General features: G+C 33.6%; 56 protein-coding genes and 3 tRNA genes (1 of these 59 running past the window's edge). 56 read left to right on the top strand and 3 right to left on the bottom strand.

From position 1 onward, the window contains the following. From U9R23_03650 to U9R23_03550, 21 genes are all read left to right on the top strand, one after another. Nucleotides 1-743: the 3' portion of a hypothetical protein gene (locus tag U9R23_03650; GenBank protein ID MEA3475523.1), read on the top strand. It extends 655 nt beyond the left edge of the window; only the last 743 of its 1398 coding nucleotides appear in the window; the start codon falls outside the window, past its left edge; its stop codon occupies nucleotides 741-743. A 368-nt stretch (nucleotides 744-1111) separates the two neighbouring features. Then, a complete protein-coding gene (locus U9R23_03645; protein ID MEA3475522.1) occupies nucleotides 1112-2836 on the top strand; it encodes a HEAT repeat domain-containing protein in 1725 nt (574 codons plus the stop codon). Between the two features lie 85 nt (nucleotides 2837-2921). Further along, nucleotides 2922-4952 carry a C25 family cysteine peptidase gene (locus tag U9R23_03640; GenBank protein MEA3475521.1) on the top strand — a complete coding sequence of 677 codons (2031 nt, stop codon included), beginning with the start codon at nucleotides 2922-2924 and terminating at the stop codon, nucleotides 4950-4952. A gap of 240 nt (nucleotides 4953-5192) precedes the next feature. Beyond that, on the top strand, nucleotides 5193-5948 hold the full coding sequence (locus U9R23_03635; protein ID MEA3475520.1) for a methyltransferase: 756 nt from the start codon (nucleotides 5193-5195) through the stop codon (nucleotides 5946-5948). Further along, nucleotides 5948-6793, top strand: a complete 846-nt coding sequence (locus U9R23_03630) for a hypothetical protein (GenBank protein ID MEA3475519.1) — start codon at nucleotides 5948-5950, stop codon at nucleotides 6791-6793. The genes U9R23_03635 and U9R23_03630 overlap by 1 nt, the downstream gene beginning before the upstream one ends. A 32-nt stretch (nucleotides 6794-6825) precedes the next feature. Further along, nucleotides 6826-7386: a CDP-diacylglycerol--glycerol-3-phosphate 3-phosphatidyltransferase gene (pgsA, locus tag U9R23_03625; GenBank protein ID MEA3475518.1), complete on the top strand. Its 561-nt coding sequence runs from the start codon at nucleotides 6826-6828 to the stop codon at nucleotides 7384-7386. Continuing rightward, a complete protein-coding gene (locus tag U9R23_03620; GenBank protein MEA3475517.1) occupies nucleotides 7376-8446 on the top strand; it encodes a DUF4837 family protein in 1071 nt (356 codons plus the stop codon). Before pgsA ends, U9R23_03620 begins: the two co-directional genes overlap by 11 nt. Further along, a complete protein-coding gene (locus U9R23_03615) occupies nucleotides 8436-10943 on the top strand; it encodes a lamin tail domain-containing protein (protein ID MEA3475516.1) in 2508 nt (835 codons plus the stop codon). The genes U9R23_03620 and U9R23_03615 overlap by 11 nt, the downstream gene beginning before the upstream one ends. Before the next feature lie 72 nt (nucleotides 10944-11015). Beyond that, nucleotides 11016-11092, top strand: a tRNA-Met gene (locus U9R23_03610). A gap of 6 nt (nucleotides 11093-11098) precedes the next feature. Then, a tRNA-Met gene (locus tag U9R23_03605) sits at nucleotides 11099-11174 on the top strand. 31 nt (nucleotides 11175-11205) lie between these two features. Beyond that, nucleotides 11206-11282: transfer RNA gene (locus U9R23_03600), tRNA-Arg, on the top strand. A gap of 253 nt (nucleotides 11283-11535) precedes the next feature. Further along, entirely contained in the window at nucleotides 11536-13080 is a 1545-nt protein-coding gene (locus U9R23_03595) for a YifB family Mg chelatase-like AAA ATPase (GenBank protein ID MEA3475515.1), read from the top strand. Between the two features lie 12 nt (nucleotides 13081-13092). Then, complete coding sequence (gene rodA / locus U9R23_03590; protein ID MEA3475514.1) at nucleotides 13093-14319, top strand: rod shape-determining protein RodA; 1227 nt, start codon at nucleotides 13093-13095, stop codon at nucleotides 14317-14319. Between the two features lie 287 nt (nucleotides 14320-14606). After that, complete coding sequence (locus U9R23_03585) at nucleotides 14607-15182, top strand: D-sedoheptulose 7-phosphate isomerase (protein ID MEA3475513.1); 576 nt, start codon at nucleotides 14607-14609, stop codon at nucleotides 15180-15182. A 20-nt stretch (nucleotides 15183-15202) separates the two neighbouring features. After that, the gene (locus tag U9R23_03580) at nucleotides 15203-15493 is read left to right on the top strand and encodes a hypothetical protein (protein MEA3475512.1); all 291 of its coding nucleotides are present in this window, start codon (nucleotides 15203-15205) and stop codon (nucleotides 15491-15493) included. A 14-nt stretch (nucleotides 15494-15507) separates the two neighbouring features. After that, a complete protein-coding gene (eno, locus tag U9R23_03575; protein ID MEA3475511.1) occupies nucleotides 15508-16785 on the top strand; it encodes a phosphopyruvate hydratase in 1278 nt (425 codons plus the stop codon). A gap of 39 nt (nucleotides 16786-16824) precedes the next feature. Beyond that, on the top strand, nucleotides 16825-17136 hold the full coding sequence (locus U9R23_03570) for a septum formation initiator family protein (protein MEA3475510.1): 312 nt from the start codon (nucleotides 16825-16827) through the stop codon (nucleotides 17134-17136). 122 nt (nucleotides 17137-17258) lie between these two features. Beyond that, a complete protein-coding gene (gene guaD / locus U9R23_03565) occupies nucleotides 17259-18548 on the top strand; it encodes a guanine deaminase (protein MEA3475509.1) in 1290 nt (429 codons plus the stop codon). A 68-nt stretch (nucleotides 18549-18616) separates the two neighbouring features. Further along, nucleotides 18617-19246, top strand: coding sequence for a hypothetical protein (locus tag U9R23_03560; protein ID MEA3475508.1), 630 nt, complete (start codon nucleotides 18617-18619; stop codon nucleotides 19244-19246). Next, nucleotides 19227-20003 (top strand): hypothetical protein, encoded by a 777-nt coding sequence (locus tag U9R23_03555; protein MEA3475507.1) that lies wholly within the window; start codon nucleotides 19227-19229, stop codon nucleotides 20001-20003. The genes U9R23_03560 and U9R23_03555 overlap by 20 nt, the downstream gene beginning before the upstream one ends. Nucleotides 20004-20173: 170 nt before the next feature. Beyond that, nucleotides 20174-20485, top strand: coding sequence for an SHOCT domain-containing protein (locus tag U9R23_03550; protein ID MEA3475506.1), 312 nt, complete (start codon nucleotides 20174-20176; stop codon nucleotides 20483-20485). A gap of 154 nt (nucleotides 20486-20639) precedes the next feature. On the opposite strand, the gene U9R23_03545 is transcribed toward U9R23_03550, so the two are convergent. From U9R23_03545 to U9R23_03535, 3 genes are all read right to left on the bottom strand, one after another. Continuing rightward, nucleotides 20640-21428, bottom strand: coding sequence for a nitrilase-related carbon-nitrogen hydrolase (locus U9R23_03545; protein MEA3475505.1), 789 nt, complete (start codon nucleotides 21426-21428; stop codon nucleotides 20640-20642). A 216-nt stretch (nucleotides 21429-21644) separates the two neighbouring features. Next, nucleotides 21645-22979 (bottom strand): TldD/PmbA family protein, encoded by a 1335-nt coding sequence (locus U9R23_03540; protein MEA3475504.1) that lies wholly within the window; start codon nucleotides 22977-22979, stop codon nucleotides 21645-21647. Nucleotides 22980-23051: 72 nt separating this feature from the next. Continuing rightward, nucleotides 23052-24434, bottom strand: coding sequence for a TldD/PmbA family protein (locus tag U9R23_03535; protein ID MEA3475503.1), 1383 nt, complete (start codon nucleotides 24432-24434; stop codon nucleotides 23052-23054). Nucleotides 24435-24549: 115 nt separating this feature from the next. Here U9R23_03535 and queD point away from each other — a divergent pair, with 115 nt between their 5' ends. The 35 genes from queD to U9R23_03360 all read left to right on the top strand — a co-directional run. Continuing rightward, nucleotides 24550-24930, top strand: coding sequence for a 6-carboxytetrahydropterin synthase QueD (queD, locus tag U9R23_03530; GenBank protein MEA3475502.1), 381 nt, complete (start codon nucleotides 24550-24552; stop codon nucleotides 24928-24930). Then, a complete protein-coding gene (gene yihA, locus U9R23_03525) occupies nucleotides 24917-25567 on the top strand; it encodes a ribosome biogenesis GTP-binding protein YihA/YsxC (GenBank protein MEA3475501.1) in 651 nt (216 codons plus the stop codon). The genes queD and yihA overlap by 14 nt, the downstream gene beginning before the upstream one ends. A 62-nt stretch (nucleotides 25568-25629) precedes the next feature. Beyond that, the gene (gene dxs, locus U9R23_03520; protein MEA3475500.1) at nucleotides 25630-27510 is read left to right on the top strand and encodes a 1-deoxy-D-xylulose-5-phosphate synthase; all 1881 of its coding nucleotides are present in this window, start codon (nucleotides 25630-25632) and stop codon (nucleotides 27508-27510) included. An 86-nt stretch (nucleotides 27511-27596) separates the two neighbouring features. Beyond that, a complete protein-coding gene (gene mnmE / locus U9R23_03515; protein ID MEA3475499.1) occupies nucleotides 27597-28943 on the top strand; it encodes a tRNA uridine-5-carboxymethylaminomethyl(34) synthesis GTPase MnmE in 1347 nt (448 codons plus the stop codon). Nucleotides 28944-29055: 112 nt separating this feature from the next. Continuing rightward, the gene (mnmG, locus tag U9R23_03510) at nucleotides 29056-30876 is read left to right on the top strand and encodes a tRNA uridine-5-carboxymethylaminomethyl(34) synthesis enzyme MnmG (GenBank protein MEA3475498.1); all 1821 of its coding nucleotides are present in this window, start codon (nucleotides 29056-29058) and stop codon (nucleotides 30874-30876) included. Then, the gene (rsmG, locus tag U9R23_03505; GenBank protein MEA3475497.1) at nucleotides 30869-31516 is read left to right on the top strand and encodes a 16S rRNA (guanine(527)-N(7))-methyltransferase RsmG; all 648 of its coding nucleotides are present in this window, start codon (nucleotides 30869-30871) and stop codon (nucleotides 31514-31516) included. Before mnmG ends, rsmG begins: the two co-directional genes overlap by 8 nt. Before the next feature lie 22 nt (nucleotides 31517-31538). Further along, a complete protein-coding gene (locus U9R23_03500) occupies nucleotides 31539-31838 on the top strand; it encodes a type II toxin-antitoxin system RelE/ParE family toxin (GenBank protein ID MEA3475496.1) in 300 nt (99 codons plus the stop codon). Beyond that, nucleotides 31835-32104, top strand: a complete 270-nt coding sequence (locus U9R23_03495; GenBank protein MEA3475495.1) for a hypothetical protein — start codon at nucleotides 31835-31837, stop codon at nucleotides 32102-32104. The genes U9R23_03500 and U9R23_03495 overlap by 4 nt, the downstream gene beginning before the upstream one ends. Nucleotides 32105-32171: 67 nt before the next feature. Then, on the top strand, nucleotides 32172-32942 hold the full coding sequence (locus tag U9R23_03490) for an AAA family ATPase (protein ID MEA3475494.1): 771 nt from the start codon (nucleotides 32172-32174) through the stop codon (nucleotides 32940-32942). Between the two features lie 2 nt (nucleotides 32943-32944). Next, entirely contained in the window at nucleotides 32945-33775 is an 831-nt protein-coding gene (locus U9R23_03485; GenBank protein MEA3475493.1) for a ParB/RepB/Spo0J family partition protein, read from the top strand. Further along, nucleotides 33772-34449: a M23 family metallopeptidase gene (locus tag U9R23_03480; protein ID MEA3475492.1), complete on the top strand. Its 678-nt coding sequence runs from the start codon at nucleotides 33772-33774 to the stop codon at nucleotides 34447-34449. The genes U9R23_03485 and U9R23_03480 overlap by 4 nt, the downstream gene beginning before the upstream one ends. A gap of 14 nt (nucleotides 34450-34463) precedes the next feature. Beyond that, a complete protein-coding gene (locus U9R23_03475; GenBank protein ID MEA3475491.1) occupies nucleotides 34464-34826 on the top strand; it encodes a polymer-forming cytoskeletal protein in 363 nt (120 codons plus the stop codon). Continuing rightward, the gene (locus U9R23_03470; protein ID MEA3475490.1) at nucleotides 34823-35059 is read left to right on the top strand and encodes an AtpZ/AtpI family protein; all 237 of its coding nucleotides are present in this window, start codon (nucleotides 34823-34825) and stop codon (nucleotides 35057-35059) included. The genes U9R23_03475 and U9R23_03470 overlap by 4 nt, the downstream gene beginning before the upstream one ends. Beyond that, nucleotides 35043-35429: an ATP synthase subunit I gene (locus tag U9R23_03465; protein ID MEA3475489.1), complete on the top strand. Its 387-nt coding sequence runs from the start codon at nucleotides 35043-35045 to the stop codon at nucleotides 35427-35429. Before U9R23_03470 ends, U9R23_03465 begins: the two co-directional genes overlap by 17 nt. A 144-nt stretch (nucleotides 35430-35573) precedes the next feature. Beyond that, entirely contained in the window at nucleotides 35574-35942 is a 369-nt protein-coding gene (locus U9R23_03460; GenBank protein MEA3475488.1) for a four helix bundle protein, read from the top strand. Between the two features lie 10 nt (nucleotides 35943-35952). Then, a complete protein-coding gene (gene atpB / locus U9R23_03455) occupies nucleotides 35953-36792 on the top strand; it encodes a F0F1 ATP synthase subunit A (GenBank protein MEA3475487.1) in 840 nt (279 codons plus the stop codon). Between the two features lie 14 nt (nucleotides 36793-36806). Beyond that, entirely contained in the window at nucleotides 36807-37535 is a 729-nt protein-coding gene (gene atpE / locus U9R23_03450; protein MEA3475486.1) for an ATP synthase F0 subunit C, read from the top strand. A 124-nt stretch (nucleotides 37536-37659) separates the two neighbouring features. After that, complete coding sequence (atpE, locus tag U9R23_03445; GenBank protein ID MEA3475485.1) at nucleotides 37660-37896, top strand: ATP synthase F0 subunit C; 237 nt, start codon at nucleotides 37660-37662, stop codon at nucleotides 37894-37896. Nucleotides 37897-37923: 27 nt separating this feature from the next. After that, nucleotides 37924-38466 carry a F0F1 ATP synthase subunit B gene (gene atpF, locus U9R23_03440; protein ID MEA3475484.1) on the top strand — a complete coding sequence of 181 codons (543 nt, stop codon included), beginning with the start codon at nucleotides 37924-37926 and terminating at the stop codon, nucleotides 38464-38466. Next, the gene (atpH, locus tag U9R23_03435) at nucleotides 38463-38993 is read left to right on the top strand and encodes an ATP synthase F1 subunit delta (GenBank protein ID MEA3475483.1); all 531 of its coding nucleotides are present in this window, start codon (nucleotides 38463-38465) and stop codon (nucleotides 38991-38993) included. Before atpF ends, atpH begins: the two co-directional genes overlap by 4 nt. An 87-nt stretch (nucleotides 38994-39080) precedes the next feature. Beyond that, a complete protein-coding gene (gene atpA / locus U9R23_03430) occupies nucleotides 39081-40637 on the top strand; it encodes a F0F1 ATP synthase subunit alpha (GenBank protein MEA3475482.1) in 1557 nt (518 codons plus the stop codon). After that, entirely contained in the window at nucleotides 40637-41503 is an 867-nt protein-coding gene (gene atpG, locus U9R23_03425) for an ATP synthase F1 subunit gamma (protein ID MEA3475481.1), read from the top strand. Before atpA ends, atpG begins: the two co-directional genes overlap by 1 nt. Before the next feature lie 47 nt (nucleotides 41504-41550). Continuing rightward, nucleotides 41551-42429 (top strand): site-specific DNA-methyltransferase, encoded by an 879-nt coding sequence (locus U9R23_03420; protein ID MEA3475480.1) that lies wholly within the window; start codon nucleotides 41551-41553, stop codon nucleotides 42427-42429. A 41-nt stretch (nucleotides 42430-42470) separates the two neighbouring features. Continuing rightward, the gene (atpD, locus tag U9R23_03415; protein ID MEA3475479.1) at nucleotides 42471-43904 is read left to right on the top strand and encodes a F0F1 ATP synthase subunit beta; all 1434 of its coding nucleotides are present in this window, start codon (nucleotides 42471-42473) and stop codon (nucleotides 43902-43904) included. A 46-nt stretch (nucleotides 43905-43950) separates the two neighbouring features. After that, on the top strand, nucleotides 43951-44361 hold the full coding sequence (gene atpC / locus U9R23_03410) for an ATP synthase F1 subunit epsilon (protein ID MEA3475478.1): 411 nt from the start codon (nucleotides 43951-43953) through the stop codon (nucleotides 44359-44361). A gap of 234 nt (nucleotides 44362-44595) precedes the next feature. Then, nucleotides 44596-45930, top strand: a complete 1335-nt coding sequence (locus tag U9R23_03405) for a putative glycoside hydrolase (protein MEA3475477.1) — start codon at nucleotides 44596-44598, stop codon at nucleotides 45928-45930. Between the two features lie 302 nt (nucleotides 45931-46232). Then, nucleotides 46233-48401: a S9 family peptidase gene (locus U9R23_03400; GenBank protein MEA3475476.1), complete on the top strand. Its 2169-nt coding sequence runs from the start codon at nucleotides 46233-46235 to the stop codon at nucleotides 48399-48401. A 335-nt stretch (nucleotides 48402-48736) separates the two neighbouring features. Further along, nucleotides 48737-49252 (top strand): isochorismatase family cysteine hydrolase, encoded by a 516-nt coding sequence (locus tag U9R23_03395; protein MEA3475475.1) that lies wholly within the window; start codon nucleotides 48737-48739, stop codon nucleotides 49250-49252. Then, complete coding sequence (locus U9R23_03390; GenBank protein MEA3475474.1) at nucleotides 49253-50302, top strand: nicotinate phosphoribosyltransferase; 1050 nt, start codon at nucleotides 49253-49255, stop codon at nucleotides 50300-50302. 187 nt (nucleotides 50303-50489) lie between these two features. Continuing rightward, nucleotides 50490-52148, top strand: coding sequence for an AMP-binding protein (locus U9R23_03385; protein ID MEA3475473.1), 1659 nt, complete (start codon nucleotides 50490-50492; stop codon nucleotides 52146-52148). A 489-nt stretch (nucleotides 52149-52637) separates the two neighbouring features. Continuing rightward, the gene (locus U9R23_03380; protein MEA3475472.1) at nucleotides 52638-54404 is read left to right on the top strand and encodes a T9SS type A sorting domain-containing protein; all 1767 of its coding nucleotides are present in this window, start codon (nucleotides 52638-52640) and stop codon (nucleotides 54402-54404) included. 96 nt (nucleotides 54405-54500) lie between these two features. Next, entirely contained in the window at nucleotides 54501-54935 is a 435-nt protein-coding gene (locus tag U9R23_03375; GenBank protein ID MEA3475471.1) for a nucleotidyltransferase substrate binding protein, read from the top strand. Nucleotide 54936: 1 nt separating this feature from the next. Continuing rightward, the gene (locus U9R23_03370) at nucleotides 54937-55248 is read left to right on the top strand and encodes a nucleotidyltransferase domain-containing protein (GenBank protein MEA3475470.1); all 312 of its coding nucleotides are present in this window, start codon (nucleotides 54937-54939) and stop codon (nucleotides 55246-55248) included. 764 nt (nucleotides 55249-56012) lie between these two features. After that, nucleotides 56013-56477: a hypothetical protein gene (locus tag U9R23_03365; GenBank protein MEA3475469.1), complete on the top strand. Its 465-nt coding sequence runs from the start codon at nucleotides 56013-56015 to the stop codon at nucleotides 56475-56477. A gap of 184 nt (nucleotides 56478-56661) precedes the next feature. Next, nucleotides 56662-57671, top strand: a 1010-nt coding sequence (locus U9R23_03360; protein ID MEA3475468.1) for a hypothetical protein, incomplete at its 3' end; no start/stop codon positions are given.

The following is a 57671-nucleotide window of genomic DNA, read 5'->3' as shown; positions in this document are numbered from 1 at the left end:
TTAAAATTCGAGAAGGGGAATTCCCTAAACTCGAATTCATTCCAATAATTTATTTAGATGAAGAAGCATTTATTGAGTATACAGCAAAACAAAAGGAAATCTTAGTTTTTATAGACATTGATAATAGCCCTAGTGCTTTGCTACTTACAGAAAGAAATGGATATTCATATCCAATAGAGATAACAGAAGATTATGTTACCTTATTTAATACTCCAATGTATGCTTCTTATTTTGGTTCAATAACATATAAAACTATTTCAGAGATAAAACCTTATAAAGAAGAAGGATTCTATCCATACTTGTATAGCTTTTCACAAACCATTCCTTATGCTGATTATGTAAAGACTTTTGTTAAACCTGATGAAAAATTTGAGATTTCTGGAGAAGTAAAAATTATGAATCATGAAATTGAATCATTTGAATTATCTTTTCTTTCTGCAAAACATCAGCTAACTTATATTCAGACAGATTCTCTGGGACATTTCTCAGCAGAAGTATATTCTGATATTTATGCGGTTACTATTGTCTCTCTTCCAAGAATTAAAACCGATGTAAAAGATGTCCTGGTAAATTCATATAAAAAAAACGATTTTAAACTTGAATTTACTATTGTTGATTCTATTCCTGCTCGTAGATGCTTTCCCGGTGATAAAGTTATTTTACCCTATAGATATAATTATTTTACGAAAGGTTTTAAAGATTTGAATTATAATACTATTAAACCTCTCGATAGGTTGTATTAAATTAAAACAATGCTTATGAAAGGCAAATTTGGTCGTTAATTTAATTGAAAAGAAAGTGGAAAATTCAATTATGTCGGATGGAAAAGATGAGAATGGTGATTAAATTTCCTGTTGGATTTATCCATATCAGCTATAATAACTAACTTCTTTATAATTTTCCCTGAGTTCCTGATAAAAAAAATTTGGCAAGAAAATTTTAAAACATCTAAATGGAATTGCATGAATTTAGGGAAAATCCCGTTAAAGGTTTAGTCTTTTACGGGACAAATGGGTTATGTTAACTTATAGGATAGGAATTTTGGTGTTATACCAAAAAAATATTGTTAAGAATAAAAAGATAAAAAAATGACTAAAAAGAGGAGATAACCATGAAAAAGATAGTATTGATGTCAGTAAGCTTACTTATATGTTTGACTATTGCGATTCCCTGTATTGCTGGCGGGAATGAAAGAAAAGTACCTACCGATGAGCCGGATAGCACCTATTTGGATAGTTTAAAAAGAGCTCGACTAAAAAGATTTCATGAAAGATCGGAGCATTTGAAGGAGCAAGCAAGAAAGGATATAGCTCCTAATGTGCCCGGCTTGATAGAGACATTATCTGATACAAGTAGATATAGGCGCCAGATAGCTGCTATGCAGTTAGGGTGCAGCCAGGATGAGCAGGTAGTACCTTATTTGGAAAAGTTATTATTGGAAGACCCGGCAAGCAATGTAAGAGCACAATGTGCTACATCATTGGCAACATTAGAATCAATTGAATCTCAACCTGTCCTAATAGAAGCTATGAACGATTTTGTGGAAGAAGTTCAGCTAAGATCAGCTTTAGCCCTCGTCTTTTTAGGTGATACTACCTATTGTATACCTGTGCTTGAGGATCTATGGAAGTTTGGAGATAGAAGAACTCGTCTTGCTATTAATCAAGGGTTAAAAGACATTGGAACGAAAAGAGCAATCCAAAATCTACGAAAAGCCATGAATGATGAGGATCCTCAGGTCGCTGTTGGTGCTGCAATTAGATTGGCTGAATTGGGATACTGTGAAGATGCGTTTCCTAGGCTAAAAAAAATGTTGACGCATAGTGATAAGCATATTCGGAGTGCAGCAGTAAGGGGTTTAGCTGAGATTGGTGATGCAACCTCACTCCAGTTAATAAAAGGTATGCTTAATGACAAGAGTCCGTACGTACGACAATATATCAGAACAATACTAAAAAGTTACTTCAATATAGAAGTTCCTCCTGATGACAAATTGGAAAACTCTATGCGAAATTATGATTCCGATGCTGCAGTCGCCTATGCAGACGAATGGTGGGATGGAAGAAACCTGCAAGATTATGATAATTATTCACCACCATTTGGAAACGGTGACTGTGCAAATTTTGTCTCCCAATGTTTGAAAGAAGGTGGATTGGATTTATCTGCAGGTTGGGATGGATATGGTGGGGGTGTAGATGATTACGGTTGTATTCCATACTGTGATCATTTACACATTCATTTAATGAATTATCAAGATGTAACTCTTTATGAACGTTTATCAGAAGATGATTGGCCTCAAGAACCAGATTGGTTTGTAAAAGGAGATCCTGCTATATATAATGAAGCGGATAATCTTTGGAAACATGCTGTATTTGCCAGAGTTGGTGATGAATATAATTGGGCTAGATTAAGTTCCCATGACCCTGATGTAGGAGGGCCTTATAATGATGTAAGAGTTTATTGGTTTTATGACGAAAATCCAAACTTAGTCAGTTGTGATTTCTACCATATACCACCTGTAGGGGCTTCAGTCGAAGATAATAGTATATCTTTTATAAATGAACTCAAACCTAATTTTCCCAATCCATTTCACAGTTCTACAACAATTTCTTTTTTTCTTCAGCCCCGTGAACTCGGGGCTAAGAGCACAGAGATAAAGATATATAATATCAAAGGGCAATTGATAAAGCAGGTATCAATAGATAATCATCAATCATCGATTGTCTGGAATGGAAAAGACGAAAGTGGCAACCAACTGTCCAGTGGTATTTATCTGTATCAATTAGTAAATGGCAACAAAGTTATTGATACAAAAAGAATGTTATTAATAAGATAAAAAAAGTCCCGTTTTAACGGGATCCCGATTTGGTCAGGCTCGGTGCTTAAACGAGACTAATTAATCGGGAAAAGGAAGGTCTATTATGAAAAGAAAAAATAGAATACTAATAATCTCAACTATAATCTTAACCTTCACCTTTACTTTTATCTGTTTATTTGCTGGTCCAAAGGAAGATTATGAGAAGGGATTAAGAGAAGAATTAAGCAAAATATTTGATAATCCTGAAGAGATAGAGCAGTTTATTGAGCATGCAGAGAACTTTAAGCCTACAATAAAAAAGCAAGAATATCCTGAAACTACTACAAAAGGAGAAAATAAGATACCTTATGATATGATAATCATTACAAATGCGGAATTAGAACAGGATTTTCTTGAATTTGCTACAATAAAAAATAGAGAAGGGATAAAGACCCAAGTGGTATCTATTTTACAGACAGGGAATACCCCGCAGGAGATAAGGCAGTATTTAAAAACAAGAAAGGAGAGAAATCCAAATCTTAAATATGTTTTGATTGGTGGAGATGCATCAGTAATTATGCCTAAAATGATATGGAATCCATATTATCATCAATGGGCTGAAAGTTGTATAGAGGGCTATGGTTCAGAATTCCCTACTGATTATTATTTTTGTAATGTTCTTTCTGACTGGGTATCTGATGATGAGGTAAATTTTGAAGCTGATTTATATGTTGGCAGAATCCCTGCAGATACGCCAGAAGAGGTACAGAATTTTATCAATAAATATATTGCCTATCGTTACAATGGTAATTATTCTGAGAAATATCATTTAATTGCACAGAATCTTGCGAAGATTCCTTATGATACGGGTGGAAATTATATAATAAACAGGATTGCTGAACATATCAATACGGACATTGCCTATACTTATGAAGAGGACTTATATCATGCAGAGCCAGGAGATACAATCCGACCTGGAGTTTTATGGGGAGAGGCAATAGCAAGCAATAATTTTAGTTTTCTATTTAATGTGGCTCATGGTCATAGGAAGTGTATTGGTGCCTACAATATAATGTGTAATGCAAATTCATATCCAGGACCTCCGCCTCCTATGGGTCTTCCACCTTTTGAAAATACAAATATAGTCACAATTAATGATACAATTTGTCTAGTTGGTAACCTACCCTATCATGCACCTGAATATTATGAATATTTGCCACCCTATCTATCAAATACAAATCCCTATCTGTTCTGGAGTAGTTCTTGTAGAGGTAATCTTTTCGCTATGATAGACACCAATTATGTGTATTTTCCTGCAGAGTGTGTAGGAGCAGAGTTTATAAATAGTCCTGATGGTGCTGTTGCTTTATATGCCTCATCATTCCTTGAATTTCCTTATACAACTCGCCATTCAGTAGAAGATTTCATGGATTTTATATTTGATAATGAGATGTATCGTATTGGAGAAAACTGTGTGGAATGTCATCAATATATTTATCAATATGGGGGCTCAAATTGTGCAAGAGATCTTATTCTTTCTCATGTCTTATTTGGTGACCCGAGTATGCAAATTTGGAGTGAAAAAGCCCGGGTATTTAATGTATATAGATTAAAATCTGAAAATGAAGAACTGGCTGTTTTTTGGGTGTTAGATAAAGAAGAAAATCCTGTAAGCAATGTAAGATGTAATTTGATATCAGAAGGTAATGAGATATTCCTAAGAGGATTTACAGATGAGGAAGGAGTTGTAGAGTTTGAAATTGGGAAGGAAGATATTTCTGAAATGGAACTTACAACTATCAAGGCTAATTTTATTCCTTATTCAAGTATAGTAGAAGAGATACCCTATTATGGCAAGGGAGATGAAGACCTGGGTTCAGAATCAGATATTTCGTTGTGCTGCTATCCAAATCCGATGCATAGTTCAACTACAATCTCTTTTTCAGCCACAGATTTACACGGATTATCACAGATAAAGATTTATAATGTAAAAGGTCAATTGGTAAAGCGGTTTGGAGATTTAACTGGAAAAGATAAGGTTATTTGGAGTGGTAAAGATAACAGAGGTATACAGTTATCCAATGGGATTTATTTCTATCGTATGGAAACAGATAAATATAAATCTGAAATAAGTAAGATTCTGATGCTGCGATAATATAACTATTACTAAAGTATAAAAGTGGTCTGACTATCAGTCAAAATTGGCAGAGTTTTAGTCAGACCCTTTTTTAATCTATTTTTTTCTATATCACAACAAAGGTATATAGCAAATACTTACATAGCGAAAATTCTCATTTTTTGCAATAATCAAAATTAAAAACCCCAAAACTTGACTATATTTAATCAAATTGAAAAACTTCTTAATTAAAAAAAAGTTGAATTATATTTAATTGAAATGATAAAAATCAGAGACAAAAAACAAAACCGGGAAATTCTTAGTGCGAAAAACTACACTTTGGACGCTCTCCAATATAAAAATCTAAAACTTTTACAAAATAAAAAGGGGTATCGTAGTTCAGAGGATTCTTTAATTCTACTGAATATTATTCTTGAAAATATTGGAATTAGTTTTTCTGGCACAGCATTTGAATTTGGCACAGGATCCTGCATTATAGCTATTCTTCTTGCAGCAAAACTCCCTCAAATTTCTATAACTGCCATAGAAGTCCAACCCTCACTTTTTGAACTCGCTCAAAAGAATATTGTAAGTAATCATTTGAGTAATAGAATCAGTCTTATTGAGATGAATGGGAAAGAAGTCAAAAGCAGAATACCTTTCAAGAAATTTGATATTGCTTTCTCAAATCCACCATTTTACCCCGTTGGCAGAGGAAGACTCAGTCCTGATGAAGAGAAGAGAAACGCTCGGCATGAAATTTTATGTACTATGGATGATGTTATTGAATCTTTTGATTTTCTTCTTAAAAAGAATGGATTAGGTTTTATTATATATCCAACATTTAGATGGCGAGAATTTGATGATAAAATTAGAGGTAATACGAAAAAATTTGTACTGCAAAAATACTATTTCTTTAGGGATATAAATAATAGATTATTTGATGATATGTTTAACAATTGTTCATCATCAGCCGATTATGAAAAAATTCTTGAAAAAAGCAACCTATTCGTTGCAAAAATTAAGAGATTATAATGAGTAAGATGTTCTATTTATTTGGGAAACAATATAAGGGATTAATTGGGCATCTTATCTTTGTCTGGCTGACTATTATTATTGCATCTGTTGCTGTTTTGGGCGTTTACTATGCAGAAAAAAAAATTGAGAAGAAAATTAATAACTATTTGTCTTCTTCTCTAATATTGTATCTTGCTCCAAACACAGATACCGAAAAGCTCATTCAGGATTTATTGATGAAATATAAAATAATAAATAAGTTTAGTTTAATTACAGGATTAGAAAGTATTGTAAAATTAGAGAAGGAATTTGACCTATCAAACTTACAAAAATGGGTTATGCCTGAAAATCTTTCAGATTATATCGTTTTGACTATTAATGGGGAAGAGTTCTCTTTGAAAGAATTTCTGCAAATGACAGACCGACTTTCAAGTGACCCACGAATAGCAAGTGTTGATTATAATAAAAGTGAAATAAATAGATTTGGGAAGATTAAATCATTATTGTATCAGTATAAGTATTATCCATTTTTCATTATCATATTTGTAGCAAGTTTTCAGCTTTTTTTGTTCAGAAGACTTATAAGAAACCGCCAGAAAGAGAAGTGGAGACTATGGAAACAAAAAGGCTACAAACATTTGTATAAAATTCCGCATTTACTTACTGAGACAGTTATTTTATTTTTAGTAATTTTCTTAAGCCTTTTAATTCCAATCTATTTTTTGCAGGATAAAATCTATCAATTATTTGATATTCAGGTATTAGAATTAAATTTAGGATGGTATGGAGTTTTTTGTCTCCTTGGAGTATATATTTTTATTTCTTTAATAAACCTGATTTCTAAAGATGAACCCAAAGGTTGATTCTTAGTTATTGTATAAGCAAAGGGCGTATAATGGAAAAGGTGAGAAAGTATAAAAGTCAAATTCCTAATGCACTGACTTTACTTAGAATAATTCTTATTCCATTATTTATATTTCTGGCAATTAAGGAGTATTATCTTGCTACATTGCTGGTTTTTATAATTGCATCATTGACAGATGCATTTGACGGGATAATTGCAAGGAAATTTAAATATGTATCAAGTTTTGGTAAGATTTTCGACCCCTTAGCTGATAAAATTTTAGTTGCTTCAGCATTAATTATTTTGACATTTTGGGGATTAATATATTGGTGGCTGACACTTTTGATATTAGCAAGAGAACTATTTATGACGCTGCTCAGAAATCATCTAATTAAAAGAAAGATTTATTTGGCAGCTAATATATTCGGTAAGATTAAAACTACCGCTCAAATGTCCACAATTATTTTCTCGCTTTTCTATAAAAGTTTTCTTCCTAAATCATTAGTAATTGAAAATATTATATTAATTGCATTTATTTTAGTAACTATTATTACCTGGCTTTCTGCTATAATTTATGTGTTCCAAATCAGGGAGAGATTATATGCGAGATAAAATTATAATATCTGCTTTTTTGATTATAATACTTGGTATTTACGGATGTGGCAAATCTGAATTTTCTCATGAGTCTTCTACAGATATAAGAAAACCGATTTCCTGGGGCAAGTCAAGTGTTATATTTGTATTTGCTGATGACAAGGTATGGGATTATGGCAAATTAGAGATTCTTAAATCACTTGAAAGAGAGTTTTTCACAACAACTAATGAGAAGCTATTTACTGTTCAAAGAGAAGACATATCACAAATCAAAAGGTATTATAAATTTGCGAATCTGCTTTTTCTATGTGATACAAATTCAAATAAACCCACATCACAATATGTAAAATCTATTCTGCCAGAACAGACTTCTTCTTTATCAGACTCAATCCCGGCGGATATTATTGCAGTTAATGATAACTGGTCTCAGAATCAAGCAGTGGTTTTTGTGATTGGAAAGGATATTAAAACTCTGTTACTTTATACTTTTGAAAAATCAAATATAATATTTAAGATTTATAGGAATAGGGAGATTGAGCGTATTAAGAATCTTATTTATAAACCCGGTTTGAATAAGGAAGAGATTGAATATCAAAAAGAGCATTATCCCTGGCACCTTGACTTGCCTTACCAATATCTTACATTTAGAAAAGATGATGGGAATCACTTTGTATCTTACCTGCTTCGTGTTGAAAAGCATCCAGATAGATTTTTAGCAGTATATTGGGAGAATATGCCAGAAAATATTGTGAATAAAGAATGGCTCTGGAATAAAAGACTGGAATTAGGGAAAAAGTATTATGAAGGCGACGAATTCTCTTCTGAAGATGTTACTCAAGAGAAAACACAATTTCTATCTTATAATGGCTACAAACTTTCTGGCAGATGGCAAAATCCAGAATATTTTATTGGAGGAGCATTTGTCAGTTTTGCTTTCTATGACGAGAAGCAGAAGATATCTTATTTAATTGATAATGCAGTTTTTTTCCCTGAAGGCGAAAAGCTGCGAGCACTTATGGGATTGGGAATTATTAGTGAAACTTTCAAAACAAATTATAAGGAAAGCAATGAAAAATAAGAAAAAATTATATTATATTTTAGCACTAATTACTTTATTGATTTTAACAACTTCTGTTTTATCAGCACAAAATATTAAAATCAATGAGATTTATTATGACCACCCAAGTAGTGATGAAGGCTATGAATGGATAGAATTGTATAATGCGGGTTCTATCTCAATAAACATTGCAAATTGGAGAATAGAGAAAGCTGGGAATTATTTTGCAGAGTGTTTTACTTTTCCAGATATTTCCCTTGCTTCTGGTGATTTTCTTCTTATCGGAGAATCAAATGTTGCAAATGCAGATTTGACTACCTCGCTTGCTTTTCAAAATGCTGGAACAGCTACCGATGGAGTAAGAATCATTTCTGCTGATAGTGATACAATTGATACAATACTTTATGACTCCCCAAACTCAAATAATCTTCCAGGTGATGCAAACCAGCCAGGGATTTATTTTGCTCCTGATGTGCCTTCAGGTTATTCCTTAATGCGTTTCCCAGATGGCTGTGATTCTGATAATTGTGAAAATGATTTTTATGATTGTGATAGTCTCACTCTTACTCCAGGCGAGCCAAATGTTATGGTTCAGGATTTGGAAGTCGTTTCTATTTCAATTTTTCCACAACATCCTGATACTCTGGATGATGTATATTTTTCCTTTGAAATTAAAAATAATTCCCCTTTTCAAATTCCACCTGATAGTTGTAGATATGAAATCTTTGTTAACGATACATTGTTTTTTGAGGATGTTATTAGTGATACAATAAATGCAGAGGAGACTGTTTCTATTGAAACTTTCTTGGGGATTTTTACTAAGGGACTCTATAAAATAGCCGTTCAGATATTCTTCTCTGGAGATACCCAGACTACCAACAATTCAATTACTACTTCCTTTCTTGTTGGTAAAGCTCCGATTATCATAAATGAGATTATGTTTGCTCCGACTTCTCCAAATGTAGAATGGGTGGAAATCTATAACCGTTCTGAACAAAATTTTCCTCTTTTAAATTGGAAAATAAGAGATGCAGGAGTAAATTGGAATTCTGTTGAAACGGATAAGATTCTTCTATCCCAATCTTATGCTGTTATCTGTGAAGATTCAAGTGCAGTTAAAGATTATTATGGCAATGATATCCTCCTTTTTCAAACCAATGATTGGTCAGCATTAAACAACACCACGCCAGATGAAGTCCATTTTGCTGATACATATTCTACACAACTTGATTCAGCTTGTTACGATCCAAGTGAAATTTCTGTTCCGAACAATTCTTCCTTAGAACGAATAAACCCTTTTGAAGATGGTTTAGATAATTGGGGAGTTTCAGTAGATACTTGTGGAGCCACACCAGGCAGGGTTAACAGCATAACACCAAAGGATTATGACCTTTGTGCTTCATCTTTAACAAAAGAATTAAATGGAAATATTCTCACATTATCAGGAGTCTGCACTAATGTTGGGTTCAATGATATTGAAGATGCGGAAGCGATATTTTTTAATGATAGCAATTTTAATTTTCAGTTAGATGATGGTGAAGAGATTGCAACCCAGAACTTTTCTATCTCTGCTGAACAATCTGAGGAATTCTCTTATCCTAAAGTAATTAATGAGAAGAATTACTACCATTTTGGATTTCTGATTTTTTCTAATTTTGATTTAGATACATCCAATAATATAATATTTACAACTTACAATTCTCCGCAAAATTATCCAATGCCTATCAATGAGATACAATATGCTCCGAAAGGCGATGAACCGGAATGGCTGGAATTATACAACAATTTCTCCTATCCAATTGATATTTTAGGTTGGAAATTGGCTGATAAACGAGACACTTTAAGTTTATGGTCAGCTAAGCCAATTTTTCTGCCAGAGGAATATATTATTATTGTAAAGGATTGTGCGGATACTTTGCAAATCTTACAAAAGTATTCCTTGATAGATTCAGCCTTTTCAGTAAAATTTGCAATTGGTCTTCCTACTTTAAACAACGATGAAGACATGCTTTTGCTCTGGGATGAATATGGAACAGTAATTGACAGTATTTGTTATTTTTCAGATTGGGGGGAAATTTCAGGGAATTCATTAGAAAGAATAAATACAAATATAAACAGCAATAATCCTGATAATTGGGAGAGTTCTATTAACTTACTTGGTGCGACTCCGGGCAGAGAAAATAGTTTATATATTGAAGAAGTGAATCCACATATCAAATTATCAATTAATCCTAATCCAGTTTCTTTACGAGTGAAAAAATCTGTCTTGATTGAATATAATCTGCCAGAAGTTCTATCAAAAGTGAATGTGCGAATTTTTGATATGAAAGGTAGACTGATTCGTTGGCTTTCTGACCAGCAGTGGATTGGCTCTCAAGGTGCTATTATATGGAATTGCAAGGACGATAATGGGAGGGTGGTGCCAATCGGGATTTACATTGTTTATTTAGAAGCTACTGGCAAACAGAGTGGAAAAATTTTCCAAAAGACGAAGACAATGGTAATAGGTGAGAAGTGATTTAGCCAGATTCAGGCAAGATTTTTCTTGACACTAAAAAGACTATTTGCAATTTTTGCATTTGAAAGTAAACGCGGGGTGGAGCAGTCTGGTAGCTCGTCAGGCTCATAACCTGAAGGTCGTAGGTTCAAATCCTTCCCCCGCTACCATTTTTAGGCGATGTAGCTCAGTGGTTAGAGCAGTGGAATCATAATCCATTGGTCCGGGGTTCGAATCCCTGCATCGCTACCAATTTTATCATTCTGAATTCCCTTATATTTAAGCGCCAGTAGCTCAGTTGGATAGAGCAACAGCCTTCTAAGCTGTGGGTCAGAGGTTCAAATCCTCTCTGGCGTGCCAGTTTCTTATCATGCCAGAGGTAGATACTTCGGATAAAAAATAAACCACAAATTTACACGAATTCACCCCGTTAGATAGTATCCCATTAGATTTCAAGAGTTAAATATTATAAGAACACCTAACGGGGTAAACACTAATAAAAGATTATTTAAAAAATTAGAAATATTTAGATTTATTAGTTTCAGAACTTACTTTTTATTCTTAAAAGAGGATTTATCTTGACCATCAATGATATATTTCACCTTTTTGTCTTATGTTTACAAAAGTAATTTCATTTTCAATAGTGGGCATTGACGCCATTCCAATTGATGTAGAAATGGATGCAAAGGCTTCATCAATGCCATATTTCTCAATGGTAGGTTTACCTGCTAATTCTGTAAAAGAAAGTAAAGACCGAGTAATCACAGCGATTAGGAACAACAATTATTATTTTCCTGCAAAAGCTTATACTGTAAACTTGGCACCTGCAGATGTGAAAAAAGAGGGTGTAGCATTTGATTTACCAATTGCAATTGCTTTGCTTTCTTCACTAAAGCAGATTTCTCCCAATCATCTTGAAGATATTGGACTTGTAGGCGAGCTTTCCTTAAATGGAGAGGTTAGACCTATTAGAGGTATTTTACCTATAACTTTATCAGCAAGAGATAATGGACTCAAAGGAATTATTGTGCCAGAAGAGAATGCAAAAGAAGCTGCTGTTGTGGATGGCATATCTGTATATCCTGTAAATAATTTAAAAGAATGTATTGCTTTTTTGCACGATGCATTGGACATACCGCCTATAAAAGTAAAATTATCATCTATTTTTGAAAGAGAGAGAGTTGATATTATTGATATGTTTGATGTAAAAGGCCAGTACAATGTAAAGCGAGCATTAGAAGTAGCAGCCGCAGGTAGTCATAATATTCTGATGATTGGACCCCCTGGAGCAGGAAAAACAATGCTTGCCCGAAGAATACCATCTATATTACCGGAAATGACTTTGGAAGAAGCTTTGACAACCACTAAGATTCATTCAGTAGTAGGTAAATTACAATCAGAACATTCGCTTGTCGCAGTAAGACCTTTTCGCTCACCTCATCATACTATTAGCGATGTCGCTTTGATTGGTGGAGGAAGTTATCCAAAACCTGGGGAAGTTTCGCTTGCACACAATGGAGTCCTCTTTTTAGATGAGTTACCTGAGTTTAAGAAAACTGTTTTAGAAGTTATGCGTCAGCCATTGGAGGATGGAGTTGTTACAATCTCGCGTGCTATACAGTCCTTGACATTTCCTGCTAATTTCATGCTTGTAGCATCAATGAACCCATGTCCTTGTGGATATTTTGGAAGTAATATAAGTGGTCATGTATGTACTTGCACACCTGCTATGATTCAGAAATATGTTTCTCGTATTTCCGGCCCATTATTAGACAGAATAGATATTCATGTTGAGGTGCCAGCTGTAAAATATGATGAACTCTCAACTGACCCAAAAGGGGAAAAATCAATAAATATACAAAAAAGAGTAAATGAAGCAAGAAAAATCCAACTTGAACGATTTGCTAAGAATAAAAATATATTTTCAAATGCTGATATGGTGTCAAAACATATCAGAATGTATTGCAAGATAGACCGAGAGTGTAAACAACTTTTAAAGATTGCCATTGAGAAGCTTGGACTTTCTGCTCGCGCATATGATAGAATTTTGAAAGTATCTCGTACTATTGCAGACTTGAATAAAAGTATTCATATAAAGCCTGAACATATAAGTGAGGCAATCCAATATCGCAGCCTTGATAGAAAATATTGGTTATAATGATTTGCATTTATGATTAGAGAAGAATTCACAAGGCAATTTGATTGGTTTTTGTTAATTATTCTAATACTGTTATTAGCCTTTGGTGAGATATCAATCTATAGCGCCTCAATTCAAAAAACAGGCGAAAAGGTTATACTGAGTGACTATTACCTTAAACAGTTAATCTGGATATTTGTTGGAATTGCAATTTTTATCTTTGTTTTATACATACCAGAGGTTATTATAGATATTTTTGTAGTTCCATTCTATATTGGTGCTATCTTTCTATTATTATTGGTGTTATTTTTACCAGGGGTCAAAGGTGTTCACCGTTGGATTAATTTTGGTGGATTTGGTCTTCAGCCATCTGAATTGGCAAAGATTGCATCAGTGTTGCTTATAGCTAAAATTATTTCAAAGCGATATTTACAGAAGTGGAAGATAGTTGTATTTTCTTTTTTGGTAATTTTACCACCGATATTATTGATACTTTGGGAACCTGATTTAGGCAGTGCCTTGATTTTCATAATATTTTATTTTCCCATGATTTATTTCGCTGGTATTCCGCTCGTTACCATTATTTTAATATTTTCTCCAATTATCAGTATTATTGTTGGGTTTTCGTTGACATTATGGGTAATTTTTGATGTTATTTTGTTAATAGTTTTATTGTTAAGAAGACTATCTTTGACTTTATCTGGTGTTATTTTTGCAGGTAATTTTTTCTTATCTTTTATCACCCCTTATTTTTGGAATAATTTAAAAGTGTACCAGCAGAAGCGAATCCTTACATTTATTGAGCCTACACGAGATGTGATGGGTAGCGGGTATCAGACAATTCAATCTAAGATTGCTATTGGCTCCGGGGGGATATTTGGTAAAGGATTATTACAAGGTACTCAAAAAAATCTTGCTTTCTTGCCTGAACAGCATACAGATTTTATATTCTCGGTTATAGGTGAAGAGCTCGGTTTTCTTGGATGTACTCTTTTGATAATTCTGTTTATTCTATTAGTTTGGCGAGTAATATGCATTCTTAGAAAGATTCAAAATACAAGAAAACGAATAACAATTGTTGGGATACTTTCTTTTATTGTATGTCAAATAGTAATAAATATTGGAATGAATATTGGGATTTTTCCGGTTGTTGGAATTCCTTTACCATTCATTAGTTATGGAGGTAGCAATCTTCTGGTTAATATGGTTGCAATGGGTATAATTGTTAAATTTGCAGCTGTGAAAAGTTTTATTGAATAAATAGATGAGTCCACTATAAAAAGTCATATTTATGTTTTTATAAACCGTTAAAACGGTTATAGGAAGGTTATGGTTTTATTAACACCCAACTTAAGTTGGGTGTTAATAAGAAGATAGAAATACCCAACCGTTTCAACGGTTTCCCAATTTAAAAGAAAATATCAAAATATTTCATTTTTGACCTTTTTAGAGTGGGCTCATAGATTAGTTCCCCTAAAAATGTAAGTATTTTATTATTTTCTTGAAATCTTTATAGCGGATATTAAAAAATGGAGCAAAAAAGCAATATGAAAAACATAATTAGCTCTTGCTTGAAAGAGCATATTAAAGCGATTGAGTCATTATCTAATTTTACTGAAGATTTGATAACTTCAGCAAAAGAGATGTGTCAAACTTTACGGGATGGGGGCAAGATTATGCTTTGTGGTAATGGGGGAAGTGCAGCAGATGCGCAACACATCGCGGCTGAATTTGTGGTTCGCCTTAGAAGTAATTATAATCGTAAATCACTTTTTGCTCTTGCCCTAACTACTGATACTTCACTGATTACTGCGTGTGGCAATGATTATGGGTTTGAGAATATTTTTGCTCGTCAGATTGAAGGACTGGGCAATAAAGGTGATTTTTTGATTGGAATTAGTACAAGCGGAAATTCTTCAAATGTTTATAAAGCCTTTGAACTTGCCAGAAAAAAGGGAATTAGGACTTTGTTGCTTTCTGGTAAAGATGGTGGTAAAATCAAAAACATTGCAGATAATTCTATTATAGTTTTACATAATAATACAGCTCGAATTCAAGAAGCACATATTACTATTGGACATATTTTATGTCGGTTAGTAGAAGAAATATACTTTAAAAAATAAATATAAAATAAGGAGTCATAATGGGCAGAAAGAAAAAATCTGAAGAAAAATATGAATATGATGCAAAGAAATTCTGTGTCCCTGTAACTAAAATAGGACCTTTAGAAAACATCCAATTTATCATTGATGATTTTGTCAAAAAAAAGGTTTCATTTTGCGTGGATGGAAGCGAGGACAGATGGGAAGTATGGCGATTAGAAGAAGAAGGCGATTCTGATAAAATAAAGAAAAAGGATTATCCGAGAAAACCTAAATTTCTATATGTAAAAGGCAAGAAGATAGATTATGTAACAAAAAATGAGCAGGAATAATATGTGAGGCAAAAATGTCTGAAATAATGAGTATTTATGCACGAGAGATTTTGGATTCTCGCGGGAATCCCACCTTGGAAGTAGAAGTTAAATTAGAATCTGGTGCTTTTGGTAGAGCTGGTATTCCTTCTGGAGCATCAACAGGAGAATATGAGGCAGTAGAACTGCGAGATGGTGATAATGATAGATATAATGGGAAAGGGGTATTGCAAGCAATAAAAAATGTTAATGAAACTATTGCACAGGAGCTAATAGGAAAAGAAAGTATAAATCAAGTTGAAATAGATAAGGTAATGATAGACTTGGACGGCACAGATAACAAAGAAAGATTGGGAGCCAATGCTATTTTAGGCGTATCTGTTGCAGTGGCTAAAGCATCTGCTATGGAATTCGGACTCCCTTTGTATCGCTATATTGGCGGAACCAACGCAAGGATAATACCTATTCCAATGTTTAATATTCTTAATGGGGGAAAGCATGCTGATAATAATGTTGATATTCAAGAGTTTATGATTATGCCTCTCGGGGCAGAAACTTTCCATCAAGCATTACAAATGGCATCAGAGACATTCCACTCCCTGAAAGAAATTCTCAAAAATGGTGGATATAGCACATCGGTTGGGGATGAAGGAGGTTTTGCGCCTAATCTTAAATCAAATGAAGAGGCTTTGAAATTTATAGTTAAAGGAATTCAAAAAACAGGATACCGTCCAGAAGAAGATATTGTTATTGCAATAGATTCTGCCGCATCATCATTCTACAGAAATGGCAAGTATATGATAAATGGCTCTAAACAAAGGCTTACAAATAGTGATTTGGTAGAAATCTATAAAATGTGGGTGAAGAAATATCCAATTGTCTCAATTGAAGATGGTCTTGCAGAAGATGATTGGAAAGGCTGGAAAATGATGACTCAACAGTTGGGCGATAAAATCCAGATAGTTGGTGATGATATATTTGTTACAAATAAAGTCAGATTGGAAAGAGGAATTAAAGAGAAATCAGCTAATTCTATTCTGATAAAGTTAAATCAGATTGGCACTTTGACTGAAACTTTAGATACAATTGAGATTGCAAAAAAAGCTAAATTTACTACAGTAGTCTCTCACCGTTCTGGTGAAACCTGTGATACAACAATTGCTGACCTTGCTGTTGCTGCTAATTGCGGACAGATAAAATCCGGTTCCGTCTCTCGTTCGGAACGAATTGCAAAGTATAACCAACTTTTACGAATTGAAGAAGAATTGGGGGAATCAGCTGTTTTTCCTGGAAAAGATTTGTTCAAAACATAGCTTAGAAATGTATTTTATCCTAATTAAAATCAATAATAAATGAGAAGAAAGAAGAAAAAAAATCTGAGAATCATCCTGATTATTATAGTTATTGCATTGATTTGGTTTCTTTTCTTTGATAAATATAGCTTGATAAAAATAATAACGAGTGATGTCAAAATTAAGCAAAAACAAAATTTAATAGAAGTATATAAAAAACAAGCAAAGAAATTGAAGATTGAAAGAAACAAATTAGAAAATAAGGATGAAAAAGTTATAGAGAAAAAGGCAAGAGAGTTAGGATTAATAAAACCAGGTGAGACAATAATCAGAATTCGTGAAGAGGAGAAAAAAGCACAAAAAGGGGACTAAATCTAACCTGGCTTCAGTCTATCAGTCCCCCCGATTTCATTCAGTCTTGGCCCCAGACGGGCGGGAAGCCTCAACTTGCTACACTAATACGAGTTCATCTATTTGAAATTATAAACTAAAAAATGCGTGCAATATTTAAAGGAACGATTTTATCTCCAATATCAAAGGGCGAAATTTTATTCATAGTTCATGGATACCTCGTGACCTCTGAACAAGGCAATATATTAGAAGTTACTTCCGATAACCCTAGAAAAAAATATAAAAGTTTTCCATTCTACGATTTCTCTGATAGAATAATTTGTCCGGGATTTATTGATATACATAACCACCTGTCACAATTGCCTTTGATGGGACTTTCAGACAATAATCTGTTAACATGGTTGAATAAATTAGTTTTTCCTTGTGAAGAAAGATTTAACTCAATAGATATACCAAAACAGACTGCAGATGCATTTTTTCATCACCTTCTAAAGCATGGCACCACAACTACTTCTACTTATGTAACTGTACATAAAATAGCTACAGATTTAGCATTTCAATCCGCGAGCAAGATTGGAATCAGAGCGTTTATTGGCAAAGTTATGATGAACCAGCAAGTTCCTATCAATATGATAGAAAATACTCAACAGTCTTTGCGAGATTCAGAAGAATTGATAGAAAAGTGGGATGGATATGACAATGGTAGATTGCGGTATGCATTGACTCCACGATTTGCGGTTTCCTGCTCCTTCTCAATGCTTAAAGGTATTGGTGAATTAGCAAGAAAGTATGATGTTTATACCCAGTCTCATCTGGCAGAAAGTAATGGAGAACTTAAACTTATACAAAAACTCTATCCAGATTTTGAAAATTATACTGATGTTTACTACAGAGCAGGAATTTTGTCAGAAAAGACAATTATGGCTCATTGCATTTATTTAAGCGAAATGGAAATTGAAATCCTGCGAAAAACAGGCACAAAGGTAAGCCATTGTCCGACTGCTAACCGATTTCTTGCAAGCGGCATTATGCCTTATAGAAAACTGGAAGAGAAGGGTTTAACTATTGGGTTGGGCACTGATGTGGCTGGAGGTTATAGCCTGTCAATGTTTAATGAGATGAAAGAAGCGATAGAAACATCAAAGACGATAAATCTTATAAATTCCGGAAAACAGTATAAACCAATAACTGTTGAGGAAGCGTTTTATCTTGCCACTCTTGGGGGTGCGAAAGTATTGTCAATTGAAGAAGAAACAGGCAGTTTGGAAATAGGCAAATCTGCCGATTTTCTGGTTATTGACTATCAGAAACTTAATGATTGTAAAGATAATGATATTCTTTCAAATGCAAAAATGATTTTGTCAAAGATGATTTATTTGGGGGGTGAAGATATTATTGAACAGGTTTATGTAAAAGGGAAAAGGCTTGTGTGAATTCTAAATATGAAAACAAAATGTTTGACAAATATTAATCTTACCAAGATTTGAAGACGAAAGGAGAAATGACGGAATTTAACCTATTATCAAATGGTGACGAAAAGGCTATAGACTCCTTAAAAGAATACCACGGTGGTGCAAAGAGCATCATTGAAACTATCAAAAAAATGAGAAACTTTGAAATCCGTAAAAAAATCTTAGCTGAAAAAGGCTACGGCAAAATGATTGAAGAAGCTGATGAATTCGTGAAAAAATTTGTTAAAGTTGGTGATTTTGAAAAAGAAAACAACACTTCTTATAATAGCAATTTTGGCATCGCCACTGCGCAGGTTTCTGGCTGGCAAGGTGCAAAGGTTACACATCATGCAATGAAACGGATTGCTGAAAGTGCTTCTACTGATGAGCCGTGTTTTGTTCCTTCGGAATTTATCTCGGTTGTTGCTTTAACAGATAATTATGTTTACAATGGCGACCTTACGGCAACTCTCACAATGGCTGAAAACATAATGAAAGGTTCAAAATTCTGCAGCACAAATCTAATTGGTATTCCTCAACCAGAGGAAAGATTTGTAGAACTTGAGAAAGTTACTGGTAAAAAGTTTGAACGAGTAGATATTGGAAACGGTTTATCTCAATTAATATTAAAGAATCAGGGTACTTTCTTCGGAAATTTTGGTGGCATTGAAATACAATAACGGTTTACAAAAAGTATTTGAAATTCAAAATAAAATTGAGGATATTCATCCTTTCTTGGAAAAAGTATTCCCAATTGCCATTGTGGAAGATAACCATTTCTTTGTATTTGATACCGATTCACCTGGAAAGAGATATATTTTTGTTAAAGAATCACCTACTACGATGCCAATTGCTAAAGGAGTAAGAGCCGCTTTCCCACTTGAGTGTTATGAAGGTAAGATAACCTGCATAATTTCAGGTGAAATCTTCGAGTCTCTTGAAGGTTACACTACAATATTTCACGAATTTATGCATTATCATCAATGGAAAATCTGTGAACCAAAACTCAAACAAAAGTTGGGAGTAGTTCAGAAAGCAATGGCTAAGAAAGACTATATGTGGGAGTTAAACCACCCTTTTCCATATGAAAACAGTAAATTTACTGAAACTTATTCTCTATTTCTAAAAGCTTTGGAAGAGAACAAACCAGATGACATTTTCAAATATCGTAGTCAATTAGAGCGGATTTTAAGTAAAAGGGATTTTGAATATATGGTTTGGCAGGAATGGAAAGAGGGATTTGCGCGCTTCATTGAAAATCAAATCAGACGCAGGCTTAATCTTAAAGAAAATCATTATGGCATAGAAAAACCTTTTCATAGGATCTCGTTTTATGAAGGAGGTGCAAGGTTTATTGAATTTTTGGGTATGCAAGAACCGGAATTGTTGGGGGACATAGAAAGGCTATTTCATAAAATGTTAAATGGTGAAAGATAAACTTCGGCTAACAGCGTGTTTGCGGTTCGCTTCGCTCACCTAAATACCTTCGGCACTTCGCAAATACGCAAACCGTTAGCCTAAATATGATAGATATTAAAAATAATTAGTGTGAGTGAATTCTTAATAGGAAATGTATTTATGTTTAAAATATAGAAAGGAACAAACTTATGAGAAAATTACATGTGCTTGGTAAGATATTTCTATTTCTGTCTATTATATTATGTACTGGCTGTGTTAATGATTGGTATATGTGGAGTAGAAATTATCCTTTTTATTTTTTATATGGAGGGATTTTTATGAGAATATTGTTTTTAATTATATTAGGATTGATTGTTTATTTCATTATTAAAAGCACAAAATCAAAGAGGGATGATACCTCATTCAAAGATACTGCTTTAGATATTTTAAAGAAGCGATATGCAAAGGGTGAAATCACAAAAGAAGAGTTTGATAAAATGAGGAGAGATTTGGAGAGTTAGTTCTGACTTTACTTTATTGAAATGTAAAACGGTCATATAATTCAATCGTTGCGGGAAATATAACACAATAAGAATAAAAATGGATAGTAAAAAGGAAGAGGGCTTTGAGCAAAAATCTAAAAAATAGGGTTAATAAGCTCATGAATTATAAGTTTTATATCTTGTAAAACTCTCTTTTTCTATCAGCAAAAATATCATTCTTTTCAGTAACAAATTTATCTCTTGCTTCCGCTGGATTAATTTCAACTACCTCTAAAACCTCTTCATTCCCTTTTGCTTGAGCCAATATTTCACCTTTTGGTGATGTGATTTGGCTCATTCCAGTAAATGTAAATTCTTGTGTTTCATTTTTCTCTGTCCCGATTCTGTTTGCTGTAATAGTAAAAATTCTATTTTCAACAGAACGGGTTATCATCGCTTTCTGGCAGAAAGGCAAAACTAAGTTAGCAGAGTGGCAGATGATTTCTGCTCCTTTCAAGGCAAGAGTACGAGCCGATTCCGGGAAAATCCAATCAAAACATATCATCAAGCCAAGTTTTGTTCCATTAAATTCAAAAATATTAAATCCAGTATTGCCTGGTTTGAAAAGTTCTTTTTCATCAAAAAATAAATGGGTTTTCCGATATATCTCAATTTTTCCATTCGGTTGAACTAACATTTGTGAATTGTAAAAACTATTAGCTTCTTTTTCTAAAAAGCCACTTACTATACTACAATTTTCTCTTGCTGAAATGTTTCTAAAGAAGTCAGCGATTCTGCCTGATTTTGCAGGTGCAGAGAGTGGTTCCATCTCCTTTTGATTTGTGAAAAGATAGCCACTCGTAGCAAGTTCAGGAAGAACCACCAAATCTGTCTTACATCCTTGCAGTAATGTTTCTATTTTTTCCAGATTATGTTTCTCATGAAACAATTTGGGGTAAAATTGTAAAAATCCTACTTTCATCTGAAAATCCTTTCTAACCACAAAGGTTCATCCTTCGCAATAGCAGTCCTACTGCTACGGAGAATGGACACAAAGGAAAAAACAAACTTATTCCTATCCGTCTTGGCTCCCGATAAATCGGGAGACAGAAGCCCTCCTCAACTGAATTGGGGATTGGGAATGCTTACAACTTTTTATAATATCTTAATGCGAAATTTGAGTAATATTATAAAATGTTTATCCGCTTATATTAAGTTTTTCTACTAAAATAGATGGTGCTCCGATAGATGAGAAGTTAAATTTGAGATTATCGCCAATAGCAATAATATCTTGAAGTAGTTGAAGGAAATTTCCTGAGATAGTAAAGTTGTGCACAGGATATTTTCTTTCCCCATTTTCCCAGAAAAATCCCTGAGCGCCCATAGAGAAATCTCCGGAAATAGGATTGCAACCACTATGCATACCAGAAAGTTGAACAATTTCAATTGAGCGAGTGAAAAACTTGTATAAATCATCTGACGGGGTTTTACTATTTGGGATAAATAAATTAGATGGTGAAACATTCATTGTGCTTTTATAAGAACGGCTGGCATTACCTGTAGATTTAGTTTTATCCTTTTTTGCAGTAATGGTATTATGAAGATAGGATTGCAAAATACCTTTAGAGATTAGATTCGTGGTTTGTGAAGGATATCCCTCATCATCAAAAGGTCTGGTAGAAAAACCAATATCAAGCAAGGCATCGTCAATGATTGATACGATGTTATTGGCGATTTTGGTATTCAATTTTCCTTTCAGTAAAGAGCTACCTTCTTGAACTGATTTAGCTGAGAAGATGCCACAAAAAGTATCAAGAACGGTTGCAGCCATTTCATTATTGAAGATGATGGGATACTTACCAGATTTAATCTCTCTTGCTTCCAGAAGGTCTAATGCCCTTTTCGCAGATTCATTTCCAATGATTTCAGCATCAATTTGATTGAAATCATGAGAAAATTTGTAGAACATTCCAGATTTCGTTTCATCTTTCTGGCGAGCCAAAGACATAGCATAACCGTAAGCCATATTTGAGATATACGCTTTTTGTAAACCATTTGAATTAGCTATTTTAGTTGACCCCTTTGCATTTCCTATTTCTGAATAAGGAACATTAATAATTTTTTTACTAAACTTCCGAGCGCTTTCTTCCAATAATTTTGCTTTATTTATCTTCTCGCTAACAGTAACTTTTTCAAGTTCAGGATAATAGACATACAATTTTCTTTTGATATCAGGATAGTTTTTGAGTTCAACTTCTTCATCTGATTCAATATATGTAGCATTCTCCTGTGCTTTATTGATTATAGTTTCAAAGGCATTCTTATTTAGTTTTTCAGTATATGCGTATCCAACTGAATTATTTTTAAGTACTCTTACACCAAGCCCGATTGAATCGGCATATTTAAAGCTTTCAACTTCCTGTTTAAATATTTTCACAGAAAAGGAATTAGCTTTTGTTAATAGAATATCTATATCTTTGATATTTCTTTTTTTTGCAATATCAAATATTTGTTCAAACTCTTTTTCAAACATCTTTTCTCCTATAAATTATTTAGCAGTTTCAGCTCCTGCTACTGCCAACTGCTACTTTTATACCTGGCTGATTTATTTTCTTCCACCGACAACTATTTCATCAACTTTAATTGGGGGTTCTCCAACGCATGTTGGAACACTCCCACTTACAGAGCCACACATTCCTTCTGCAAATTTAAGTTCTTTTCCGACCATACTTATTTTATGAAGAATTTTTGCTCCATTCCCAATCAGAGTTGCACCACGAACTGGTTTGGTTATCTTGCCATTTTCTATCAAGTAGCCCTCTGCCACAGCAAAGTTGAAGTCTCCAGTCCCGGGCTGAACAGAGCCACCACCCATTTTTTTTGCATAAAGTCCAAAATCAATTGAAGCAATCATATCATCAAAGTTATCGTTTCCCGCAGCAATGTAAGTGTTTCTCATTCTGGAGGTTGGAGCAAATTTGTATGACTGTCTTCGTCCGCTTCCTGTTGATTTTGTCCCGATTTTTATTCCACCCAAATGGTCTATCATAAAGGATTTTAATATGCCATTTTTAATTAAGACTGTCTTTTGTGTGGGATTTCCTTCATCATCAATTGTAGTGGAGCCCCATGCGTTAGGAATTGTGCCATCATCAATAGCGGTTACACATTGATTTGCGATTTGTTTACCCATTTTGTCTGCAAATACCGAGGCACCTTTTGCGACACTGGTAGTTTCTAAAGCATGTCCGCAAGCCTCATGAAAGATTACACCACCAAAGCCGTTTCCAATGACAACAGGAAATTTTCCAGAAGGGGCATAATCAGCGAGAATCATTGTGACAGCTTGTTTTGCAGTTTTCCGTCCTAATTCTTCAGGGTTCAGTTTTTGAAAGAATTCATAACCTCTTTGTGCTCCGGGTCCTTCTGAACCTGTTTGCATTTCATTTCCTTTACTTGCAATGGATGAAACATAGATTCTTGCATAAGTTCTGGTATCATCAGTAAGTAAATCATCGCTGTTAGCAATTTGAATTTTTTGCTCCTTTTCTGTATAAGTAACATTTACCTGGGAGATCAAATCAGAATAGTTGCGCGCTGCTTTGTCTACCTTTTGTATAAAGTCAATTTTTTCTTTTTTTGTAATAGAGTTAAAAGGAATTTCAATCTTATGTGGTGAGTCAAGATCTTTTTTCTGCAGGTCAAAAGTTACGATATTACCCTTTCCAATATCGGCTTTACTGACAGCATCAGCAGCAGCGAGAAGAGATTTCTCAGAAAGGTCATTTGTAAATGCGTAGATTGCTTTAATACCATAAAATATTCTGATGCCAGCCCCATAGTCTTCTCCTTCAATTGCCTTTTTAATTTGTCTGTCTAAAAGTTGAATAGAGGAATTAAAAGTATCCTCTATAAAAATTTCAGCAAAATCAGCTCCATTTGACAAAGCCATTTCCAAAACTTTTTCTAATAATCTTTGATTTAACATACAGCCTCCAGATTTGGAGTGAAATTCTAATTATATGAATTTATGTCAAGAAAAGGAACAATAATCTTTGACAATAAAAATCAATTATAATTTATTTAAACTTTAAGGAGTAAAAATGTTTGAGATAAATATTTGGAGTCATTTTAGTGCAGCACATAGATTAGATGGATATCAAGGTGAATGTGCCAATCTTCATGGTCATAATTGGAAAGCTCGTTTGGGAATTTTTTGTAAGAAAACCAATGAAATTGGAATGACTATTGATTTTAAAGTTTTGAAAAAACAATTTGAGAAGCTCCTTTATGAATTTGACCATAAATATTTGAATGAATTAAAGTGTTTTGATAGACAAAATCCCACTTCAGAATTGATTGCTAAAACCCTCTTTGAAAGGGCATCAGCTAAAATCAATAATTCCAATTGCAAGGTAAAAGAAATTGAAGTCTGGGAATCAGAAAAATATTCTGTTGTGTATAGACCCAATGAGAATTGTTAATTCAAAGTTTGTTACCAGTGCAACACAATTTAGGCATCTGCCGAAATCCACTTTGCCTGAGATTGCTTTTATGGGCAGGTCTAATGTAGGGAAGTCTTCGTTGATAAATACTTTGTTGAACAGAAAAAACCTGGCACAGATTAGTAAGAATCCTGGAAAGACGCGAGCTATAAACCTTTTTGAGGTTGAGTATATTAACATAAAAGATAAGAAAGATAAGCTTATTTTTGCAGATTTGCCTGGCTATGGATACGCAAAAGTTTCAGATAAAATAAGATTAGATTGGAAGCGACTTGTGGAGAATTACTTGCAAAAACAGGAAAAACTTTGTGGGGTTGTAATTATTGTGGATATTAGACATTCCGCAGATGAAAAGGATATTCAAGCTGTTAAATGGGTGAGCTCATTTCAAAAGCCTTTACTTCTTGTTGCCACAAAGAGTGATAAATTAAGCAAATCAAAGATTAATCTACAGGTTAACTTATTGAAACAGGAATTCTCATTGTTAAGCGATGAACAAATTATAGGATTTTCATCAAAAAGCTGTTTTGGGAAAGAAAAAATAATGGCATGGATAAATGAAAAAAAAACTCAACATTGCATTCCCAATCCCCAATTCAATTGGGGAGGGCTTTAGGAACGAGAGAACTGGATTGAAGAAAGGATAGAAAAATTTTAATTTAATGTTATGGAGTTATTATGTTAGAAAGTATAAAAGTTCCTGATGATGTAAGGAACTTAAATTTACGACAATTAATTAGATTAAGTAAAGATATTCGGGAAAGAATAATTGATGTTACTTCCAAAACAGGTGGACATTTAGCACCAAGCTTGGGGGTAGTAGAGCTTACAGTTGCACTTCTCAAAGTATTTGACCCTTTAAAGAATCGTATTGTCTGGGATGTTGGGCATCAGTCTTATGCTTATAAAATTTTAACTGGAAGAAATGCTCGTTTTGATACATTAAGACAATTAGGTGGAATCAGTGGATTCAATAATATCTTTGAAAGCAAATATGATACATTTGGAGTTGGTCATAGTAGCACATCAATTTCTGCGGGTCTTGGTATTTATGTTGGAAAGGAATTAAAAAAGAAGCCAGAGAAAGTCGTAGTGGTGATTGGCGATGGTGCAATGACAGCAGGTGAGGCATTTGAAGGACTGAATAATGTTGGCGGACTGAATAAAAAATTAATTATTATCCTTAATGATAATTCAATGTCTATTTCCAAAAATGTAGGTGGAATGCATTCCTATCTGGCAAATATTCTTACTGGCAAGCGATATAACAAACTAAAAAAGGAGGTCTGGGATGCAGTTCAATCTTTGCCCAGAATGGTTCGCAATAGAATTATCTATGGTGTTAGAAGACTTGAAGATAGTATATTGAGTATGCTTATTCCCAGTAGCCTTTTTGAAGATTTAGGATTCAAATATATTGGACCTATAAATGGACATAGTATACCAACTTTAATAAAGATTTTATCTAATGTAAAACAGCATGTAGATGTACCTTGTTTGATTCATATACTTACAAAAAAGGGTAAGGGATTTCCGTTTGCAGAGCAGGATGCTACCAAGTTTCATGGGGTTCCCTCATTCAATAATTTAACAGGGGAACTGAATAAGACAAAGAAGGATAAAGCCATTATAAGTTACTCCACACTATTTGGTAGAACCTTAGAAAAAATGGCAGAGAAAGACGAGAGGGTCATAGCAATAACCGCAGCAATGACAGATGGCACAGGGCTAAAAGGTTTTGCAGAGAGATTTCCTGAAAGACTTTTTGATGTTGGAATTGCTGAACAGCATGCTGTAACCTTTGCTGCCGGTTTGGCTATTGAAGGGATAAAGCCCTTTGTTGCAATCTATTCAACTTTTCTCCAACGAGCTTATGACCAGATAATACACGATGTTGCTTTGCAAAAATTACCTGTAAGATTTGTTATTGATAGAGGAGGTTTGGTAGGAGAAGATGGACCCACTCATCACGGAGCTTTTGATTTATCTTATCTTAGATGCATTCCAAATATGACAATAATGGCACCAAGAGATGGGAAAGAATTGGAAAAAATGCTGAAGTTTATGGCTGGATATAAAAAGGGTCCTATAGCAGTACGTTATCCCCGCGGAAAGATTCAAAATTTTCCTGAACTCACCAATCCAAGAATTACTTATGGAAAGTCAGAAGTGATTTTTAATGAAGGGAAAATAGCAATAATTACCATCGGCGCGGTTTTCAAAATTGGATATGAAGTCTGTAATGAACTGCAATCAAAGGGCATCTTGTCCTATTTGATAAACGCCCGATTTGTCAAACCGTTAGATTCAGAAATGCTATTAGAACTTGCAACTAAGGGAGTAAAAAATATTGTAACTATTGAGGAAAATGTTGTCAGAGCCGGATTTGGGTCTGCAGTTTTACAAAAAGCGAATGAGCTTGGACTGAAATTCAGAATAAAAATGTTTGGAATTCCAGACAAGTTTATCACATATGGGAAAACCAGTCAGTTACATCATTTGATTGGATTAGAAACGAAAAACATTTTAGATTTTATTCTTAGAGAAATTGAAGAATGAATATAAAAAGAATACGAAGATAAAAATTTATATTATATTGAAATATAAAGATATATTTCTTTGTGCTCTTTGTTGTAAAAAATTTTATGCAAAGTCTAACTGATACCATAGTCGCCATTTCTACCCCATCTGGTATTGGAGGAATTTCAATAATAAGAATTAGTGGGGAAAATGCTATTAATGTTTTGTCAAAGTCATATAAAGGGAAGATAGCTACAAAGAATTTCAGAACGCATTCTATCTATTTTGGAAAAATTTTTGACGGAAACCAACTCATTGATGATGTGTTGGTGTCTGTTTTTATTGCTCCTCACAGTTATACAGGTGAAGATGTAATTGAGATAAGCTGTCATGGTGGGAACTTTGTAACACAAATTATACTGCAAATTATGCTGCGAAATGGTGCACGTATGGCTTTACCTGGAGAGTTCACTAAAAGAGCGTTTTTGAATGGCAAGATGGATTTGACAGAGGCAGAAGCTGTTATTGATTTGATTCAAGCAAAAACCAAACATTCACAAGAAGCCGCTATTTATCAGTTGGAGGGCAAGCTTTATTCTGCTATTAAAAAAATTTTAAACGAAATTACTGAACTTAGAAGTCAGTTAGAGTTAGATCTGGATTTTTCAGACCAGGGCTTGGAATATATCACTACTGAAGGGTTATTGACACAATTAAAGGTAATCAAAAAAGAAATTTCAGCACTTGTTCGTAATGGCAATGAGGGGATTATTCTTAGTGAAGGCTATAGGATAGTGATAGCAGGAGAACCTAATGCTGGGAAATCCAGCCTGTTTAATAAAATAGTTGAAAATGAACGCGCAATCGTTACTGAGATTCCAGGTACTACCCGTGACTATATCGAGGAAGATATTGCACTTAAAGGCTATCTAATAAAATTATTTGATACAGCTGGTCTACAAGAAAGTAAAGATAAAATAGAAAAAGTCGGAATTGAAAAAAGTGTAGACATTATCAAACAGGCTAATCTTATCCTGTGGGTTCGTGATATAACCGTGCATAAACAGTTTTCAATAAAAGAACAGTTAACGGATAAAGATATTATAGAAGTATTTAATAAGATAGACTTGGTTAAAAGGGGAAAAAAGTCTGACAGTCAAAATGTTGTTTATATTTCTGCACTTTCAGGAGAGGGGATTAGTGCTCTTAAGAATAAAATTATAATCAGAATAGACCTTGGCAAATATGATATTTCAAATGGATTGATAAGCAATACTCGTCAACTTGCAGCAGCGAAAAAGAGTTTACAAGCGATAAAACAAGCAATTAAGACAACCCAGAAAAATCTGGGGTTAGAATTTATTGCATTTGATTTACGCGAAGCAAGCGAAGCACTTGAAGAGATTATCGGCAAAGTTACAAGTGACAACATAATCAATTCAATCTTTGATAGATTTTGTGTAGGGAAATAAATTGTTTCATGTGAAACATCCCAGAGAAATTGAAAATATAAAATAGAAAATAAGAAATTAAAAATTAAAATTATCTTTGCGTTCTTTGTGTCTCTGTGGTGAAAATAATAAAATGAAAATTTATGATGTAATCGTTGTTGGTGGTGGGCATGCCGGCTCTGAAGCCGCAATAGCAGCAGCAAAAATTGGTGCAAGTACTTTGCTGTTTGTTATCAAAATTGAAACTATAGGAAGAATGTCCTGCAACCCATCTGTCGGTGGTCTTGCGAAAGGACATCTTGTAAGAGAAGTTGACGCACTTGGTGGTGCTATAGGACAGGCTATAGATAGGGCTGGTATACATTTCAGGATGCTGAATAAAAGTAAAGGACCAGCTGTATGGGCTCCTCGTGCACAAGCAGATAGAAACCGTTATCATTTAGCTATGCGTTCTATACTTGAGCATCAAAATAATCTTGAAATAAAGGAAGCTCTCATTGAAGAAATTATTGTTGAAAATAATGTGATTAAGGGTGTGAAGACCCAGTATGGACAGGAATATTTTGGGAAAACCGTGATACTAACACCAGGAACTTTTTTGCGTGGGAGAATTCATATAGGACTAAAAAACTTTTCTGCAGGAAGAGCTGGAGAATTTGCTGCTGAAAATTTAACATTATCCCTTATGAAGAACGGAATAAGATTAGCAAGATTCAAAACTGGAACTCCTCCAAGAGTTGATTCAAGAACATTAGATTTTTCTAAACTTGATGAACAATTGCCGGATGAACCCCCGGTGAAATTTTCTTATTATACTGATATTCAGCCAAAAAATTATGTGAGCTGTTATCTTACATCAACGAATCCCCAAACGCATAAAATTATTGCCGATAATATTGAAAAATCATCTCTTTTTAGCGGAAATATTACTGGAATTGGAGCAAGATACTGCCCTTCAATTGAGGATAAAATCCGAAAATTTCCAGAGAAAAACAAACATCAAGTATTTATTGAGCCTGAGGGTATAGATACTTTTGAGATGTATGCAAATGGCATTCCCACAAGCTTTCCACCAGACATTCAATTAAAAATAGTTCATTCAATAAAAGGGCTTGAGAAGGCAAAGATTATGCGATTTGGCTATGCAATTGAATATGATTGTGTTCCTACTGACCAAATAAAAGCAAGTTTAGAAACGAAGAATATAAGCGGATTGTTTTTAGCTGGTCAGATTAATGGTACATCAGGCTATGAAGAAGCAGCTGCTCAGGGAATTGTTGCGGGCATTAATGCTGTTCAAAAACTAAAAAATAAATTGCCAATAATTTTTAAACGCGATAGCTCGTATATTGGTGTATTAATTGATGACCTGGTTACTAAAGGTGTTGATGAGCCGTATAGAATGTTCACTGCAAGAGCGGAATATCGTCTGCATCTGCGTCAGGATAATGCAGATGAGAGATTGATGCCTTTAGGATATAAATTAGGACTAATCGGTCAGGAGCGGTATGACCGATTTCAAAGAGCAATAGAAATCAAAAATAGAGAGATTGAGAAATTAAAATCTATAAATGCAAATATTAAATCTAAAAAATCTTATAAAATGATTGATATTTTGCGTCGTCCTGAAGTTAATTTTGATGGTCTTACTCAGTTTGGATACAAAATTGAAAATGATGTAACAGAACTTATTAAACAAAAGATTACCTTAGAAGTGAAATATAAAGGGTATATAAAAAGGCAGTTAAAAGAAATAGAAAAATTTGATTCTCTTGAGCATAAAAAAATACCTCCAAACTTTGATTATATGAATTTTCATACTATTTCATACGAGGCAAGAGAGAAGTTAACAAAAATCAGACCCGTTTCAGTTGGGCAGGCATCCCGAATTCCCGGTGTAACTTATGCGGATATTTCCGCTTTATTGATAAAACTAAAGAGTTTGCATGGATAAAGATTTTAATGAATTTTGTAATTTTTTGTTTAAGAATAATTTTTCAGCTAATTTGATAAAAGGTTTTAAAATTTATCAGTCAATTCTAGCAGAAAAAAATCAGAAATTAAATCTAATTTCAAAAAACTCTTTAGACAGAATTTGGTCTGCTCATTTTTTAGATTCAATCTTAATCTGTGATGAAATCAATTTTTCAAATAAAACAGTATTGGATTTTGGAAGTGGTGCAGGATTTCCAGGGATACCTATTAAAATATTATATCCAACTATGCAGATTTTTCTTTTAGAATCAGTAAGAAAGAAGGTTCTTTTTTTGCGCTATTTGTTGGAAAAACTTGACTTACAAGAATATGAAATTATAAATAATCGTATTGAAAATTTGGATATTTCCTTTAATAAAAATTTTGATTTTATACTTATTCGTGCAGTTAAAATGAAAAAGATTTATTATGAAAAATGTTTTCAACTTTTAAAAAATGATGGAATTATTATTCTTTATAAAGGCAAGGAATTTCAGGAGAAGGTTGTAAGATTAAAACATCTTAATCCCAATAGAGATATAAAGATAATCAAAAAAAGATATCCAGACATTGGAATGAGAAATTATGTAATTGTTCAGAAAGTCACCAATTATCGCTAAAAGATGTAAATAATATTGAGAAATGGTGTATACAATTGAATTTGCAGAATCTGTTAAGGAACACTTAAAGAAGCTAGCTGCAAACCAGCGGGCTATTATGCTTGGTGCTATACAAAAACAGCTTATGCATGAGCCCTTAAAGGAAACACGGAACAGAAAACATCTTAGTCCCAATCCTATTGCTCCGTGGGAAATTAGGAAAGGAAATCTTCGTGTTTTCTATGATGTCGCAGACAAAGAGTCGAAAGTAGTAAGAATTCTTGCAATTGGACGAAAAGAAAAAAATAAATTATTCATCGGCAATAAGGAGGTGAAACTATGAAAACTCTTGCCATATCAAAAGCAACTAAACCTCTATCCGAGTATACTAAGAACTTAAAGGATGAATTACTGATTCTGACTTCTGATGGCAAACCAGTGGCAGCTATAGTCTCCCTCCAGAATGTAGATTTGGAATCTTTATCATTATGCACCAATCCAGACTTTATGGAGATAATAGAAAAATCCAGGAAAGAATTCAAAAAGGGAAAGAAACTTTCTCTGGAGGAAATGCAAAAAGAGATCGCAAGGATGGATTCAGATATTTAAGCCCGACTCAAATGCTGTATCTACTGATGACTTAATCTAGTTAAGGATTATTTAATGATAAATTGAAATGACTAAATTTATCGCAATTGCAAATCAAAAAGGTGGAGTTGGAAAGACCACAACAGCGGTGAATCTTGCGGCTGCCTTAGCGACTTATGCCAAACAAGTTCTTTTGGTTGATTTAGACCCACAAGCAAATTGCACAAGCGGTGTGGGTATTGATAAAAATAAAATAGATAAACAAATATATGACCTTCTGTTAGGTAATAATAATATCTACTCTGCAATAATCTCAACTGAAATCCCTAATCTGAAAATCATTCCATCTAATATTGACCTCATCGGTGCAGAAGTTGAACTGCTCTCATTTCAGGATAAAGAGAAAAGATTAGAAAAAGTGCTATATAAAATTGACAATAAGTTTGACTATGTAATTGTAGATTGTCCACCTGCACTTAACATACTTACTGTAAATGCCTTAGTGGCTTGTAGTAGTTTACTTGTTCCTATTCAATGCGAGTATTATGCACTGGAAGGCATTGCTCATTTACTAAAAACTATAAAACTGATTCAAAAAGGATTAAATAAAAATTTATTAATTTTTGGAATTCTGCTTACGATGTATGATAGAAGATTGCTACTATCCGAACAGGTTGCAAAGGAAATTCGCAGATTTTTTGGCGATAAGGTTTTCAATACTATAATTGATAGAAATGTAAAATTAAGTGAGGCTCCTGGTTTTGGAAAATCAATCTTATCTTATGATATAAATTCAAGAGGTGCACAAAATTACTTAAAGTTAGCAATGGAGATTTTAAGATTAGAGAGAAAGGATTAAATATGAGTAAATTGGGCAAAGGATTGGAAGCTTTAATCAAGGTCAACGAAGAGGAAACAAAACAAGTTAATCTTATTGATGTTAAAAAGGTTAAATTTAATCCATATCAACCAAGAAAGACTGGTAACAAACAGAAATTGCAGGAGTTAGCAGACTCAATTTCAGAAAATGGAATTATTCAGCCAGTTATTGTGCGAAGGATTTCTAATGATAGATATGAATTAATAACAGGTCAAAGACGGCTTACTGCTGCTCAGTTAGCAGGTTTTGAAAAAGTGCCAGTAATTATTAGGTCAGCTAAAGATGCTGAGATGCTTGAACTTTCAATTATTGAAAATATTCAAAGAGAAGATTTAAATCCAATTGATGAAGCGCTTGCATATGAGAGATTAGTAAGTGAATTTAAATTAACACATAATAGAATCGCTGAAATTGTTGGCAAAAGCAGAGTTGCAGTTACGAATATGCTTCGGCTATTGAAACTCCCATCTAAAGTCTTAGATATGATAAAAACAGATGTTCTTTCAACAGGACATGCAAGAGCTATTCTGCAGGTTGAACCTAAACTTCAGCTGGAATTTGCAAATTATATAATTAAGAACAAACTTCCTGTACATAGTGCAGAGGGTAAAGCGAAAAGTTTTGGAAGGATGAAGAAAAAGCTGCGGAAGATAAAGAAAGATGTAAATATTTTAGCAGTAGAAAATGAACTTTCAAAAATATTTGGAGCAAAAGTAAAATTAACTGGTTGTAAGAAAGGAAAATTAGAAATCTATTTTTATTCTGAAGAGGAATTAAATAAGATTATAAATATTATATCAAAAGCACAGTGAAACTTAAGCCAATTTATATTTTATTACTTATTATTAGCACCTTAATATTCGGGTGTTATATTGGGATTTCAATTCATATAATTCTAAACCAGTCTTCAGAAATTAAATTTTTAAGAAGAGAAAAACATGGTTATCTGCTTAAGATTAAAGAACTTGAAGATATGGTCATTTCTGCAAAGAGAAGTGAAGAGATGCAAAAAATATCACCATATGAGAAAAAAGATAAGAATGAATTTCCCACTATCCCTTTGAAATCTAAGGAATTAGAAATAGCAAGCCTGAATTTTCTTAATGCACGACAATACATTCCAGATTTTTTACCCGTATCTGAATTTATATTAACAAAACCGTATTTGCCCTCAAGAAGCCATTATGGTATTGATCTTGCAGGAAAGATTGGAACCCCAATTTTTGCCGCCGCATCGGGTGTTATAGAAGAAATTAAAATAAATGATGAAATCTATGGTAAAACAGTCTTAATTAACCATCTAAATGGATATAAAACATTTTATGGACATAATTCAAAGATTTTAGCTCAGAAAGGATTTTTCGTAAAAAAGGGTGATATTATCGCAGAATTAGGAAATACAGGTAAAAGTTCGGCACCACACCTGCACTTTGAGATTATGTATAAAAATGAGCATATTGACCCAGAAACAGTCATAAAGAAATAATGGAGAAATAAACAATGAAAAAAAAGTCAGGTAATTTGAATACGATAATAGGCAAAGGCACAAGATTAATTGGTGAAGTTTATACAAATGGAAGTATCCGCATTGACGGAGAAATTGAAGGAAAGATTGAATCAACAGGTTTTTTAACAGCTGGACAAGCAGCAAAAATTAAAGCTGATATAAAATCAAAAGAAGCAGTCATTGCTGGCATTGTCAATGGAAATGTCACTGTGGAAAATAGTCTGACATTAGAGAAATCAGCTCAAATAAACGGAGATATTATTGCTAAAATTCTTGATATTGAAACAGGAGCAAGATTGAATGGTAAGTGTCAAATGCAGAATGAGATAATAGAAAAGATTCCAGAAAAGAAATGATAGATAATAAAAACAAAAAATATTATAAAGAGATATTTCAAGGTATTGGGCTTGTGGCTCAATTGGGCTTAACAATGGTTGTGAATATACTTGTGATGTTCTTTATAGGTTTATTGATTGATAAACACTGGCATCTTGGAGGAGTTCTAATTATTATCTTTACTGTGTTAGGAATAGTGACTGGAGTCTTTTCTTGCTATAAATTGTTAAAAAGGAGTGAAGATAAAAAGTAATAATACAAAGAAATATCTTTATAAAATATTCAGGCTAATTTTCTTGACAGATTTAGCGTCATTACTGCTCATCCCGTTAAATTTCAGGTTGTGTATAGGATATATTTTAGGTTCAATCTGTGGATGTGTCAATTTCTATTTTCAGGCAAAGAGTGCTGAAAATTTATTGGGTTTAAGTGAATCTAGAGCTCGGCTGGGGGTATTCAAAAATTTTTATATTAGATATTTAGTTTTTGCAATCATTTTAATTACTTTTGTAAAGTTTCTAAAAATAAATATATTTGCACTATTAGTTGGGCTAATTTCAATACCTTTAGTCCTTGCCCTTGAAGGTCTGGTTTCGTATAAAAAGGAGAAAAGAGAGTCTTAATATTTAACTACGTGCTTGATATTTAGTTGAGTAGAGTTATTTTAAATCTACGCAATGACCAATACCAGGATGAATAAAATGGTTGATAGTTGATGGTTGATAGTTGGGGGTAATTGCTAAAATTTTAATAGATTAGGAGGAAAAATGGCTAATATTGAAGAACTTCGAGTATATCAAAGAGCATTGGAATTTTCTAATAGAATCTGGAATATTTGTTTAAGCTGGGATAAGTTTGCAAAAAGTACTGTTGGTTATCAAATTGTAAAATCAGCAGACTCTATTTCTGCTAACCTTGCTGAAGGTTATGGCAGGTTTAATATTCAGGATAATATTCATTTCTGTTATTATACCCGAGGTTCATTAGAAGAGACAAAAGATTGGTTACGAAAATCAGAAACGCGAAATCTAATAAGTGAAAATGAGCATCTTGAATTACAGGAGTCAATTATTATTATCGCAAAACAATTAAACAAATATATTTCATCTTTAAAGACAAAATCAATTTCCAAATGAACCAAGAACAATGAACCATCAACCAAGAACAAAGAAAATTTTAGTTATATTTGTCATTCTTTTTGTTGTTGAATTAGCACTATCTTTTGGAATAAAATATCAGCTTCGGGTTGGATTTAATGAGCAGAGAAAATTTAGTATTCAGTGCATAAAAAAAGAAGAAAGTATACAGGAACAGATTCACAAAGAGTTTCAATCTGATAAGATTATTAAGGTTTTTGGTAGATTTCCGATAAACTGGAATGTTATCAGAGTTATCATAGCTGTTGATTTAATTTTGATTTTGATTGCATTTTTTGTGAGAAGAAATATGAAATTGGTTCCATCAAAAGTACAATCAATTGCAGAGATGGTTTATTCATTTTTTATAGATTTAGTTACTGAAACCTTAGGAGAGGATAAGGCTTATTTTACACCATATATTATTACGATTTTTCTATTTATTTTTACCTGCAATATTATTGGGATAATACCAATTCCGGGTAATATGGAGCCAACAAGAAATCTCAATGTCCCTCTTGGGATGGGTTTGATGGTAATATTAGTTGTTCACTTTTCAGCAATAAAAGAAAAAGGATTTAAGAAATATCTAAAAAGTTATACAGAACCATTTTTTTTTATGGCACCTTTAAACCTTGTGGGCGAAGTTGCAAAGGGAATTTCTATCTCTTTCCGTCTTTTTGGGAATATTTTAGGAGGAGCTATAATAATTTTAGTTATCTCAAATTTGATAAGATTTATACTCATTCCTATTGGTCTAAGTATCTTCTTTGGTTTGTTCATAGGCACTATACAGGCTTTTGTTTTTACAATGTTAGCATTATCGTATACTGCAGTAGCAATTAAATAGATAAGATGGATTGAATGAATTTAGTTGATTTTATTTCTATTGCATCATATTTAGGTGCAGCACTTGCCGTGGGCATCTCATCAGTTGGTGCAGGGATTGGTGAAGGATTTATAGCTGCCAATGCTACACGAGCATTAATGAGACAGCCTAAAGCAAGTGATTCTCTATTAAGAACAATGCTAATTGGCCAGGCAATAACAGAAACAGGTGCAATTTTTGCTCTTGTTGTTGCGATGCTTCTTTTATTTGGAGGTATGCGAGATTCTAATGTTGGTTGGCAGACGGTAGCCTCACTTTTTGCTGCAGGTTTAGTAATAGGAACTGGATGCGTTGGAACAGGTTTAGGAATTGGTTATACTGGAGGTCAAGCTTGCAAAGGGATTGGGAGACAGCCAAGAGAAGCTAAACTTCTTACTGCTAATATGCTTATTGGACAAGCTTTATCCGAAACCTCTGCGGTTTTTGCTCTGGTTGTATCAATTTTACTTTTATATTCTACTTCTACTGGAAATAGTATCGCAAAATGCTTTGCATTTTTAGGTGCAGCACTTTCTATGGGATTTGGAACATTTGGTCCTGGTCTTGGTATAGGTATTGTAGCTGGCAAATCAGTTGAGTCAATAAGCAAATTTCCTAAACAATCCCCATTATTAACGAGAACAATGTTTGTAGGTGCTGCTGTTGCAGAATCAACATCAATATATTCTTTAGTGGTTGCATTTTTGTTAATTTTTGTAGCATAAAAAATATTGTTATGAATAATATTAATTATACCACAAAGTCACAAAATAAGAAAAGGTTTAAAGAAGGAAAATCGAAATTAATCTTTATATCTTTGTGCCTTAGTGGTAGGAAGTAGGAGGAAAAATGTCAGAAATAATTAGAGCAGCTGCTCTTTTAGGAGCAGGACTTTGTATGGGTATGGGTGCTTTGGGACCTGGTATTGGCGAAGGATTTACAGCAGGTAAAGCATGCGAATCTATCTCCCGTTCACCAGAAAATGCAGGACTGATAACCCGAACAATGTTGGTTGGCCAGGCTGTTTCTGAATCAACAGGAATATATTCATTGGTTATCGCTTTGCTTTTAATTTTTGCAGTATAATTGCTATTTTTATCTGGAGATTAATTTATGATAAGTATTGATTTTACTTTGATCTTAGTCATCTTGAACTTTATTTTGCTTCTTATAATATTGAAAAAACTGCTGTATAAATCACTTGTTAGTTTCCTTAATAAAAGGCAGAAACAAATTAAGGACGATTTAGAAAATGCTAAAAGAGGTCAAGAGGAGTCTGCTAAGATGTTAAAATCACAGAAGGAAATGTTGCATAAAGCAAGAAAAGAAGCAAGAGAAATTAGAGATGAAGCTATTACTAATGCCAAGCTTACTGGAGAACAAATACTGAAAGAGGCTAATACCGAAAAAGATGTCTTAATGGCTGAAACCCAAAAGATTATGGAAAGTGAAGTTAAAAAAGCGAAGAAGAGTATTGAAAAAGAAATTGGAGAGTTTGTTGTTTCACTTACTGATAAAATCATAGGGAAAAAACTTACAGAAAAAGATGATATTAAACTGATAAACAGTCTTATAAAAACTGGGAGAAAGCAATCAAAGGAGAGAAAGCCCGTTCTCCATAGTCCCGATTCAATCGGGACGAAGGATGAAAGTTGATTAGGAATATTATTGCAAAACGGTATTCTAATGCATTAGTACAAACTTTTCAGTCTGATGAGCTAAAGTTATTAGAAAATGAAGTAGAGATTCTTACGAATTTCTTGCGGGATAACAAGCAAATAGAAGAATTTTTGATTTCGCCCGTTGCTGAAAATAGATTCAAGAAAGAGGTATTAGAAAAACTTGCAGAAGGGCTGAAAATTAGTGATAGGTTTAATGATTTTTTGAAAGTACTTGTTGATGCTGATAGAATATTTTTTTTAAAGGATATCTGTCATCAAATAATCAGCCAGATTCATCAAAGATTAAATATTTATGATTTCCAATTGCTAACCGCTTACCCAATTGACTCTAAAACTTTAAAGAAAATCAATGAATTTGTTAAAAGCTATGTATCAGGTGAAGTGCATCTTAAACATAATATTGATAAGAGAATAAAAGGTGGATTTTTAGTGTATAATGAAAATCTGGCAATAAATGCTTCAATAACAAATAGCTTATTGAATTTTAAGAAAGAATTTTAGATTTATATTATATAAGTATTTTCTACTGCAAGATTTTAAATTAAGTTTAAAGTAAAAACCTGTTTTTCAGATAATGGAAAGGTAAATATGAAGATACAACCAGAGGAAATCAGTAGAATTATCAAAGAGAAGATAGAGAAGTACGATTACCGCATTGATGTCTCAGAGGTTGGCAGAGTAATTGAAGTTGGTGATGGTATTGCTCGCGTATACGGTCTAAAAGATATTATGGCAAGTGAATTAGTTTTGTTTGATAATGATGTGTATGGAATGGCTCTCAATTTAGAGGAAGATAATGTTGGATGTATTGTATTAGGCGAAACCAACCGGATAAAAGAAGGAGATATTGTTAAAAGGACACGAAATATTGTGCAAACTCCAGTTGGTGAAAAGCTTTTGGGCAGAGTAATAAATCCACTTGGTATTCCATTAGATGGCAGAGGTGAAGTTAATGCTAAGAAATTTATGCCTCTTGAAAGAAAAGCATTAGGTGTTATCCAAAGGCAGCCTGTTAAAGAACCTTTACAAACAGGATTGAAAGCTGTTGATTCAATGATACCTATCGGTAGAGGCCAAAGAGAACTAATAATCGGTGATAGAAAAACGGGGAAAACAGCATTAGCTGTTGATACAATTATCAGCCAGAAAGATGCTGATGTCTATTGTATTTATGTTGCAATTGGGCAGAAAAGATCCTCTGTTGCAAAGGTTGTAGAAGCCCTTAGAAAGCATAAAGCTCTTGATTATTCTATAATAGTTTCAGCATCTGCTTCTGAACCACCGTCTATACAATATATTGCTCCTTATGCCGGTGCAACTATTGGTGAATATTTTAGAGACCAGGGGAAACATGCATTGGTTATTTATGATGATTTATCAAAACATGCAATTGCATACAGACAGTTATCTTTACTCCTTCGTAGACCACCTGGTAGAGAAGCATATCCAGGAGATGTATTTTATCTACATTCTCGTCTTCTTGAAAGGGCATCAAAATTAAGTGATGAACTTGGTGGTGGGTCATTAACTGCTCTTCCAATTATTGAAACCCAGGCAAGTGATATCTCAACTTATATTCCTACAAATGTGATTTCAATAACTGATGGACAGATTTATTTAGAGACAAAGTTGTTTTATTCAGGAATAAGACCAGCAATTAATGCGGGAGATTCTGTATCTCGTGTTGGAGGAAATGCTCAAATTAAAGCTATGAAAGATGTTGCGGGAAAACTTAGAATTGAACTTGCACAATTCAGAGAATTAGAAGCCTTTGCAAAATTTGGCACAGAATTAGATAAGGATACCCAGCAGCAACTTACAAGGGGTTATCGCCTGGTTGAAGTGCTTAAGCAAGGCCAGTATGTTCCAATTCCTGTTGAGAAACAGATTGCTGTGATTTTTTTGGCTTATAATGGATATTTAGATGACCTCCCTCTTGAAATTATTCCTGTTGTTGAAAGAGAAATATTTCAAATGATAGATACAGAATACAAAGGGTTAGGAAAGAAACTTCTTCAACCAGAAGGAGTTACAGAAGAAATAGAAAAAGAATTACATTCATTTTGCAAACAGGTTAAATCAAACTTTGAGCATCAAATTTTGGAGTCATCCCGGGAAAATGAATTGGAAATTAATGAGAAATAATGCCAAATCTTAAAGAGATTAAACAGCGAATAGATTCTGTTAAAAGTACAAGGCAGATTACCAGTGCAATGAAATTGGTTTCTGCTGCAAAATTGCAAAAAGCCCAACAAAGAATTTTAAATGCAAGACCTTATTCTGATGAATTGGATGAAATTCTGCTCTCACTTGCAACCAGAACCCAAAGGGAAGTTCATCCTTTACTAAGAAAAGTTGAGCCAGAGAATGTTAAGACAATTGCAATTGTTGTGGTAACTGCAGATAAAGGACTTTGTGGTGCTTTCAATATGAATATCATTAAAAAATCTGAAATGGTTATTAAACGATACAGTAATAAAAATGTTGAATTGATCTGTGTTGGGAAAAAGGGGAGGAATTATTTTAAAAATAAAGGATTTAAAATTAGAGAAGAATACATTGACTTTTTTAATAAATTGAAGTTTGACCATAGTCGTGATGTGATGAATATTGTATCATCTTACTTTCTACAAGGAAGATACGATAAGGTAGTAATTGTGTATAATGAATTCAAATCCGCTATTCAGCAAGATGTGGGTGAAAAACAATTACTTCCTTTAGAAGATTTAGAAGAGCCTCAAGATAAATTTCTTTCGTCGTTCCTATTTGAACCCGGACCTTATAAATTATTAGAAGAACTAATAAAAAAACATCTTGATGTTCAAATATGGCGAGTTTTGCTAGAGTCTTCTTCTGCTGAGCAAGGAGCAAGAATGACTGCAATGGACGCTGCAACCGATAATGCCGATGAGATGCTTAAAGATTTAACCTTAGAATATCATCACAAAAGACAGGATAAAATTACTAAAGAAATTATTGAGGTGGCTTCTACTGCAGAGGGGATGAAGTGATTTTAGATTATAATTGTCCCAATAAATAGAGATATTAAAATATAATAATGAAAATTAATGAAATTTTTCTGGGGGATTTCTTCAAATTGATTAAAGAGATAGAAGATGAATCTATTGACCTAATAGTTTGTGATGGACCTTATGGTGTTACTGAAAAAAAATGGGATAAACCCCGTAAGATATATATCCAACGGGGTAAAGTAAAAAATATCCAGGAATTTAATCTTCAACTAATAAAAATTTTATCTAAAAAGTTGAAAACTGGTGGGTCATTTTATCTTTTCGGTAAACCTGACTGTATTGATTTTATTGATTATAAACCTTATCTGACATTAAATTCAAAAATCGTTTGGTATCAGCCAAGTAGATTGGCACAAGGAAGAATTAGTTATACAAATAATTATGATATAATTGCTTATTTTACAAAAGGCAAAGCCAAAACTTTTAATTTGAATGAAATAAGAGTGCCACAATTAGTAGAATTAACTCATAGAAAAAGATGCGAAAATGTTCCTTCAGTCGTAAATGGTGAATTTGGAAAAACCAAATTCAATGAAAGAGGTAAAAACCCTGGAGATGTTTGGGGTGATATTAAACAACTTACTTATAAATCAAAAGAATTATTGAGTAGAGAATATTTACACACTATCCAGAAACCTAAAAAGTTAATTGAAAGAATAGTTAAAGCGAGTTCAAACGAAGGGGATTTAGTTTTAGACCCCTTTGCTGGCACAGGCACAACTTTGGTAGTTTGTCAGGAGATTAAAAGAAATTATATCGGTTTTGAAATTAATCCTAATTTATTCTCAATTTGTAAGAAAAGAATATCTGAAATTAAATCAGAACAGGAAGGTATGCTATATTCAACCAGCAGGCATGTTGCCTTTACTGAGAAAGAAATTATTGCAAAGAATCTCGGGGAATAGTTTATTCAAAATGTAAATAAGTATTTAACTATGAGGCAAATATGAAAACAGGCAAAATAGTCCAAATTATTGGAGCGGTGGTAGATGTTGAATTTCCAGAAGAATATCTACCTCCAATTTATACAGCATTGACAATTAAAAGACCAGATAAAAGCAAATTGGTTTTAGAGGTTCAACAACATTTAGGAGAAAATAGAGTCAGAGCTATTGCAATGGATTCTACCGATGGTTTGAAAAGAGGGGATGAAGTTTTTAATACTGAATCCCCTATTTCTGTGCCTGTTGGAAAAGAAACTCTGGGAAGACTTATAAATGTAATTGGAGAGCCAATAGATGAATTAGGAGAATTAAAGACAAAAAAAAGATATCCAATTCATAGAGAATCACCAACATTCAGTCAATTAGAAATTAAAGATGAAATTTTAGAAACAGGCATTAAAGTTATTGATTTGCTTTGTCCATATTGTAAAGGTGGGAAAACAGGACTTTTTGGCGGGGCTGGAGTTGGTAAAACAGTATTAATTATGGAACTTATTAGGAATGTTGCCACTGAACATGGCGGATACTCTGTTTTTGCCGGTGTGGGAGAAAGAACTCGCGAAGGAAATGACCTCTGGTTAGAGATGAAACATTCAGGCGTTTTAGAAAAAACAGCATTGGTTTTCGGACAGATGAATGAACCACCTGGAGCTAGATTAAGAGTTGGATTAGCTGGATTAGCTCAGGCAGAATATTTCCGTGATGAAGCAAAGCAAGATGTGTTGCTCTTTATTGATAATATTTTTAGATTTACACAAGCAGGTTCAGAAGTCTCTTCATTATTAGGAAGAATGCCTTCAGCTGTCGGATATCAACCAACTCTCTCTACAGAAATGGGTGAGTTGCAAGAGAGAATCACCTCTACAAAAGCAGGTTCTATTACATCTGTGCAAGCAATTTTCGTCCCAGCTGACGACCTGACTGACCCCGCCCCAGCTACAACCTTTGCACATCTTGATGCTATTACTGTTCTTTCGCGAAAGATCTCTGAACTTGGCTTGTACCCAGCAGTTGACCCTCTTGACTCTACATCAAGGATTTTAGACCCAAGGATTATTGGGACTGAGCATTACACTGTTGCGCGAAAAGTCCAGCAGATATTACAAAAATATCGTGAGCTCCAGGACATTATTGCAATACTTGGAATGGAGGAATTGTCTGAGGAGGATAAAATAACGGTTAATCGCGCGCGAAGAATTGAAAAGTTTCTTTCTCAACCACTTTTTGTAGCTGAAGAATTCACAAATTATAAAGGGAAATATGTCCCATTAGATGAAAATATCAAAGGTTTTAAAGGTATAGTTAATGGTGAATATGACGATATTCCCGAAAGAGCTTTCTATATGGCAGGAACGATTGATGAAGTTCTTGAAAGAGACAAAAAATTGAAATTTGTTGGGGTGAAGCGGAAATCCCGACAAGATGGGGATACTTAAAATTTGATAATAAATGTAATCTCTGTTTCAAATTATAACTGTTATTATGAACAATAATAAGAATTGTCTGCACTTAAAGATAACCACACCTCTTGGTGTCTTCTTTGAAGAAGATATAGACGAAATCGTTATTCCAGGAAGTGAAGGATACTTTGGAGTCCAGTATGGCCATACACCTTTTATAACTTCTATTATTCCAGGGATATTAACAGTTTATTATAAAGAAGCTCAGGAAAAATATTCTATACATAATGGATTTGTAATTGTTGATATTGATAAAATTAGTATATTAACAGAAATAATTGAAAGTCCGAAGGAAATAGATAAGCATAGGGCCGAAAAAGCAAAAAAACGGGCTGAAAGAAGATTAAGAGAAAAAAAGGAAGATACTGATTTTCGTAGAGCTGAAGCAGCATTACGACGAGCAGTTGCGCGATTGCAATCTGTTGAAAGATAATTTTTCTGTTTATAATTCGTTTGTTCTATAGAATATACAATTTGAAATTCTGAACTATTCCTTATAATGTTGCTCACATAAATAATGAAAATTAAGAATACTTTTAAAAATAAAAATACATATTTTGATTTTATAAATAAAATCTTTTTAATTTTCTTTTGTTTCTTTCTATTTTCAATACCTACCTATCACTCCTTTGCCGAAGAGCTACAATCAGCCCATCTCGGCTCCCCGATGAAATCGGGGAGACAAGATTCATTACTAAATTATCAAGTCCAAAAAGGCGACAATCTTTATCATATCGCAAAAAAATATTTCGCCCGAACTGATATCTGTTTCTTTGATGATTTTATTGAAGAGATAAAAAAAATAAATGAAATTCCAGAGGATAATATTCTTTTACCAGATCAAATTTTGAAAATTCCTATAAGTTCAGAAGTTGATTCTGTATTTTATCAAAAGATTCAACACAATGAATTAAGAGGTATTTATCTTAATACATACCAACTTACGACTGAAAGGCTAAAAGAAATTATTGAAAATTTTGATTCTTTGGGATTAAATGCGTTGGTTGTGGATTTTAAAAATACTCATGGTGATATATTATATCCAACGAAAAATTCATTAGCAATTGAAATAGGAGCATGTAAACCTGTAATTTCCTACCCAAACAGATTAATTTATCAGCTTCATAAACATAATATTTCACTCATTGCAAGGATAACTATATTTAAAGATACAACATTAGCAAATGCGTCTTCTATCTGGCGTGTAGAAAGGGCACCAGAAAATAAGATTGATTCTATAACTGCCGATTCATCTATTGTTGATAGTATAAAAGCTAATAAAAAAATAAAATGGGTGAATCCAAATTGTATAGAAGTTCAAAATTATAATCTTGATATCATAGAAGAGGTAATTTCATTAGGTGTTGATGAGATTCAATTAGATTATATCCGATTCCCAACTGAAACCTACTTATTATCTGCTGATTATGGAATTCCTGATTCTGTATCAAAGCAAGATGTGATTACCAATTTTGTAAAAAAGGTTTACAGTATTACAAGGAAGAATGGAATTAAATTATCTGCTGATATCTTTGGAGTTGTTGCTTTACAGAATGAGCAGGATATTATAAATACAGGACAGGACATAAAATCAATCTTACCGTATCTTGATAGAATACATCCTATGATGTATCCATCACATTTTTTTGGTGAATTTTGGAATAAGAAATATCCTGCAGATGAGCCCTATTATTTTGTGTATCGGACTTGCAAGACTCTTTTAACTCAGATTGAGCAAAAGAAAAAAATAATTCCATACTTACAGGCTTTTACTCTTGAGAGAGCATTAGTTAGTCCACTGTATATCGTTTCACAATTGCAAGCTATCAAAGATTGTGGTTTAGATTCAGGATATTTATTATGGAATGCATCTGGAAATTACGATTCTACTTGGAAAGCACTTAATCTATGGAATTCAAAAACCAATTCCCAATTATCCCCGAAATTCCCAAATAGATTGGGGGGATACGAATACAATAAAATTGATAAGGATGATAGATAATCTTATTACAGAGTGCATAAAACTGTTTTGCATCTATGTTCAATACATGATACCAAATAAAGGTGGAGTGCTGAAACGAGTCCTGTGTAATAGCGAAGCGTTTTATATTACACGGGACGAACTTTCAGTCCCGACAAATCGGGACGAAAAGTTCTCCCTCCCGATATATCGGAAGGGCTCGTTTTCGCACTCCACTGTAATCCGTAAAATAAAGTAAACCCCGTTGGATACAAAATGTTATCCTACGGGGTAAACTATATTATGCTCCTTGTAGTAGGTATTTAAAAATAAAGGTTAATTAAATGAAATACAAGAAAAATTTCTTAATCAATGTTTTGTTTGGGGTGTTTATTTCTCTCATAATTCTTATATTATCCTGTGCAGAAAGCAATCATTTTGAGTCACAAAAATTTATTCTTAATGAAAAACCTAAACCACCTATTGCAAAAGTTATTTCTCATAAGACGGTTATTCATGGCGACACACTCTTGGATAACTATTATTGGTTAAAGGATAAAACAAGAACAGATACAGAAGTAATTGAGTATATTAATGCAGAAAATGAATACACTGAAAAAATGCTTAAACATACTGAGAGTTTACAGGAAACATTATTTGATGAAATAGTGAGTAGAATCCAAGAAACAGATTTAAGCGTTCCAACAAAAATTGATGATTACTATTATTACACAAAAAGAGAAAAGGGAAAGCAATATTGGGTATATTGTAGAAAGAAAGAAAGCTTAGAAGCTGAAGAAGAAATTGTTCTTGATGCAAATGAACTTGGGAAAGGTCATAGTTATTTCTCGGTGGGTGGAATGAAATTAAGCTCTAATCACCAGTACTTAGCTTATTCTGTTGATACAACTGGAGACGAGAAATATACTCTTTACATTAAAGATTTGAAATCAAGTGAACTTTTAGAAGACAAGACTTACCCTGTTTGTAGTATAGTTTGGGCAAATGACAGCAGAACTCTTTTCTATACTATTGAAGATGAATCAGGTAGAGCTGATAAACTTTACCGCCATACTTTAGGAACTAATACAGAAAACGATGATTTAATATATCAAGAAGGAGACAATGCTTTTGATGTGTGGATTTATAAATCTAGAAGTAAGGAATATTTGATATTAACAACCGGAAGTGAAACTACTTATGAAATTAGATATTTGAAAGCGAATAATCCTTTTGATGAATTTCAAATAATCCAACCAAGAGAAAGAGGTCATAGATATTATGTTTGTCCCCATATTAATAAATTTTTTATCGTGTCTAATGATAATGCAAAAAACTATAAAGTAATGATGACATCGGTACAACATCCAGGGAAAGAAAATTGGGAAGAATTTATAGCCCCTCGGGATTCTGTTTCTATTGATATTGATGTATTCAAAAATTATATGGTAATTTATGAAAGAGTAAATGCTTTAGAAAAAATTAGAATTTTGAATCTAAGTACAAATGAAGACTATTATATAGATTTTCCTGAACCAATTTATACTATTTATTCTGGTAGAAATCCGAATTTTGATACCCATATTTTTAGATTTACTTATGAATCTATGGTCATGCCTTATTCTGTTTACGACTATAATATGAAAACCAGAGAAAAAGAATTGAAAAAACAACAAGAAGTTCTTGGTGGATATGATGCTTCTCTTTATAAATCAGAAAGAATTTTTGCACAAGCTAAAGATAGCACACTGATACCTATTTCTTTGGGTTATAAAAAAGACTTATTTAAGAAAAATGGGGGAAACCCATTACTTCTATATGCTTATGGTTCTTATGGAGATTGTAGCGAGCCATATTTTTCTTCTATTCGTTTAAGCCTCTTAGATAGAGATTTTGTTTATGCAATCGCACATGTCAGAGGAGGAGGAGAATTAGGCGAAGAATGGTATGAGCAAGGGAAATTGCTTAATAAGAAAAATACATTTACTGATTTTATTGCTTGTGCAGAATATTTAATTGAAGAACAATACACAAGTAAGAAAAAATTAGTTATTGAAGGAGCAAGTGCGGGGGGTTTATTAATTGGAGCGGTAACAAATATGAGACCAGATTTATTTGAAGTTGTGATAGCAGATGTTCCTGCTGTAGATGTAATTAATACAATGCTTGACACTTCATTAGGCGGCGTTGAATGGCACTATGACGAATTGGGCAATCCAAATGATAAAGAATATTTTGACTATATGAAATCATACTGCCCATACCAAAATGTTGAAGCGAAAGGATATCCCAATATGCTTGTTTTAGCAGGATTTTATGACCCGAGAGTCAACTATTGGGAACCTGCGAAATGGGTTGCGAAACTCAGAGCTTTAAAAACCAATGATAATATTTTGCTTTTAAAGACTGATATGTCTTCAGGTCATGGAGGTGCATCAGGACGGTATGATTTTTATAAAGAAATTGCATTAAAATATGCTTTTATTTTTAATATTTTAGGAATTGAAAGATAGAAATCTTGAGTTATTACTGGGTGCATAAAACTGTTTGCATCTATCTTCAATACATGATACTGAGTGAAAGTGGAGTGCTGAAACGAGGATTCCCGATTTATCGTGAATACGAACTTTCAGTATATTGCATAGGCGAAAAGTTCCTTGCGATTTCATCGCAACTCGTTTTCGCACTCCATTATAATTCTTAGAAATAAAGTTTACCCCGTAGGATACAAAATGTTATCCTACGGGGTAAACTTTATTATGCTCTTAGTAGTAAGTCCGAAGAACTTGACTTAAGTTCGAGTGTAAAATAATAAAATACACAAATTAATTATATTGGAGGTTTTACTATGAAAGTACTTTTGGTAATAGATATGCTCTATGATTTTGTAAATGAGAATGGGGCGTTATATTGCGGACCAGAGGCAAAGAAAATCGTTCCATTTATAAAAAGTAAAATTGATGAATATCACAAAAACGGGAACGAAGTAATATTTATATGTGATTCTCATACTAAAGATGATCCAGAATTTAAGATGTTTCCTCCACATTGTATAAAAGGCACCAAAGGTGCTGAAATTATTGATGAACTTCCTAAAGTAAGGGATGATGTTATCATTAAGAAGAGAAGATATAGTGGATTTTATGGCACCAATCTTGATAGAATTCTTGAGGACATCAGTCCTGAAAGTGTTGAGGTAGTTGGAGTCTGTACATCAATCTGTGTGATGGATACAGTAGGCGGATTGAGTAATCGTGAAATACCTGTAACAGTATACAAAAAAGGGGTCGTAGACTTTGATAAGGAAATGCATGAATTTTCTTTAAAAAGAATGGAAAAAATTTATAATGCAGAGGTAGTATAAATGACTAAAAAGAGATTAAATCCTGCTGTGTTTAGTATTCCTGTTACTAAGATAAAAAGCGGATGGTATAGCGATAAATATTTTGTAAGAACAAGAGAAATTCTTAAAGCAGACAATCATCATCCTAAAGTACTTATGCAAGTTTGGTGTCGGAAGGATGGTGTGCTATGCGGAATTGACGAGGCGATTGCAATATTAAAACTATGTGCTGATAAGCCAGATGAATTAGTTATAAAGGCATTATATGATGGTGATGAAGTAAAAGCTGGTGAAACTGTAATGACAATAGAAGGAGATTATTCCACTTTTGCACATCTTGAAACAGTTTATTTAGGTGTTATGGCAAGACCCACATCAGTTGCGACAGCTGTAAACAAAGTGGTAAAGGCCGCCTCGGGCAAGCAAATTCTATTCTTTCCAGCACGATTTGACCATTATCGTATACAAGCAACCGACGGATATGCCGCTTATATGTCAGGGGCTTTAGGAGTCTCTACCGACGAACAAACTGCCTGGTGGGGTGGGGAAGCATTAGGTACTGTGCCTCACGGATTAATAGCCGCTTATAATGGCAATACCGTAGCAGCAGCAAGAGCCTTTGATAAATATATACCAGGAGATGTGAAAAGGATTGTACTTGTTGATTTTGATAATGATTGTATTGGAACTTCTCTGAAAGTAGCAAAAGCACTTGGTAAAAAATTATGGGGGGTTCGCTTTGATACTGCAAGAGATTTAAGGGATAAATCAGTAACAGGGACAAAAGAAGATTCTTATGGGGTTTCTGTTGAGCTTTGCCATAAAGCGAGAAAAACATTTGATAAAGCAGGATTTAATTTCATTAAAATTGTTATCTCAGGTGGATTTGATGAGGAAAGAATTAAAAAATTTATTAAAGAAAAAGTCCCTTTTGATGCAATCGGTGTGGGCTCTGCATTGTTCAAAGAGAAAATAGATTTTACCGCCGATATTGTAAAAGTAAGCGGAAAACCCTGTGCAAAAGTTGGAAGACAATATAATCCAAATCCAAGATTAGAACTTGTAAGATAAATCTGCTTTGAAACTACGAATACATACAGATATGTGGAAGTAAAAAACGGTTACATTATAAAAGATTAGATTCAAATTTATTGACAATATGAATTGATTATTTCATTATTAAGAATAATTAGAAATATTATCAATTACTTTCTTATTTGTAAATTGGTAAAATAAAGGTTGCAAGGAGGAAAATTCTATGTTAAAGGAAAATTTGGTTAAACAATTTGAAATAAGCATGAAAAACAATTGGGATACACCTGCACTTTCTGATTTTAATGGCAAAAGTTTAAGTTATGGAGAAGTAGCTGAAAATATTATCTGGCTGCATTACATTTTTGAAAAGGCTCAGATTAAAAAAGGAGATAAAATTGCTCTCATAGGCAAAAATTCTGTTAATTGGGCTGTAACATATCTAGCAACTATTACCTATGGAGCTGTGATTGTTCCAATATTGCCTGATTTTCATGCCGATGATGTTCATCATATTGTGAATCATTCAGATTCAGTTTTGCTTTTTGCTTTAGAGAGTATTTATGAAAAACTTGATGAGACCAAAATGCAGAATTTGGAAGCAATTTTTTCACTTGAGGATTTTAAATTGTTTTATTATAAAAAGAAGGGTCTTGTCCCAATAGTTGAGAAATCAAAGGATAATTTTTTGGATAAGTATGATGGCTCTCTTATTGCAGAGAAACTTTCTTTTCCAGAAATTAGTAATAATGAACTTGCAGAAATTGTTTATACTTCAGGCACAACAGGTTTTTCTAAAGGAGTTATGCTGCCACACAATAGTTTAATTGCGAATGTAATATATGCTCAGAATCATATGGATTTGAAGCCCGGCGACACCATTGCTTCATTCTTGCCCATTGCTCATACTTTTGGGTGTGCCTTTGAATTTTTATTCCCTTTTAGTATAGGTTGCCACATTACCTTTTTAGGTAAAATACCTTCTCCCAAAATAATATTACAAGCGTTTAAACAAGTCCGTCCGCGTTTGATTTTATCGGTTCCACTTGTGCTTGAAAAAATTTATGACAAACAAATTAAGGCTGCTTTAGATAAAGGTGTAGTGAAGATATTAATCAAAGCTCCATTATTAAAAAATCTTATATATAAAAAGGTCTGTAATAAATTGGTGGAAGCTTTTGGCGGAAATTTTAAGGAAATTGTTATTGGTGGAGCTGCTCTAAATGAAAAAGTAGAAACATTTCTAAAAATGATAGGCTTCCCCGTTACTGTAGGTTATGGATTAACAGAATGTGGTCCCCTGGTAAGTTATACTCCCTGGGATGAGCATAAAACATCTTCCGTAGGTAAAATTGTTGATACATTAGAAGTAAGAATTGATTCTGATGACCAGCAAAAAATCGTTGGAGAAATCTTAGTTCGGGGTGAAAATGTGATGTTAGGTTACTATAAAAATGAAGAAGCAACGAATGAGGCAATTGATAAAGATGGATGGCTACATACAGGAGACCTGGGAGTAGTTGATGAGGATGGTTTTATTTTTATAAAAGGAAGATGTAAGAGTATGATTTTGGGACCTTCAGGACAAAATATCTATCCAGAAGAGATAGAAGCAAAACTTAACAATTTACCATTTATACAGGAATCACTCGTGGTTCAAAAGAATAAAAAACTCATTGCATTGATTTATCCTGATTTAGAATTAGCAGATGCTAAAGGAATTAACGAAAAAAAGTTAACAGTGAGAATGGAGGAAAACCGAAAATTTATAAATCACCAATTACCTCCTTACTGCCCAATTACAAAAATTGAACTGTCGCCAGAAGAGTTTGAAAAAACACCAACCAAAAAGGTGAAAAGGTATTTATACACTTTATCTACCTAAAAGTTGTTTTGAAACTGTTAATAATGAATTGATTGTAAAGCTCATTGAAAATTAGTTACTATTAGGCGCATAATATAGTTTACTTTATTAAAAGGAGCCGTCAGGGACCACTCCCTGACGATGGCAAAATTTTGTTGAAAAGAGCAATTGGGGTGTTCGCCACAGATTGGTCCGTGACGACTCTGTAAAACAAGCACTTCCAATATATTGGGAGGGAGAACTTTTCGTCCCGATTTGTCGGGACTGAAAGTTCCTCCCGAATCCCCGATTGGATCGGGGACGGGACTCGTTTCAGCACTCCGTTTTTATTCAGTATCATGTATTGGAAATAAATGCAAACAGTTTTATGCACTCAGTAATAAGTAACAAAGATTTGGACACTCAATCAACAGAATAAATTTGTTTATGTTTCTAAATTTAAAAAAGTTGACAAGTTTCAGCATATTATGAAATTATACTATAAATAAAATAACTTAATAGGAGAAAGACATGAAAAAATATTTATTCAGTTGTTTAATATTTATTTTGTTGATTCCTTCATTCTTAATTGCTCAAGAAGGATTACCAAATTTGATTGGTATTGCCAATGCCAGCAATTCAGGAAATTCCTCAGATGACAGAGATTTAAGATTAAATCCACCCCAAAATTTACAAGCAGTAGTTACTGGAAATGATGTAGCATTAACCTGGGACTCACCTGAGGGTGTTGATCTTAAGCGTGATTTGATTAGATACAATCTGTACAGGAATCATAATATAATTGCGGTTGTTTATCATCCGACAACTTATTTCAATGATAATGACCTTGATAATGGAGTTTATGTATATTATGTAACCGCTGTTTACGACCAAGGAGAATCAGACCCATCAAATACGGTTAGTGTTGTATTAGGAGATAATCCATCAGCGATGATTCCAGACATTCCAGCACATTCTGCTACAGATATTTCTATTCCTTTAACAGTAAATGGATTAATTAATTTCTTTGCAATGAATATTACTATAGAATTTAATGAAAGTATATTAGATTCTGCTGACGCTACATTAATAGGAGGCATATTAGAAAATGAGGATTATGATTTGGAAGTAAACACAAGTGTTGATGGAGTGATTGGACTTCAATTTAATGCAAATGCAGATTGGTTTACTGGCAGTGGAGTAGTTGCATATCTTGAGTTTTATGTTGTAGGTAGCAGTGATGATTCTACTCCTTTAACTTTTACTCAATTTGATGTAAATGAAGTCAGTTTTTTGGATGATGTAACAAACGGAAGTGTTGATATCTGGGGAAATCCATCAGCTATTCTACCAGATACCCTTACTTCACCTGATACAGATATTTCTATTCCTTTAACAGTTTCCAGCCTGATAAATTTAAGCGAAATGAACATAATTATTGAATTTAACGACAATGTAATAGGTTCGCCAGATGCTACTTTAATGGGTGGAATATTAGAAAGTGAGAATTACGATTTGAATGTGGACACAAGTGTTGATGGAGTAGTTGAGCTTGTGTTTATTGCCAATGAGGATTTGTTTACCGGCAGCGGAATAGTCGCATATCTTGGATTTACAGTTATTGGTATTTGTGGTGATTCAACTTCACTCATATTTACCCAATGTGATGTGAATAATATTAATTATTTAACTGATGTTGTAAATGGTAGTGTTAGAATTCCTTTTCCCTCACCACAAAATTTACAAGCAGATGTTAGTGGTAACGATGTATTACTGAGTTGGGAGCCACCTGAACCTATTCCTACCAGTGATTTACTTATGTATAAAGTTTATAGAAACGATTATTTAATCGCAGTAGTATATATTCCGGCAACAGAATTTAATGATATTGGACTTGAGAATGGAACCTATAATTATTATGTGACCGCAGTTTATGAGGATGGTGAATCAGACCCATCTAATTTAGTGGAGGTTACTATACCTTGTGTAGGTGTTAATGATGAGATAACAGATTCGCATCCGATTTTACTTAAGCAAAATTATCCCAATCCCTTCAGCACATCTACCACAATCTCTTTTTCAGCCACAGATTTACACAGATCGGCACAGATAAAGATTTATAACATAAAAGGTCAGTTAGTTAAGAATTTCGAATTCCGAATTCCGAACTCTGAACTTATAAAAGTTGTCTGGGATGGAAGAGATGAGAATGGAAAAGAACTATCTAATGGAATATATTTCTATAAATTATCTACTGAAGATAAGACTATAGTAAAGAGGATGATTATTTTGAGATGATGAAATCTTTGCGAAAGTTTCCCCCGATTTAATATAGGATTCGCGAAGTTAAATAAATTTGACAAAGAAAAAATTATTTGAATAAGATGTAAAATTATGGAATTTAAAGATATTAGATGGGAACAACGATTTTCAAATTATCAAAAGGCACTATTTCAGCTTAATAAATTTATTGATAAAGGTAAACTCTCTGAACTTGAAAAACAAGGACTGATAAAATCTTTTGAATATACTTATGAACTCGCATGGAATACAATAAAGGATTTTTTAGAATACCAGGGAATTACAGATATAATTGGTTCACGAGATACTTTTAGAGAAGCTTTTAAAGTTGGAATAATTACAGATGCTGAAACCTGGATAGATATGCTAAAAAGTAGAAATAGAACTTCACATACTTACAATGAAGAAATTGCTAATGAGATATGTAATTCAATTGTTGATAAATATTTTTCTCTTTTTGTTGAATTAAAGGATAAAATAAAGCAACATCAAAGAAATTCAGAACAAACAATTTTTGATAAGGCTTAATATGCGTTTTGGGTTAAAGGAAAATATAATAAACCAAATTAATTCTGTATTTGAGAAAAGTAAATGTGTTGAAAAAGTGATTATTTATGGTTCAAGAGCTAAAGGGAATTATAAACCTAATTCTGATATTGATCTTACATTAATAGGTAAGAAAATAAATCTTCAGGAATTAAATAAAATTGATTTGTTGCTGGATGATCTCCTTTTTCCCTGGATTTTTGATTTGTCAATTTATCATTATATTCATAATCCCGCTCTGATTGAACATATCAATAGAAAGGGAAAAGTTTTATTTTCAGTAAAAAATAAATAAAAGAATTATTGGACTAAGTTCCTGAAATTCCTATAATAAAGTACAGGATAAGCAAGGAGAAACCTGTCGTGGCGTAGCAGCTGCCGAGCGTTATGAGCAACTTAATGTTTGGGAAAAAAATTTGACAAAAGTAAATAAGAATAATTATTTTGCATTTAAGTTTTTTGGGAAAAATATTATGAAATATATGAATGAATGTAATTTTGCTGGAGGTTGTTAAAACTATGACTTAGCTAATATAAAGAATTTAAATTTCGCAGAATTTTTATTTGTTCTAACCTGAAATTCGCCAAATTTTTAAGCCAAGCAGAGTAAATAGGAAGGCTGCGTCCCTTGTGGGACGCACTTTCTTATGTCTTGCTTGGCGGGTGTTTGGCGATACCTCAGGTTAGGTCGTAATGGAAGTTGCGTCCTTTTTTGTTCTCATAAACTTTGCGAATCCCCAATTAAATTGGGGATCAAACTTTCGCAAAGATAGTAACTTCCAAAATAGATTGTAAAATTAAAATAAGTAGGTTGAATAGGTTGAGATGTTAACTTCTAAGATAGGTAACCCCTCCCCGATCATCCCCGCGTCCGCGGGGACGGGGATGACATCGGGAATTGGACTTTAATGTCATTGATAGGTAGTCCTGACAAGTTCCCAAAGGAAGATTAAATCAGGACAATAAGATGTTAACCAATAAAAATATGGGTTCTGCTTATATCCTATAAGATATGAATTTTGTAGAGCCCAAATTACAAAAAGAAAGAAGGAGAACAAAATGAAAGGAAAAATTGCAACAATGATGATGGCACTGGTCACAATCGCATTATTGGTCGGTTGTGCAGGGGTGCCAAAAGTAGGGCTTCCAGGAGCAAAAGGTGTAGAGAAGAAGGCACTCACAAAACCCACAGTTGAAGTACTGGAAGTTAAGATGGAGAAAACATCTATGGAGAAGGATGCATTAGATAATTTGGTTATAACAGGAAAGGCTATTTATCATCCTGCTAAGGTGGGTGCCAAGGCATTCAAGGACTACACGTGGGATATTAGTTTTGGAGTATATGATGCGGCCGGTAACAAATTATTCAAAGTAGGTGCCGATTGTGGTGAATACGGGAAAGAAGAGAATGTAAAGCCTAATGAACCATTCCCTTTTAAAGGTGAGACAGGTTCTGCATATGTAGGCTATAATAAATTCCTTAAAGCCAAAACAGTCAAAGTGGAACGATTTGTGGCTTATTAATAGTTTCCAAAGTATAGGATAAATGGGACGAAAGTGAGCCGCAAGTTCGGTAAACAAAATGTCGCCGCATCGCCTAACACGGGCATCGCGGCTCACTCGGTTCGCCAAAATGCCTTCGCACTTCGCAAAGCCCGGGAACGTTATATGAAATTGTCCCTAGGCGGTTTAAAGAAAGGAGGAAGACATGAAAAGGTTATTATTAGTTAGTGTCTTTGCTTTACTGGTGATTTTGCCAATTAAGGCATGGGCACAGTGGGAGACTGGATTTGTGGATACTACAGGAACAGTTGGTAAGAAGTGTGCTATTGCTGTAGATGGAACAGGAAATCCCCATATTAGTTACAGGGATGGTACCATTGGCTGGCGACTCAAATATGCCCAATGGGATGGTTCAGAATGGCAGATAGCATTCGTTGAGACCACCGAAAGTGTTTATGGGGTAACTTCTATTGCCCTTGATGGCGCTGGGAATCCCCACATTGCCTTTGAAAAAGGCTTTTGGTACGGTGCCCAGCTCTGGCATGCTTGGTGGGATGGTTCAACATGGCAACAGGAAGGGGTAGATTCTTTACCTTATAATGGAGATGTGGGTGAATGGAATTCTATAGCATTTGATACAGACGGCTATCCTCATATTGCATATACATATTATACTAATGATGGAGATTGCTATCTAAGACATGCTTACAAGGATGCATCAGGCTGGCATCATCAGGTTGCTGATAGTCTACTCGGCGATGAATTCCAATTTGTTTCCATGGCTTTAGACGATAATAATAATCCCCATATAAGTTACCGTGATTGGAGTGTATATGATTTGAAATATGCCTGGCTTGAGGCTGGAACACTTGATACAGTCTGGACAAAATCCTATGGAGGAAGTCAAGGTGATGGTGCAAGTGGTGTTCAGATAATTGATGGTGGGTATCTAATTGTTGGAACCACAAGGTCTTTTGGTGCAGGAAATGAAGACTTATGGCTTATAAGAGTAAATGAACAGGGTGATACCTCGTGGACAAATACTTATGGTGGTTGGGGAAATGATAGGCATAAGGGGGGTATGGAAAAGACCTCTGATGGTGGATATATCATTGGTGGAACGACACACTCGTTTTCTCCTGATGGGACACATGCAATGTGGCTGGTTAAGTTGGACTCTACTGGAAGTATTCAATGGGATAAAAGTTTCTCAAC

This window comes from Candidatus Cloacimonadota bacterium (assembly GCA_034722995.1).
Classification (GTDB): domain Bacteria; phylum Cloacimonadota; class Cloacimonadia; order JGIOTU-2; family JGIOTU-2; genus JAGMCF01.
Note: the sequence above shows the minus strand (reverse complement) of the source record. Positions and strands in the feature narration are given on the sequence as shown.

Coding starts and splice junctions, on each gene's coding strand:
- U9R23_03645 (MEA3475522.1), top strand. CDS start 1,112: ATGAAAAAGATAGTATTGATGTCAGTAAGCTTACTTATATGTTTGACT.
- U9R23_03640 (MEA3475521.1), top strand. CDS start 2,922: ATGAAAAGAAAAAATAGAATACTAATAATCTCAACTATAATCTTAACC.
- U9R23_03635 (MEA3475520.1), top strand. CDS start 5,193: ATGATAAAAATCAGAGACAAAAAACAAAACCGGGAAATTCTTAGTGCG.
- U9R23_03630 (MEA3475519.1), top strand. CDS start 5,948: ATGAGTAAGATGTTCTATTTATTTGGGAAACAATATAAGGGATTAATT.
- pgsA (MEA3475518.1), top strand. CDS start 6,826: ATGGAAAAGGTGAGAAAGTATAAAAGTCAAATTCCTAATGCACTGACT.
- U9R23_03620 (MEA3475517.1), top strand. CDS start 7,376: ATGCGAGATAAAATTATAATATCTGCTTTTTTGATTATAATACTTGGT.
- U9R23_03615 (MEA3475516.1), top strand. CDS start 8,436: ATGAAAAATAAGAAAAAATTATATTATATTTTAGCACTAATTACTTTA.
- U9R23_03595 (MEA3475515.1), top strand. CDS start 11,536: ATGTTTACAAAAGTAATTTCATTTTCAATAGTGGGCATTGACGCCATT.
- rodA (MEA3475514.1), top strand. CDS start 13,093: ATGATTAGAGAAGAATTCACAAGGCAATTTGATTGGTTTTTGTTAATT.
- U9R23_03585 (MEA3475513.1), top strand. CDS start 14,607: ATGAAAAACATAATTAGCTCTTGCTTGAAAGAGCATATTAAAGCGATT.
- U9R23_03580 (MEA3475512.1), top strand. CDS start 15,203: ATGGGCAGAAAGAAAAAATCTGAAGAAAAATATGAATATGATGCAAAG.
- eno (MEA3475511.1), top strand. CDS start 15,508: ATGTCTGAAATAATGAGTATTTATGCACGAGAGATTTTGGATTCTCGC.
- U9R23_03570 (MEA3475510.1), top strand. CDS start 16,825: ATGAGAAGAAAGAAGAAAAAAAATCTGAGAATCATCCTGATTATTATA.
- guaD (MEA3475509.1), top strand. CDS start 17,259: ATGCGTGCAATATTTAAAGGAACGATTTTATCTCCAATATCAAAGGGC.
- U9R23_03560 (MEA3475508.1), top strand. CDS start 18,617: ATGACGGAATTTAACCTATTATCAAATGGTGACGAAAAGGCTATAGAC.
- U9R23_03550 (MEA3475506.1), top strand. CDS start 20,174: ATGAGAAAATTACATGTGCTTGGTAAGATATTTCTATTTCTGTCTATT.
- U9R23_03545 (MEA3475505.1), bottom strand. CDS start 21,428: ATGAAAGTAGGATTTTTACAATTTTACCCCAAATTGTTTCATGAGAAA.
- U9R23_03540 (MEA3475504.1), bottom strand. CDS start 22,979: ATGTTTGAAAAAGAGTTTGAACAAATATTTGATATTGCAAAAAAAAGA.
- U9R23_03535 (MEA3475503.1), bottom strand. CDS start 24,434: ATGTTAAATCAAAGATTATTAGAAAAAGTTTTGGAAATGGCTTTGTCA.
- queD (MEA3475502.1), top strand. CDS start 24,550: ATGTTTGAGATAAATATTTGGAGTCATTTTAGTGCAGCACATAGATTA.
- yihA (MEA3475501.1), top strand. CDS start 24,917: ATGAGAATTGTTAATTCAAAGTTTGTTACCAGTGCAACACAATTTAGG.
- dxs (MEA3475500.1), top strand. CDS start 25,630: ATGTTAGAAAGTATAAAAGTTCCTGATGATGTAAGGAACTTAAATTTA.
- mnmE (MEA3475499.1), top strand. CDS start 27,597: ATGCAAAGTCTAACTGATACCATAGTCGCCATTTCTACCCCATCTGGT.
- mnmG (MEA3475498.1), top strand. CDS start 29,056: ATGAAAATTTATGATGTAATCGTTGTTGGTGGTGGGCATGCCGGCTCT.
- rsmG (MEA3475497.1), top strand. CDS start 30,869: ATGGATAAAGATTTTAATGAATTTTGTAATTTTTTGTTTAAGAATAAT.
- U9R23_03500 (MEA3475496.1), top strand. CDS start 31,539: ATGGTGTATACAATTGAATTTGCAGAATCTGTTAAGGAACACTTAAAG.
- U9R23_03495 (MEA3475495.1), top strand. CDS start 31,835: ATGAAAACTCTTGCCATATCAAAAGCAACTAAACCTCTATCCGAGTAT.
- U9R23_03490 (MEA3475494.1), top strand. CDS start 32,172: ATGACTAAATTTATCGCAATTGCAAATCAAAAAGGTGGAGTTGGAAAG.
- U9R23_03485 (MEA3475493.1), top strand. CDS start 32,945: ATGAGTAAATTGGGCAAAGGATTGGAAGCTTTAATCAAGGTCAACGAA.
- U9R23_03475 (MEA3475491.1), top strand. CDS start 34,464: ATGAAAAAAAAGTCAGGTAATTTGAATACGATAATAGGCAAAGGCACA.
- U9R23_03470 (MEA3475490.1), top strand. CDS start 34,823: ATGATAGATAATAAAAACAAAAAATATTATAAAGAGATATTTCAAGGT.
- U9R23_03460 (MEA3475488.1), top strand. CDS start 35,574: ATGGCTAATATTGAAGAACTTCGAGTATATCAAAGAGCATTGGAATTT.
- atpB (MEA3475487.1), top strand. CDS start 35,953: ATGAACCATCAACCAAGAACAAAGAAAATTTTAGTTATATTTGTCATT.
- atpE (MEA3475486.1), top strand. CDS start 36,807: ATGAATTTAGTTGATTTTATTTCTATTGCATCATATTTAGGTGCAGCA.
- atpE (MEA3475485.1), top strand. CDS start 37,660: ATGTCAGAAATAATTAGAGCAGCTGCTCTTTTAGGAGCAGGACTTTGT.
- atpF (MEA3475484.1), top strand. CDS start 37,924: ATGATAAGTATTGATTTTACTTTGATCTTAGTCATCTTGAACTTTATT.
- atpA (MEA3475482.1), top strand. CDS start 39,081: ATGAAGATACAACCAGAGGAAATCAGTAGAATTATCAAAGAGAAGATA.
- atpG (MEA3475481.1), top strand. CDS start 40,637: ATGCCAAATCTTAAAGAGATTAAACAGCGAATAGATTCTGTTAAAAGT.
- U9R23_03420 (MEA3475480.1), top strand. CDS start 41,551: ATGAAAATTAATGAAATTTTTCTGGGGGATTTCTTCAAATTGATTAAA.
- atpD (MEA3475479.1), top strand. CDS start 42,471: ATGAAAACAGGCAAAATAGTCCAAATTATTGGAGCGGTGGTAGATGTT.
- atpC (MEA3475478.1), top strand. CDS start 43,951: ATGAACAATAATAAGAATTGTCTGCACTTAAAGATAACCACACCTCTT.
- U9R23_03405 (MEA3475477.1), top strand. CDS start 44,596: ATGAAATCGGGGAGACAAGATTCATTACTAAATTATCAAGTCCAAAAA.
- U9R23_03400 (MEA3475476.1), top strand. CDS start 46,233: ATGAAATACAAGAAAAATTTCTTAATCAATGTTTTGTTTGGGGTGTTT.
- U9R23_03395 (MEA3475475.1), top strand. CDS start 48,737: ATGAAAGTACTTTTGGTAATAGATATGCTCTATGATTTTGTAAATGAG.
- U9R23_03390 (MEA3475474.1), top strand. CDS start 49,253: ATGACTAAAAAGAGATTAAATCCTGCTGTGTTTAGTATTCCTGTTACT.
- U9R23_03385 (MEA3475473.1), top strand. CDS start 50,490: ATGTTAAAGGAAAATTTGGTTAAACAATTTGAAATAAGCATGAAAAAC.
- U9R23_03380 (MEA3475472.1), top strand. CDS start 52,638: ATGAAAAAATATTTATTCAGTTGTTTAATATTTATTTTGTTGATTCCT.
- U9R23_03375 (MEA3475471.1), top strand. CDS start 54,501: ATGGAATTTAAAGATATTAGATGGGAACAACGATTTTCAAATTATCAA.
- U9R23_03370 (MEA3475470.1), top strand. CDS start 54,937: ATGCGTTTTGGGTTAAAGGAAAATATAATAAACCAAATTAATTCTGTA.
- U9R23_03365 (MEA3475469.1), top strand. CDS start 56,013: ATGAAAGGAAAAATTGCAACAATGATGATGGCACTGGTCACAATCGCA.